Annotated in this window: 53 protein-coding genes, 1 tRNA gene and 1 other RNA gene (2 of these 55 only partly in view); 21 read left to right on the top strand and 34 right to left on the bottom strand. The window is 61.7% G+C overall.

Annotated elements, in window-relative coordinates; genetic code table 11:
- The 3 genes in view from RBH19_RS10965 to RBH19_RS10955 are tightly spaced (at most 11 nt apart) and all read left to right on the top strand, a layout consistent with a single transcriptional unit that may run on beyond the window.
- Positions 1 to 575, top strand: the end of a protein-coding gene (locus tag RBH19_RS10965; protein WP_306728900.1) for an acetoacetate--CoA ligase. Its footprint begins 1,384 nt before the window's first position; the window shows 575 of its 1,959 coding nt (coding positions 1,385-1,959); the start codon falls outside the window, past its left edge; its stop codon occupies positions 573 to 575.
- A gap of 11 nt (positions 576 to 586) precedes the next feature.
- Positions 587 to 1,708 carry a cell division protein ZapE gene (gene zapE / locus RBH19_RS10960; RefSeq protein ID WP_306728899.1) on the top strand — a complete coding sequence of 374 codons (1,122 nt, stop codon included), beginning with the start codon at positions 587 to 589 and terminating at the stop codon, positions 1,706 to 1,708.
- Positions 1,709 to 1,718: 10 nt separating this feature from the next.
- A complete protein-coding gene (locus RBH19_RS10955; RefSeq protein ID WP_306728898.1) occupies positions 1,719 to 2,186 on the top strand; it encodes a DUF4826 family protein in 468 nt (155 codons plus the stop codon).
- 55 nt (positions 2,187 to 2,241) lie between these two features.
- Here RBH19_RS10955 and RBH19_RS10950 read toward each other — a convergent pair whose 3' ends face one another.
- The 6 genes from RBH19_RS10950 to hppD all read right to left on the bottom strand — a co-directional run bounded on the left by RBH19_RS10950 (position 2,242) and on the right by hppD (position 9,477).
- Positions 2,242 to 4,734 (bottom strand): acyl-CoA dehydrogenase, encoded by a 2,493-nt coding sequence (locus RBH19_RS10950; protein ID WP_306728897.1) that lies wholly within the window; start codon positions 4,732 to 4,734, stop codon positions 2,242 to 2,244.
- Positions 4,735 to 4,776: 42 nt separating this feature from the next.
- Complete coding sequence (locus tag RBH19_RS10945; RefSeq protein WP_306728896.1) at positions 4,777 to 5,088, bottom strand: hypothetical protein; 312 nt, start codon at positions 5,086 to 5,088, stop codon at positions 4,777 to 4,779.
- A complete protein-coding gene (gene maiA, locus RBH19_RS10940; protein WP_306728895.1) occupies positions 5,075 to 5,737 on the bottom strand; it encodes a maleylacetoacetate isomerase in 663 nt (220 codons plus the stop codon). Before maiA ends, RBH19_RS10945 begins: the two co-directional genes overlap by 14 nt.
- A 198-nt stretch (positions 5,738 to 5,935) precedes the next feature.
- Entirely contained in the window at positions 5,936 to 6,916 is a 981-nt protein-coding gene (locus RBH19_RS10935; protein ID WP_306728894.1) for a fumarylacetoacetate hydrolase family protein, read from the bottom strand.
- 49 nt (positions 6,917 to 6,965) lie between these two features.
- Positions 6,966 to 8,276 carry a homogentisate 1,2-dioxygenase gene (hmgA, locus tag RBH19_RS10930; protein ID WP_306728893.1) on the bottom strand — a complete coding sequence of 437 codons (1,311 nt, stop codon included), beginning with the start codon at positions 8,274 to 8,276 and terminating at the stop codon, positions 6,966 to 6,968.
- A gap of 142 nt (positions 8,277 to 8,418) precedes the next feature.
- Positions 8,419 to 9,477: a 4-hydroxyphenylpyruvate dioxygenase gene (hppD, locus tag RBH19_RS10925; RefSeq protein ID WP_306728892.1), complete on the bottom strand. Its 1,059-nt coding sequence runs from the start codon at positions 9,475 to 9,477 to the stop codon at positions 8,419 to 8,421.
- Between the two features lie 243 nt (positions 9,478 to 9,720).
- Here hppD and RBH19_RS10920 point away from each other — a divergent pair, with 243 nt between their 5' ends.
- Both RBH19_RS10920 and RBH19_RS10915 read left to right on the top strand, forming a co-directional pair.
- The gene (locus RBH19_RS10920) at positions 9,721 to 11,466 is read left to right on the top strand and encodes a 2-oxoacid:acceptor oxidoreductase subunit alpha (protein ID WP_306728891.1); all 1,746 of its coding nucleotides are present in this window, start codon (positions 9,721 to 9,723) and stop codon (positions 11,464 to 11,466) included.
- On the top strand, positions 11,463 to 12,302 hold the full coding sequence (locus RBH19_RS10915; RefSeq protein WP_306728890.1) for a 2-oxoacid:ferredoxin oxidoreductase subunit beta: 840 nt from the start codon (positions 11,463 to 11,465) through the stop codon (positions 12,300 to 12,302). Before RBH19_RS10920 ends, RBH19_RS10915 begins: the two co-directional genes overlap by 4 nt.
- Positions 12,303 to 12,376: 74 nt before the next feature.
- Here the strand turns inward: RBH19_RS10915 and tatA are convergent, their stop codons facing one another.
- From tatA to RBH19_RS10875, 8 genes are read right to left on the bottom strand one after another with little or no spacing between them, the layout of a single operon-like run.
- Positions 12,377 to 12,643, bottom strand: coding sequence for a twin-arginine translocase TatA/TatE family subunit (tatA, locus tag RBH19_RS10910; RefSeq protein ID WP_306728889.1), 267 nt, complete (start codon positions 12,641 to 12,643; stop codon positions 12,377 to 12,379).
- Between the two features lie 45 nt (positions 12,644 to 12,688).
- Positions 12,689 to 13,189 (bottom strand): nitrous oxide reductase accessory protein NosL, encoded by a 501-nt coding sequence (locus tag RBH19_RS10905; RefSeq protein ID WP_306728888.1) that lies wholly within the window; start codon positions 13,187 to 13,189, stop codon positions 12,689 to 12,691.
- Between the two features lie 15 nt (positions 13,190 to 13,204).
- Entirely contained in the window at positions 13,205 to 14,035 is an 831-nt protein-coding gene (locus tag RBH19_RS10900) for an ABC transporter permease (RefSeq protein WP_306728887.1), read from the bottom strand.
- Positions 14,028 to 14,978: an ABC transporter ATP-binding protein gene (locus tag RBH19_RS10895; protein WP_306728886.1), complete on the bottom strand. Its 951-nt coding sequence runs from the start codon at positions 14,976 to 14,978 to the stop codon at positions 14,028 to 14,030. Before RBH19_RS10895 ends, RBH19_RS10900 begins: the two co-directional genes overlap by 8 nt.
- On the bottom strand, positions 14,975 to 16,282 hold the full coding sequence (locus tag RBH19_RS10890) for a nitrous oxide reductase family maturation protein NosD (protein WP_306728885.1): 1,308 nt from the start codon (positions 16,280 to 16,282) through the stop codon (positions 14,975 to 14,977). Before RBH19_RS10890 ends, RBH19_RS10895 begins: the two co-directional genes overlap by 4 nt.
- Positions 16,283 to 16,323: 41 nt before the next feature.
- Complete coding sequence (gene nosZ / locus RBH19_RS10885) at positions 16,324 to 18,240, bottom strand: TAT-dependent nitrous-oxide reductase (protein WP_306728884.1); 1,917 nt, start codon at positions 18,238 to 18,240, stop codon at positions 16,324 to 16,326.
- A gap of 21 nt (positions 18,241 to 18,261) precedes the next feature.
- Positions 18,262 to 20,415: a transcriptional regulator NosR gene (nosR, locus tag RBH19_RS10880; protein ID WP_306728883.1), complete on the bottom strand. Its 2,154-nt coding sequence runs from the start codon at positions 20,413 to 20,415 to the stop codon at positions 18,262 to 18,264.
- A 35-nt stretch (positions 20,416 to 20,450) separates the two neighbouring features.
- Entirely contained in the window at positions 20,451 to 20,774 is a 324-nt protein-coding gene (locus tag RBH19_RS10875; protein WP_306728882.1) for a c-type cytochrome, read from the bottom strand.
- A gap of 174 nt (positions 20,775 to 20,948) precedes the next feature.
- Here RBH19_RS10875 and RBH19_RS10870 point away from each other — a divergent pair, with 174 nt between their 5' ends.
- Positions 20,949 to 21,302 (top strand): hypothetical protein, encoded by a 354-nt coding sequence (locus tag RBH19_RS10870; protein ID WP_306728881.1) that lies wholly within the window; start codon positions 20,949 to 20,951, stop codon positions 21,300 to 21,302.
- A 7-nt stretch (positions 21,303 to 21,309) separates the two neighbouring features.
- On the opposite strand, the gene RBH19_RS10865 is transcribed toward RBH19_RS10870, so the two are convergent.
- From RBH19_RS10865 to kynA, 4 genes are all read right to left on the bottom strand, one after another.
- On the bottom strand, positions 21,310 to 21,990 hold the full coding sequence (locus RBH19_RS10865; protein WP_306728880.1) for an alpha/beta hydrolase: 681 nt from the start codon (positions 21,988 to 21,990) through the stop codon (positions 21,310 to 21,312).
- Between the two features lie 126 nt (positions 21,991 to 22,116).
- Positions 22,117 to 24,150 (bottom strand): TonB-dependent copper receptor, encoded by a 2,034-nt coding sequence (locus RBH19_RS10860; RefSeq protein ID WP_306728879.1) that lies wholly within the window; start codon positions 24,148 to 24,150, stop codon positions 22,117 to 22,119.
- A gap of 59 nt (positions 24,151 to 24,209) precedes the next feature.
- Entirely contained in the window at positions 24,210 to 24,620 is a 411-nt protein-coding gene (locus RBH19_RS10855; protein ID WP_306728878.1) for a hypothetical protein, read from the bottom strand.
- A gap of 113 nt (positions 24,621 to 24,733) precedes the next feature.
- A complete protein-coding gene (gene kynA / locus RBH19_RS10850; protein ID WP_306728877.1) occupies positions 24,734 to 25,573 on the bottom strand; it encodes a tryptophan 2,3-dioxygenase in 840 nt (279 codons plus the stop codon).
- Between the two features lie 628 nt (positions 25,574 to 26,201).
- On the opposite strand from kynA, the gene pdhA reads away from it, so the two are divergent.
- The 5 genes from pdhA (at position 26,202) to RBH19_RS10825 (ending at position 36,768) form a co-directional block, all read left to right on the top strand.
- On the top strand, positions 26,202 to 27,275 hold the full coding sequence (gene pdhA / locus RBH19_RS10845) for a pyruvate dehydrogenase (acetyl-transferring) E1 component subunit alpha (protein ID WP_306728876.1): 1,074 nt from the start codon (positions 26,202 to 26,204) through the stop codon (positions 27,273 to 27,275).
- Complete coding sequence (locus tag RBH19_RS10840; RefSeq protein WP_306728875.1) at positions 27,268 to 28,245, top strand: alpha-ketoacid dehydrogenase subunit beta; 978 nt, start codon at positions 27,268 to 27,270, stop codon at positions 28,243 to 28,245. Before pdhA ends, RBH19_RS10840 begins: the two co-directional genes overlap by 8 nt.
- A gap of 4 nt (positions 28,246 to 28,249) precedes the next feature.
- Entirely contained in the window at positions 28,250 to 29,836 is a 1,587-nt protein-coding gene (locus RBH19_RS10835) for a dihydrolipoyl dehydrogenase family protein (RefSeq protein WP_306728874.1), read from the top strand.
- Positions 29,837 to 30,082: 246 nt separating this feature from the next.
- Positions 30,083 to 34,918: an NAD-glutamate dehydrogenase gene (locus RBH19_RS10830; protein WP_306728873.1), complete on the top strand. Its 4,836-nt coding sequence runs from the start codon at positions 30,083 to 30,085 to the stop codon at positions 34,916 to 34,918.
- A gap of 140 nt (positions 34,919 to 35,058) precedes the next feature.
- The gene (locus tag RBH19_RS10825) at positions 35,059 to 36,768 is read left to right on the top strand and encodes a potassium/proton antiporter (RefSeq protein ID WP_306728872.1); all 1,710 of its coding nucleotides are present in this window, start codon (positions 35,059 to 35,061) and stop codon (positions 36,766 to 36,768) included.
- Positions 36,769 to 36,776: 8 nt separating this feature from the next.
- Here RBH19_RS10825 and RBH19_RS10820 read toward each other — a convergent pair whose 3' ends face one another.
- Genes RBH19_RS10820 through RBH19_RS10810 form a run of 3 tightly spaced genes read right to left on the bottom strand, consistent with a single transcriptional unit; the run spans position 36,777 to position 39,939 of the window.
- On the bottom strand, positions 36,777 to 38,039 hold the full coding sequence (locus RBH19_RS10820) for an FAD-dependent monooxygenase (protein ID WP_306728871.1): 1,263 nt from the start codon (positions 38,037 to 38,039) through the stop codon (positions 36,777 to 36,779).
- The gene (locus RBH19_RS10815; protein ID WP_306728870.1) at positions 38,036 to 39,352 is read right to left on the bottom strand and encodes an aminopeptidase P N-terminal domain-containing protein; all 1,317 of its coding nucleotides are present in this window, start codon (positions 39,350 to 39,352) and stop codon (positions 38,036 to 38,038) included. Before RBH19_RS10815 ends, RBH19_RS10820 begins: the two co-directional genes overlap by 4 nt.
- Before the next feature lie 11 nt (positions 39,353 to 39,363).
- Positions 39,364 to 39,939, bottom strand: coding sequence for a UPF0149 family protein (locus RBH19_RS10810; RefSeq protein ID WP_306728869.1), 576 nt, complete (start codon positions 39,937 to 39,939; stop codon positions 39,364 to 39,366).
- A gap of 111 nt (positions 39,940 to 40,050) precedes the next feature.
- Between RBH19_RS10810 and RBH19_RS10805 the strand changes: the two genes are divergently transcribed.
- From RBH19_RS10805 to rpiA, 7 genes are all read left to right on the top strand, one after another.
- Positions 40,051 to 40,281 (top strand): TIGR02449 family protein, encoded by a 231-nt coding sequence (locus RBH19_RS10805; protein WP_306728868.1) that lies wholly within the window; start codon positions 40,051 to 40,053, stop codon positions 40,279 to 40,281.
- 10 nt (positions 40,282 to 40,291) lie between these two features.
- Positions 40,292 to 40,591, top strand: coding sequence for a cell division protein ZapA (locus RBH19_RS10800; RefSeq protein ID WP_306728867.1), 300 nt, complete (start codon positions 40,292 to 40,294; stop codon positions 40,589 to 40,591).
- A 107-nt stretch (positions 40,592 to 40,698) separates the two neighbouring features.
- A non-coding RNA gene (gene ssrS, locus RBH19_RS10795) (6S RNA) lies at positions 40,699 to 40,882 on the top strand.
- Positions 40,883 to 40,903: 21 nt separating this feature from the next.
- Positions 40,904 to 41,485 (top strand): 5-formyltetrahydrofolate cyclo-ligase, encoded by a 582-nt coding sequence (locus RBH19_RS10790; RefSeq protein ID WP_306728866.1) that lies wholly within the window; start codon positions 40,904 to 40,906, stop codon positions 41,483 to 41,485.
- 63 nt (positions 41,486 to 41,548) lie between these two features.
- Positions 41,549 to 42,016, top strand: coding sequence for an EVE domain-containing protein (locus RBH19_RS10785; protein WP_306728865.1), 468 nt, complete (start codon positions 41,549 to 41,551; stop codon positions 42,014 to 42,016).
- A gap of 127 nt (positions 42,017 to 42,143) precedes the next feature.
- Entirely contained in the window at positions 42,144 to 42,635 is a 492-nt protein-coding gene (locus tag RBH19_RS10780) for a hypothetical protein (RefSeq protein ID WP_306728864.1), read from the top strand.
- 182 nt (positions 42,636 to 42,817) lie between these two features.
- On the top strand, positions 42,818 to 43,480 hold the full coding sequence (gene rpiA, locus RBH19_RS10775) for a ribose-5-phosphate isomerase RpiA (RefSeq protein WP_306728863.1): 663 nt from the start codon (positions 42,818 to 42,820) through the stop codon (positions 43,478 to 43,480).
- A gap of 485 nt (positions 43,481 to 43,965) precedes the next feature.
- On the opposite strand, the gene RBH19_RS10770 is transcribed toward rpiA, so the two are convergent.
- From RBH19_RS10770 to RBH19_RS10750, 5 genes are all read right to left on the bottom strand, one after another.
- A tRNA-Gln gene (locus RBH19_RS10770) sits at positions 43,966 to 44,039 on the bottom strand.
- Between the two features lie 27 nt (positions 44,040 to 44,066).
- Positions 44,067 to 44,459: a 30S ribosomal protein S9 gene (gene rpsI / locus RBH19_RS10765; protein ID WP_306728862.1), complete on the bottom strand. Its 393-nt coding sequence runs from the start codon at positions 44,457 to 44,459 to the stop codon at positions 44,067 to 44,069.
- A gap of 30 nt (positions 44,460 to 44,489) precedes the next feature.
- Complete coding sequence (gene rplM / locus RBH19_RS10760; RefSeq protein ID WP_306728861.1) at positions 44,490 to 44,918, bottom strand: 50S ribosomal protein L13; 429 nt, start codon at positions 44,916 to 44,918, stop codon at positions 44,490 to 44,492.
- Positions 44,919 to 45,102: 184 nt separating this feature from the next.
- Positions 45,103 to 45,411 (bottom strand): (2Fe-2S) ferredoxin domain-containing protein, encoded by a 309-nt coding sequence (locus RBH19_RS10755; RefSeq protein ID WP_306728860.1) that lies wholly within the window; start codon positions 45,409 to 45,411, stop codon positions 45,103 to 45,105.
- A gap of 6 nt (positions 45,412 to 45,417) precedes the next feature.
- Positions 45,418 to 46,218, bottom strand: coding sequence for a DUF481 domain-containing protein (locus RBH19_RS10750; RefSeq protein ID WP_306728859.1), 801 nt, complete (start codon positions 46,216 to 46,218; stop codon positions 45,418 to 45,420).
- A 127-nt stretch (positions 46,219 to 46,345) separates the two neighbouring features.
- Here RBH19_RS10750 and RBH19_RS10745 point away from each other — a divergent pair, with 127 nt between their 5' ends.
- A complete protein-coding gene (locus RBH19_RS10745) occupies positions 46,346 to 47,647 on the top strand; it encodes a (Fe-S)-binding protein (RefSeq protein ID WP_306728858.1) in 1,302 nt (433 codons plus the stop codon).
- A gap of 43 nt (positions 47,648 to 47,690) precedes the next feature.
- Entirely contained in the window at positions 47,691 to 48,311 is a 621-nt protein-coding gene (gene coq7, locus RBH19_RS10740) for a 2-polyprenyl-3-methyl-6-methoxy-1,4-benzoquinone monooxygenase (protein ID WP_445353982.1), read from the top strand.
- A gap of 150 nt (positions 48,312 to 48,461) precedes the next feature.
- Here coq7 and speD read toward each other — a convergent pair whose 3' ends face one another.
- Complete coding sequence (gene speD / locus RBH19_RS10735) at positions 48,462 to 49,256, bottom strand: adenosylmethionine decarboxylase (protein WP_306728856.1); 795 nt, start codon at positions 49,254 to 49,256, stop codon at positions 48,462 to 48,464.
- A gap of 291 nt (positions 49,257 to 49,547) precedes the next feature.
- Here speD and crp point away from each other — a divergent pair, with 291 nt between their 5' ends.
- Positions 49,548 to 50,234, top strand: a complete 687-nt coding sequence (gene crp / locus RBH19_RS10730) for a cAMP-activated global transcriptional regulator CRP (RefSeq protein WP_306728855.1) — start codon at positions 49,548 to 49,550, stop codon at positions 50,232 to 50,234.
- 606 nt (positions 50,235 to 50,840) lie between these two features.
- Here the strand turns inward: crp and trpC are convergent.
- The 7 genes from trpC to djlA form a co-directional block, all read right to left on the bottom strand.
- Positions 50,841 to 51,638, bottom strand: coding sequence for an indole-3-glycerol phosphate synthase TrpC (trpC, locus tag RBH19_RS10725; RefSeq protein WP_306728854.1), 798 nt, complete (start codon positions 51,636 to 51,638; stop codon positions 50,841 to 50,843).
- A complete protein-coding gene (gene trpD / locus RBH19_RS10720; protein WP_306728853.1) occupies positions 51,635 to 52,648 on the bottom strand; it encodes an anthranilate phosphoribosyltransferase in 1,014 nt (337 codons plus the stop codon). The genes trpC and trpD overlap by 4 nt, the downstream gene beginning before the upstream one ends.
- 182 nt (positions 52,649 to 52,830) lie before the next feature.
- Complete coding sequence (locus RBH19_RS10715) at positions 52,831 to 53,421, bottom strand: anthranilate synthase component II (protein ID WP_306728852.1); 591 nt, start codon at positions 53,419 to 53,421, stop codon at positions 52,831 to 52,833.
- Positions 53,422 to 53,506: 85 nt separating this feature from the next.
- On the bottom strand, positions 53,507 to 54,994 hold the full coding sequence (trpE, locus tag RBH19_RS10710) for an anthranilate synthase component I (RefSeq protein WP_306728851.1): 1,488 nt from the start codon (positions 54,992 to 54,994) through the stop codon (positions 53,507 to 53,509).
- 150 nt (positions 54,995 to 55,144) lie between these two features.
- Entirely contained in the window at positions 55,145 to 55,846 is a 702-nt protein-coding gene (locus tag RBH19_RS10705; protein ID WP_306728850.1) for a phosphoglycolate phosphatase, read from the bottom strand.
- Complete coding sequence (gene rpe, locus RBH19_RS10700) at positions 55,843 to 56,517, bottom strand: ribulose-phosphate 3-epimerase (RefSeq protein ID WP_306728849.1); 675 nt, start codon at positions 56,515 to 56,517, stop codon at positions 55,843 to 55,845. Before rpe ends, RBH19_RS10705 begins: the two co-directional genes overlap by 4 nt.
- A 249-nt stretch (positions 56,518 to 56,766) precedes the next feature.
- Positions 56,767 to 57,176, bottom strand: the 3' portion of a protein-coding gene (djlA, locus tag RBH19_RS10695; RefSeq protein ID WP_306728848.1) for a co-chaperone DjlA. The gene runs 406 nt beyond the window's last position; 410 of the gene's 816 nt are visible here — the last part of the coding sequence; its start codon lies beyond the right edge, outside the window; it ends in the stop codon at positions 56,767 to 56,769.

Below are 57,176 nucleotides of genomic sequence, written 5' to 3'. Positions count from 1 at the left end.
CCAAAAAGGGCGAACTGGTCTGCACGGCTCCCTTCCCAAGCATGCCAGTGATGTTCTGGAATGACCCCGAGGGGACACGCTACCACGGTGCCTACTTCGACACTTTCGACAATGTCTGGGCCCACGGCGATTATGCGGAGTTGACCGAACGCGACACCATGATCATTTACGGTCGTTCCGATGCCGTACTCAATCCCGGCGGCGTGCGCATTGGCACGGCCGAGATCTACCGCCAGGTGGAAAAGCTGGACGAGGTGGTGGAATCCATTGCAGTCGGACAGAACTGGAAGGATGACCAGCGCGTGATCCTTTTCGTGGTGCTGCGGGAAGGCCTGGAGCTGGATGATGACCTTCGGCAACGGCTCAGAAAGACCATTCGCGCCAATGCCACGCCTCGGCATGTGCCGGCCAAGATCCTGCAGGTGCAGGCCATCCCACGAACCATCAGTGGCAAAATCGTCGAATTGGCGGTTCAGCAGGTCATTCACGGTGACACCGTGAAGAACCAGTCGGCCCTGGCGAACCCGGAAGCGCTGACGCATTTCCGGGATCGTCCGGAACTGCAGGAAGACTGAGGAAACACGGCATGAACAGGGCCGTGAACCAAGCGGCGGCTGATGGCCCCAAGGCACGGTGGGAGGCGGATATTGCCGCCGGTTTCGAGCGGGATTCGGCTCAGGAAAAGGCCGTTGACGCCCTGGACACGGTCTATCGCGAGCTGCTCAGATACCGGACAGGCTGGCTCCACGGCTTGCGTCGAAGGTACCTGGGGCCGGCCCGTGACCTGTCTCCGGTTCAGGGACTCTACATGTGGGGTGGCGTAGGCCGGGGCAAGACGCATCTCATGGACATTTTCCATGACAGTCTGCCCTTTGAGGAGAAACGGCGTCTGCACTTCCACCGTTTCATGCGCCAGGCCCATGACGGCCTCAAGCGCCATGGTGACCGCCAGTATCCACTGGAAGCGATAGCCGATGACATCGCCCGAGATACCCGGGTGCTCTGTTTCGACGAGTTTTTCGTCTCCGACGTGGCGGATGCCATGATTCTGGGCGGTCTGCTCAAGGCACTGTTCAGGCGTGGCATTTCACTGGTTGCCACCTCCAATATTCCACCCGACAAGCTGTATCTCAATGGCCTTCAGCGTCAACGCTTCATGCCTGCCATTGAGGCCATCAAGCAACATACTCGCGTGCTGAACGTAGACGGAGGCACGGACTATCGACTGCGCGTACTGGAAAAGGCCGAGATCTTTCACTCACCACTGGATCGGCAGGCTGAGGAGCTGATCCGGAGTGCCTTCCGGGGCCTGGCCCCGGATGGCGAGGAAGGTGGTCTTGATATCGAGATCCTCGGCCGCCATATCCCCGCAAGGGGCGAAGGCGACGGCGTGGCCTGGTTTGATTTCGATGCGCTGTGCGACGGACCGAGAAGCCAGAATGACTACATCGACCTGGCTCATGAATATCACACGGTACTACTGTCCGATGTGCCTGTAATGGGTACAACCCAGGAAAACGCGGCCCGGCGCTTCATTGCCCTGGTCGATGAATTCTATGATCGCAATGTGAAAATGATCATTTCAGCGGCGGCGCCGCTGGATGAACTGTATCAGGGCCGGAAGCTTCGCTTCGAGTTCGAGCGTACGCATAGCCGACTGCTGGAGATGCAGACAAGAGACTATCTGGCCCTACCCCATCAACCTTGAGGGAATCGAGATGCGTGAGGAACAGGAAAAACTGGACAATCCGGAAGCCATCAAGGCGTGGGGCGAGAAAGTCGCTCAGGATCTGGCTCGCCGACTGGTGCAGAAGGGCATCTTCAAGGGCCATGCGCGGGTAGAAGCGAGATGGGCCATGCCGGGACAGATCCTGCTGGGTGTCGCCTGGCAAGAAGACACCCCGCAAAGAAAGGTCTGGGTTATCGGTGGCGAAGACGTCACCCCGGACGTGGTAGAGCTGAAGGCGGCCAAGGATCCAAGGGAAGCCGCCAAACACTTCTCCATGCGCTGGCAACTGAATGGGGCGCGTATCGGATCCGCGGCCGAACAGGGCGGACAGAAAGGTCAGATCGATTACAAGAGCATCGAAGAGCAGTTTCAGAAGCAAGCCGAGAAACTGTATGAACTCGCCAAGCGTGACGAGCTTTGGCAGGGAATCCGGAAGGAACCCCCGACGGCGGAGTGACAGGAGCCTTCCGCTCCAGGCCTGCGCGCCCGGCGGGAGCCGGGCGCTTGCTCACTCACCCCATGCCGGAAACCCGGCCTCCCTCTTCAAGGCGGCTTCCCAGCTCGGCAAACTCATCAACGCGAATCGCCTCGAACCGTAGCTCCTCGGTGCGAATCAGCTGACGGGCTTCACGGTCATCGACAAGACCCGCTGCCTGGGCCGCTTCCACGGTTGCTTTGTAGTCGCCCAGGATCGGGGTGACCGCCCCCTTGCGAATTGCTTTCCGAAGCTTGCGCCGCAAACCGGCGCTTTCTTCCATTGCCCGCATGGCCTGTTCCAGCACGTCCATGCGATCAGCACTGCCGGCCGGCGGAATGTACATCCCCTCGCTCAGCAGCGCGCGCGCTTCGCCACCATGACTCACACTCGCCGCCAGACTTCTCACCAGTGCGTCGGGAACGTCATGCCAGCGACCTCCCACGGGAAAGGCAAGCCGCCGAATCAGCCAGCCGGTGAAACCGCCCACATTGCGCGACAGGGTATCAATGGCGCGATGAAAGCGGGCCAGGCTGTCATGCAGTGCCCAGTTCATGGCGTCAGCCGTGGCCTGCGGATAGTCACGATCGTGGGCGTGCTTGAGTACGGTTGAGGCCAGGTAAAGCTGGCTTAGGGCATCCGCCATGCGGCCGGAGAGTTGTTCCTTGCGCTTGAGCTCACCCCGATAGCTGAGCAAAAGCAGATCAGTAATCACGGCAAAGCTGGCCGAAGCCCGGTTCAGGCGTCGGTACCAGCGGCGCAGGGAGCGGGGAGCCGTCGCCGGTGCAGCGCTGAAACGTCCATCCGTCAAACCCAGCACGACAGCACGCAGCCCGTTGCCAAGGGCATGGCCCACATGCCCGCACAAGGCGCGGTCAAACGCCTTCAGGGGTGAACCCGATACCTGACCCTGAACCGCGTTCAGTTCATCCAGAAGATGAGGGTGACAACGGATGGCACCCTGACCGAAGGTAATCAAGGTTCGGGTCAGGATGTTATGACCCTCAACCGTAATGCCAATGGCCGGGAAACGCTGGAACTGGCCAAGCGGGTTGCGAGGACCGAGGCACACGGCCGCCCCACCATGGATCTCTACCGCATCGTTGACGGCGTCCCGGGCACGCTCGGTCATGTTGTACTTCATGATGGCCGAGATGACCGAGGGCTTGTGCCCCTCATCCAGAGCCGCCAGTGTCACCAGTCGGGCCGCATCCATGGCGTGGGTATTGCCCGCCAGCCGGCCCAGCTTCTCCTGAATGCCTTCAAAATCGGCGATGGCCACGCCGAACTGCTCTCGCACCCGGGCATAGGCCGTCGCCAGACGATGGCTGGTCTTGGCCGTGGCCGTACTCAGGGCCGGCAGGGAAATGGCGCGCCCGTCGGTCAGGCTTTCCATGAGCATCCGCCAGCCGCGGCCGACGAACTCCCGGCCGCCGATGATGTTCTCCAGAGGAATGAACACATCCTTGCCACGAACAGGACCGTTCATGAAGGACATCTGATTGGGATCGTGGCGGTAACCCTTTTCCACGCCGGGCGCATCCGCGGGCACCAGCGCCAGGGTAATGCCCAGCTCCTTCTCGCCGCCCAAGAGGCCTTCCGGATCCTGCAGTCGAAAGGCCACACCCAGAAGGGTCGCGACCGGTGCCAGGGTGATGTAACGCTTGTCAAAGTTCAGGCGGATACCCAATACATCCTGCTGCCCTGCATGGTCCTGTTTGCAGACCACCCCTGAATCCTGCAGTGAGCCCGCATCGCTGCCGGCGTCATTGCTCGTCAGCGCAAAGCAGGGAATGTCCTCGGCCCTTGCCAGGCGGGGAATGTAATACTGCTTCTGAGCGGTGCTGCCGTACTTGAGCAACAGCTTCGCCGGCCCAACGGAATTGGGAATCATGACGGTAAGGGCGGCGCTGATGCTGCGGCTGGCGATCTTCATGACCACCGCCGCATGCCCATACTGGGAAAAACCCAGGCCGCCATACTCCCTGGGAATGACCATGCCGAAGAAGCGTTCGGAACGAATCAGGTCCCAGGCCTCCTGGGGCAGATCCCGGGTGACATTGTCGATCTTGTAATCGTCCAGCAGCGCGCACAGACGTTCGGTGGGGCCATCCAGAAAATCCCGTTCTTCCTTGCTGAGCGTGGCCTTCGGAAAGCGAAGCAGCTGATTCCAGTCCGGCCGGCCAGTAAACAGCTCCGCATCCCACCAGGTACTGCCCGCTTCCAGCGCGGCCCTCTCGGTATCCGAAATCTCCGGCATGGCACGGCGATAGAAGGCCATCATCGGCCTCACCAGGACCAGGCGGCGCAGTGGGCCCAGCAAGGCAAGCAGGGCTGGAACAATCGCGACCAGGAACAGCACAACGGCACTGACCACCGCCATTTCCGTCATCCAGACCATGCCGCCGGCCAGCAGCAGAAGCAGCGGCGTCCATAGCCAGCGCGAAACGGAAAACAGGGTCGCGCCGAGCAGCAACAGCACGATTGCGGACCACCAGAGGGGCTGGGATTGAAGCCAGATTTCCATCATTGATTCACTCTCCAGGAAACGGATTTCCGAGCGCGCCCGGAATCAGGAATTACGCTGCTGCCAGAGGCCTCTGGCGCGCCGGGCCTGCCGGTTTGCCAGTGCCAGCGCAATGAAGCCCAAAAGCAGATAGGCCGCCGCGGCAAAGAGGACAGCGTAACCGTTGAACTCCAGACCAAGAAAGGCAGCCCGTGCCAAGCCGGGCTCATCGGCCCGAAGGGCGGGTAACAGGCTCTGGGTGATGATCAGTGCCGAGGTGTAGAGCAGCAGGCAACTGGCGAACACGGCCATGAGCGTTCCCGCCACACTGATGAGGAAGCCCGCCCGATCAAGCTTGCCAGGTTCAGCGGGGCTCATCAGGATTGATCGCATCCGGCTGGGCTTCCGGGGCGGAGGCCCGGAAGGCATTGAGTTCGCGGCAGGCCTCGTCAATACGACGCAGCGTCGGATAATCATCCAGGGGAAACTCGAAGCGACGGGCATTGTAGAGCTGCGGCACCAGACACAGATCGGCCATGGTCACGGAATCACCGTGGCAGAAACGGCCGGTGCGGGTCTCATTGGCCAGACGGCGCTCCAGAGGCTTCAGCCCCTGCTCCAGCCAGTGGTGATACCAGTGCTTCTTCTGACGCTCTCCCAGATCCAGCTCATTACCCAGGTACTGCAATACCCGCAGATTGTTCAGGGGATGAACCTCACAGGCAATGATCTGGGCAAGGCTGCGAACTCTGGCACGCTCCACAGGGTTTGATGGCAGCAGCGCCGGCTCCGGGTGCTTTTCTTCCAGATACTCGAGGATGGCCAGCGACTGGGTAATCACATGCCCGCCATCCACCAGTGTTGGCACCAGCCCCTGGGGATTCACGGCACGGTACTCACCCTTGTTCTGCTCGCCGCCATCCTTGACCAGATGCACGGGCTCCTGCTCACAGCGCAGCCCTTTCAGGTGCAGGGCAATGCGAACCCGGTAGGCGGCGGTACTGCGCCAGTAGGTATACAGCTTCATCCCGGCCTCCTATAGAGAGTGAACAGTTCCCAGTTCCCAGTTCCCAGTTCCCAGTTCCCAGTTCCCAGTGAACAGGCTCGCCGTGCATTCACGGCTTGTCTACTGTTGACTTCTAAGCCTTGGGTGTGTGCTGCCCTGCCGAAGCGGCACGGCAACTCCGTGGGCACGGCCTGCTGTTCACTGGGAACTGTTCACTGTTCACTTATACTGTTCCACCGTCTGCTCGATGGATCCGAAAATGGAATGGCCATCGGCATTCAGCATTTCGATCTTCACGGTGTCACCGAACTTCATGAAGCCGGTCTTGGCCTCGCCTTCGTTGATGACTTCCAGCACGTTCTTCTCGGCCAGGCAGGAGGAACCCAGGGACTCGTCCCGGTTGGCAATGGTGCCGGAGCCCACCAGGGTACCGGCAGCCAGCGGCCGGGTCTTGGCGGCATGGGCCACCAGGCGGGCAAAGCTGAACTGCATGTCCACACCACAGTTCGGGCGCCCGAATTCTTCACCCTTGTAATGGGTGATCAGTGGCAGATGAACCTTGTAGCCCTGCCAGGCTTCGCCCAGCTCATCCGGGGTGATGGCGACCGGAGAAAGTGCGGACCGAGGCTTGCCGTGAATGAAGCCAAAGCCCTTGGCCAGTTCGGCCGGAATCAGCTTGCGCAGGGACACGTCGTTGAGGATCAGGATCAGCTTGATGTGCTTGCCGGCCTCTTCCTCGGAGACGCCCATGGGCACATCATCCACGATCACACCCACTTCGGACTCGAAGTCGATGCCATAGTCTTCACTGGCCACCCGGATGGGATCCCGCGGGCTGTCATAACCATCGTTGACGGCCTGGTACATCAGGGGATCGTCCAGCAGTTGGGGCGGCAGCTCGGCACCACGAGCCTTGCGGACCCGCTCCACGTGGGGCAGGTAGGCGCTGCCATCCAGGAACTGGAAGTTGCGCGGCAGCACGGCGGCCACTTCATCCTGCGTGAAGGCAAAGCTGCCCTCGGCCTTGCCGGCCTCCAGCTCATCGAAACGCGCCTTGAGCTTCGACTCCACAGTGGCCCAGTCTTCCAGGGCGGCCTGCAGCGTCGGGGCAATATCACTGGCCTTCACGGCCTGCTTGAGATCACGGCTGACGATGATCAGCTCGCCATCACGACCCTTTTTCAGGGATGCCAGTTTCATTTGAAAAACTCCTTGCAAGTTCGTTTAGGGCTGACTGAATGCGTTACGGTCAGCCCTTGAAGTGTTTCTTCAGCCCTTTCCAGCAGTCCTGGTAGTTCTTGTGCAGGGCCGGGCTTTCCATGGCCTGTTTTGTGGGCCTGTAGGTAAGACAGGTCTCGAACATGAAGGCCATGGTGTCTTCGATCTTCTGGGGTTTCGAGGTATCGGCCGCGGTGGCCTTCTCGAAGCTGCCGGCATCCGGCCCGTGGCCGGACATGCAGTTGTGCAGGCTGGAACCACCCGGTGCGAAGCCACCTTCCTCATCGGCTTCCTTGGCATCGTATTCGCCATGAATGAGCCCCATGAACTCACTCATGATGTTGCGGTGATACCAGGGTGGACGGAAGCTGTCTTCCATCACCAGCCAGCGCGGCCCGAAGATCACGAAATCCATATTGGCCACACCGGGCTTGCCCGAGGGCGAAGTCAACACGGTGAAGATGGACGGATCCGGGTGGTCATAGCTGATCGAGCCGATGGTATTGAAACGGCGAAGATCATACTTGTAGGGCGCGTAGTTGCCGTGCCAGGCCACCACATCCAGGGGTGAATGGCCGATTGACGCCGACCACAGATGACCCTGGAACTTGGCCACCAGTTCGAAATCACCTTCCTCATCCTCCCAGGCGGCTTCCGGGTAGAGGAAGTCGCGCGGGTTGGCAAGCCCGTTGGCGCCGATGGGGCCCAGATCCGGCAGTTGCAGGGCCGCACCGAAGTTCTCGGCCACATACCCGCGGGCCACATCATCCAGCAGCACCACCCGGAACCGCACCCCGCGGGGAATGACGGCAATCTCCTGCGGCTCGATTTCGAGCACACCCATTTCGCTGTCCAGGCGAAGCCGGCCCTGCTGGGGCACGATCAGGAACTCGCCATCGGCGCTATAGAAGAAACGATCTTCCATGGAGCGGTTGGCGAGATACTGATAGACGGCAATGCCGGACTGGGAAGCCGCTGAACCGTTGCCGGCCATGGTGAACAGGCCATCGACGAAATCCACCTTGCCCTTGGGCATGGGCAGCTTGCCCCAGCGCAGCTGATTGGGTGTGGGCGGCACTTCGTCAAAGCGGTTGTGAAAGCTGCCTTCCTTGATCTGACGAAACTCGCCATGAATCACCGCCGGACGGATCCGGTACAGCCAGCTGCGAAGGTTACGGTGACGAGGCGCGGTAAAGGCCGTACCCGACAGTTGCTCGGCATACAGCCCATGAGGCGGCCGCTGCGGCGAGTTCTGCCCTTCCGGCAAGGCCCCTTCGACTGCCTCGGTGGCAAACTCGCTGCCGAAGCCAGTCATATAGCCCTTCGTTCCATTCATTGCCATCGATCTACCCCTTACAGGTCAATGACTCAAATACCTGCTCACCAATTAAGAGTCCCCAGTGAACAGTTCCCAGTAAACAGGAAGAAGCGGGCGGGCTACGCCCGCCCCATCTGTTCACTGTTCACTTTCATCTGTTCACTCTTTAGAGAACGCCCCGCTTCTCCTGGTCGCGCTCGATGGCTTCGAACAGGGCGGTGAAGTTGCCTTCACCGAAGCCTTCATTGCCCTTGCGCTGGATGATCTCGAAGAAGATCGGGCCGATGACGTTCTTGGTGAAGATCTGCAGCAGCAGACGGTCCTTGTGCTCCTGGTCAGCGTCAATCAGCAGGCGCAGGTCCTGCATCTTGTCCACGGGCTGGCCGTGGTTGGGGATGCGCTCGTCGATCAGCTCGTAGTAGGCATCCGGGGTATCCAGGAAGTCGATACCCTTGCTGCGCAGGTTCTCCACGGTGTCGTAGATGTTGTCGGTGAACAGGGCAATGTGCTGGATACCCTCGCCATTGTACTCGTTCAGGTACTCGACGATCTGGGACTTGTCATCCGAGGACTCGTTGATCGGAATCCGCACCATGCCGTCCGGGCTGGTCATGGCCCGGGAGTTCAGGCCGGTTTTCTTGCCCTTGATGTCGAAGTAGCGGATCTGACGGAAGTTGAAGAGATCCTCGTAGAACTTGCACCACTCGTCCATGTTGCCGTAGTGGACGTTGTGGGTCAGGTGATCCACATAATCCAGACCGAAGCCCTTGGGCCGCTTTTCCACGCCTTCGAAGAAGTCGAACTGATCCTCGTAGAGGTCGCCCTGGTCACCGTACTGATCCACCAGGTAGAGGGCACTGCCACCGATGCCTTCGATGGCCGGCGCATCCACGGCCAGGGTCTCGGGCTTCTTGCCAAACTGGGTGGCACCCTTTTCCAGGGCCAGCTTGATGGCGTGATCGGCGTCCTTGACGCGGATCGCAAAGCCGGTCGCGCAGGGGCCGTGTTCCCTGGCGAAATCTTCGGCGAAGCTGCCGGGCTCCTCGTTCACCAGGAAGTTGCTGTCGTTCTGGCGATACAGGGTGACATTGCGCTTCTTGTGCTTGGCCACGGCGGTAAAGCCCATGGCCTTGAAGAGATCGTGCAGCAGCTGCGGTTCCGGCGCCGCGTACTCGACGAAATCAAAACCATCGGTCCCCATGGGGTTGTCGTACTGTTCGCTCATGATCGCTCTCCGTTGGAAAGTCACAGAATGCGGCACCACGACGAACGCCGCCCCTCCCGGCTTGTTCCGGGCCCGGCGCTGGTCGGGATGTGCCGCCAGAGAAATGCGGTTGCGGCCATTATACCGAAGGCGGGCTCCGGCCGTCAGGCACCCGCCTCGCTTCTATTGATCCAGATCAAGCCAATTTCAGACCCGGGCCTTCATAATGATTTTCTAATCTAACACTGAGCCCGAGGATGGACCGTGTCCCCACCCGCCGAATCCAAACCCAGCTCGCTCTCCATCGCGCTGACCGGCAGTGGCGGCAGCGGCGTGATGAGCGCCGGCGAGATGCTGCTGAAGGCTGCGGCGCGTCACGGCCTCCACGGGGTGATGGGGCGCTCATACGGGCCTCAGATCCGCGGTGGAGAGGCCGCCGCCCTGCTGCGCCTGGCGAACTGGCCAGTCCAGAACCAGGGCGACCGCATTGACGTACTGATGGCGCTGGATTGGATCAATGTCGAGCGCTTCCGGGCTGAACTCCCCCTGGATGAAGCCAGCCTGGTCATCTTCGATCCGGCTCAGGGCGCGATTCCCGATTTCATCCTCGAGAGCAACGCCCGGCAGTTGGCACTTCCTCTGGCTGAGCTGGCGAAGGGGATCCCCGGTGGGCGGAGCAACATGATCGGCCTGGGATTTCTGTCCGGCCTGGCGGGTCTGCCACGTGCCCTGCTGGAAGACACGGTCTGTGGCGGCCTTTCCAGCAAGGGAGAGACGGTGCTGACAGCGGCCAGGGAGAGTCTGCACGCCGGCTGCGACCAGGCCGATCGGCTCAATGACGGAGCCGGCATCGAGCTGCCACCGGCCGACGGGAGGGCCGCTGGCGGACGTTGGCTGATCTCCGGCAATGAGGCGGCTGCCACCGGGGCCCTCAGGGGTGGGCTGGCATTCTGCGCCGCCTATCCCATCACACCGTCCACCGACATCGTGGAATGGCTGGCCGGACAGCTGCCCCGACTCGGGGGCCAGCTGGTACAGGCCGAAGACGAACTGGCGACCATCAATATGTGTCTTGGCGCCTCCTTTGGTGGCAAGCGTGCCATGACCGCCACCTCCGGCCCCGGACTGTCACTGATGAGCGAATCCATCGGTCTCGCCGTCGCCTCGGAGACCCCCGTCGTGATCATCAATGTCATGCGTGGTGGCCCATCCACCGGCATTCCGACCCGCTCCGAGCAATCCGACCTCAATCTGGCCCTGTACGGGACACACGGTGACGCGCCACATCTGGTGATCGCCCCCAACAGCATCGAGGATTGCGTCCACACCACCCAGTGGAGCCTGGACCTGGCCGAGGCCCTGCAATGTCCGGCCATTGTTCTGAATGACCAGAGTCTGGCGCAGACCCGGGCAGTCATTGCCGCACCCGGGGAGACCGGCCCGATGACAGCACGCAACGTTGCGACCGCTCCCGAGGCTGACTACGAACGCTATGGCCCCGGCCAGGCTCATGTGCCCGCCATGGCCATCCCGGGCACCGTGGGTGGCGAATACACCGCCGAAGGGCTGAGCCACGATCGCAAGGGGCGGCCATCCAGCCTGGCGGAAGACCATATCGAGCAGCTGGATCGACGGCGCGACAAGCTGCTGGCGCATGACTATGGCAAACGCTGGGCGGATGTGGACGGTGACGCACCCCTGGCCATTCTCACCTGGGGTTCCCTGACCGGGCCGGTTCGTGAAGCCCTGTCCCAGGCCCGGGCGGAGGGCATGCAGGTGCGGCTGATCTCGCTGCGCCTGCTGGCTCCGGCACTGCCCGAGCACATGCAGGAGACACTGTCCGGCGTGGAGCGCTTGCTGGTGGTGGAACAGAGTCACGGCCGACAGTTCGAGCATTATCTGCGGGCCAACTACGAGCTGCCACCACACCGTCACACCCTGCACCGGCCGGGCCCCATCAACCTCCGGCCCGGTGAAATCCTTCATGCCATCCGGGAGCTGGCCGCATGAACCTGCCCATTCACTCCGTTGACCGCCCCTGCAAGCCGAAGGATTACAAGTCAGGCCTGAAGCCGGTTTGGTGCCCCGGCTGTGGTGATTTCGGGGTGCTGAATGCCGTAACCAAGGCACTGTCCACGCTGGCCATCCCCTCCCATGAAGTGGCCTTCATTTCCGGTATTGGCTGCTCATCCCGGATTCCAGCCTACACGCGCAGCTACGGGTTTCACGGTGCCCACGGGCGTGCCCTGCCGGTGGCCACCGGGCTGGCCCTGAGCCGGCCGGATCTCACGGTGCTGGCAGCGGGTGGTGATGGAGACGGTTTTTCCATCGGGGGCAATCATTTCCTGCACGCCTGTCGTCGGGATGCCAATGTGACCTATCTGGTGATGGACAATGCCGTCTACGGCATGACCAAGGGGCAACCCTCACCTACCACCGAGGCAGGATGGGATGAAAGCCAGATGCAGCCGGACGGAACCGATCAGGCCCCTTTCCAGCCGCTGGAAGTGGCATTGGCCGCGGGCTGCGGTTTCATCGCCCGCGCCTTCTCGGGCGACCCCAACGGCCTGGCGGAGCTCATCAGTGAGGGAATTCGCCACCCCGGCTTTGCCTTCCTGCAGATACTGAGCCCCTGCCCCACTTTCCGGCCGGAGCAGATGCAATACAAAAAGCAGGTACACGCGGGATTCCGTGAAACGGCGAATCGCGGGGAGGCCTATCAACAATTGCTGGAAAACGACGGCTTCACGACCGGCCTGCTTTATCGGCAGGACGTCGCCCATCGGGCGGCCCCGGAAAGGCCCATTGAACAGCTTCAGGAGATCGAGGCCGCTTTCCAGGTGTAGAGCCTCGCAAGGTCCTCCCTCCGCAGCCGCGACACTGGCGGCTGCCAAGGAAAGGGGCTACCCCTGGTGGGTCGCTAGGAAGTCTTTTCCACCGCCGTGTCCTTCTGCGACGATGAAGCCCGCTCTTCCGCGGCAAGACGCGGAACATCCGCACTTACTTCCTCGCCGGCCTCGCGAACGTCCTTTTCCACCTCATCCACTTCACGCATGGCGCCCTTGAAACCCTTGAGCGCCCCACCCAGGTCACTGCCCAGGCTCCGCAGACGCTTGGTGCCAAACAGCAGCACCACGATGGCCAGCACGATCAACAGCTGCCAGATGCCAATTCCACCGATACCCATAATTTGCACTCCTGCGCCGTGTAACGGCGTCGTCACCGATCGCGCTCAGCGGCCCCGAATGATGTCAAAACTCAGATCGTTGAAGGTGTAGACACGTCCGCCATGCTGTTCGGCAAAGGCCTCGGCATCGGCTCTCTCCGTGAAGGGCGCCGGAGGATAGCCCATGGCACCACGTCGTTGATGGCCGGCCACGTACCAGGCATCGCCGGCCAACACGTAGGTCTCATCCGACGGCGATTCCCAATCCGTGCGGGACAGGTCATGCACGAACAGGGCCTCGATCGCTGGTCCGGACTCCGGCTGCCAGGCCCAGGAAAGCAGGTCGCTGGTTGAGCAGAAGGGCAGAATGTCCCCATTGCGCAGACAGGCCTGCCCCTTGGGCCCGGGATGACGCACCACGGTCATGCCACACAGGGCACAATCATGCTCATCGCTCAGAGTGACGGCCTTGCAGTTGGCTGCCGCTTCCCTGCCGTCGCCACAAGCCATCAACATCAAGGCAGGCAGACCGGCCAGCAGTATAAGAGCATCTCGTCTGGAACCCATGTATTCCTCCTTTGATCAGCTGCGACGGGCAGCAAACAGACCGGCTGCCGCCAACAGGGGAACAACCGCCCAGGCCAGCAGGATCAGCAGCAGATTGCCAACGGCGTAGCCCTGCTCGGCCACGACCGAAAGCATGCCACTGGCCGCGGCCGCTTCCTCGAAGCCGGTCAGATTGATGATTCGAAAGACATCGGTGGGGTTGAGCAGCAGCAGAATGCGAAACAATCCGCCATCGATACGCCCCTCAGTCCCCACCAGCAGGCCCAGCAGTGCCAGGTCATAGACCAGCACGAAGAGGAACCAGGCGAGCAGCGCCAGCCCGGCGGCACGCGCCTTCTCCCGCGTCAGCACGCTGATCAGATAGGCAACGGCCAGGAAGGCCCAGCCCAGAAGAATGGCACTGAGGATGAACAGGGCAAAAGGCCCTGCCATCTCGGACAGATAGGCACCCTCCGACAGGGCGGCAATGGCGGCTGCGGCGATGCCAAAACCCAGCAGCGTGGACAGTGCGAGAATGCCCCCATGCCCGATAAACTTTCCCGCCAGCAGGGCCACCCGGCTCAGGGGATAGGTCATCAGCAGCAGAAGCGTTCCCTTTTCTTCCTCTCCCACGATGCTGTCATAGGCAAGCATCAGGGCAATCAGGGGAATCAGAAACACGGCAAGACTGGCCAGACTGACAATCGTGGTGGAAATACGGGTAAAACCGATCTCACCGGAGGCCGCCGCCCCCACCCAGGCCAGGCCCAATGCCAGCAGAGCAAAGGCCAGCGTAATGGCGATGATCCAGCGGTTGCGCAGACCGTCACGAAACTCCTTTCCGGCCACAATCAATACTTCACGCATGTCCATGCCCCTCCATCCGTCCGGCCCGTTCACCCGTCACCTGAGCGTCAAAATGGGCATAGAGATTTTCCAGACTGGGGTGCTCAACGCTCAGATCGTGAACATCGGGGCTGTCCAGCAGGATACGCATGACCTCAAGCTTCTGGTCGGCCGAGGTCGTCAACACGATCTGCTCACCACCCATGTCTTCCATACTCAATATGCGCTCACCCAGGCGCTGGCGCAGATTGCCATTGAGCTGAGTGCTGCGAGCTTGAATGCGCAGGGGTAGACCGGCCTCTTTCCGGAGGGCTTCAATGCTGCCCGAAGCCAGCAGGCGGCCCTGAGCCAGGATCGCCACCCGGTCAATATGCCGCTCCACGCCCGGCAGCACGTGGGAACAGAGAATGACGCTGCTGCCATTGCCGCGCAGCTCGTCAATCATCGTGTACACGTCACGGGTGGCCATGGGATCCAGCCCGACAGTGGGCTCGTCCAGCAACAGCAGACGGGGCTCTCCCAGCAGCGCCTGGGCCAGGCCCAGACGCTGACGCATGCCCTTGGAATACGTGCGCACGCGGCGGTCGGCCGCATGACCCAGGCCCACCCGCTCCAGCATGGTATCCGCCCGGGGGATGGCAACCCGCTTGAGGCGGGCAAAATAACGCAGGACTTCACGACCGCTGAGATTGTCATAGAAACTGACGTTCTCCGGCAGGTAGCCCAGCTTGAGTCGCAACCGATCCGCATGGCGCCCACGGGGGTCCTCACCCAATACCCGCACCTGGCCACCGGTGGGTGCCAGCACACCCAGCATCATCTTCATCGTGGTGGACTTGCCGGCACCATTGTGGCCGAGCAGTCCCAATACCTCACCCGCTTCCACCACGAGATCCAGTTCCTTGACTGCCTCCAGCGGACCGAATCGACGGGTGACTTTGTGGAGTTCTACCGCGGCATTCATTCGAATTCCTCCAGGGAACGAGGTGGGCGCATCAGTGGGGCGCTATCGGTCACACCTGACGGGCGCAGCACGGGGAACTCACGTTGCACCCATCGCAACAGCTGGACCGCTGGGCTGTTCATGAGCACTCTGGCCATGGGGTACGTCCAGAGAATACGATCCACGGAGTCGTTGGGCTGATGGGGGGTGTCGCCAATTCCATCACCGTTCAGGTCCCAACCCATGTAATCGCTCCAGTAGTTTCCACGGCCGTCAACGGACCATTCCTGTTTCCGGGTTGCCACATACATGACCTGAGTGCGATTACTCAGAAGCGCGTTCTCGGAAATCTCGTTCCCTTCCGAGCCGGCTGTCAGATGGATCCCGATATCGGTATAAGCCAGCACATTGCGGCGAATGGAATTGAACTGGGCGTTGTAGACGAACATGGCCTTGCCTTCCCCACCCCGAATCGCAGAGCCGCCACCGGGGTTGGTGCTGTGACGGATATTTCGGGCGGTATTACCTTCAATGCGTGAACTGGTCACGTCGTTGAGAAGGAAGCCGTAACCCTCGTCACCATCAGCATGGTTATCAATGATTTCGAGATGCGTGGAAGACATGAGCGCAAAACCCGTCCGGTTCTCCCGGGTTCGATTGCCGCGCACCTCATTGTGGTGGGAGTACATGTAGTGGATGCCATAACGCTGATTGTGCAGAAAATTGCCAATCAGGCGATTCTCGTTGCTTACGTCAATGTAAATTCCGTCACGGGCCAACCAGACCTCATTGTTCTCGACAAGCGCATTGCGAACATTGAACAGATGTATCCCGTTGCCACGATCCTGGGAACGGAGAGCAGGATCACCACTGATGCGATTCCCGCGCACCACGGCATCCTGGGAGCCATCCAGCCAGATGCCGAACCCTCTTGCCTCGATCCGATTATCGAGCAGCCGGACGCCAGTGGCATCGGCCGCCACGAAAATGACGGCATCCATGCGGGTTAGATTGGCACCGTCATTGCGCAGATGCACACCACTGACGGTCACGTTGGGCGCCGCGATATCGAGCACCGTGCCATTGGCGAAACCGTCAAGGACGGCACCTTCCATGGCTTTCAGGGTAATGGAGGTCTCGATACGCACACCCCCCGGATGAACCCCGGGCTCAAGCACCAGCGTACTGCCAGGCTCCGCCGTGGCCAGTAGATTCGACAATTCCCCTGGCGCCACGGGTAGACCTTCCTCGCCGGCCCAAAGGGCCAGGCTCAGAAGGCTCAGGCACAAACCAAGGAACAGTTGTTTCATTTCAATCCATCTCATGCGAGCGGAGGGCATCCCTGCCCTCCGCGGCGCGATGTACTTCAGGCCTTCTCGACAAGCATCCGGCCGCCCATTTCCATGTGCAGGGCGTGGCAGAACCAGTTGCAGTAGTACCAGAAGACGCCAGGCTTATCCGCCTTGAACGTAATGGAGGCCGTCTGCTGTGGGCTGACTTCCATGCTGACGCCATGATCCACCAGGCAGAACCCGTGGCTCAGGTCCTCGATACGATCCAGGTTGGTAACCACCACAGTGACTTCATCACCCTGCTTCACCTTGAACTCGGTGATGCCGAAATTGGGGGCGATGGAGGTCATGTAGACACGCACCTTGTTGCCGTCCCGAATGATCTTGTTGTCACGATCCACGTTGACACCATCCTTCTTCGCCATCTCGATGGTTTCAGCGAAGTAGGGATCGTCCCGCCGCCAGATCTGCGACGTGGTGATCTGATCGCGCCGGATGATGACCGCATCATGGGGCTCGGCGAAGGTGGGAGTGTCGTGGACCAGCTTCATCTCGTCACCGGAGATGTCGATCATCTGGTCATTTTCCGCATGCAGCGGCCCCACCGGCAGGAAGCGATCCTTGGAGAACTTGTTCAGCGAGAACAGCCACTTGCCATCGGCATCCTTGGACTCTGCCAGGGTTGCATGGTTATGGCCCGGCTGATAATGCACGTCCAGCTTCTGGATGATGTAGTCAACATCTTCGCCGTTGTAGTTGCGCACCGCCCGATCCATGTTCCACTTCACGACCTGACTATCCAGGAAGAGAGTGGTATAGGCATTGCCACGGCCATCGAAGGTGGTGTGCAGCGGCCCAAGGCCCAGCTCCGGCTCGGCGGCCACCACGTCCCGTTCGTCCGAGAGGTTTCCGGCGAAAAGGTCATCCAGCTTGTCGATCTGGATCATGGTGACGGTGGGCGACAACTTGCCCGCCGCAATGAAGTACTTGCCGTCGGTGGAAGTGTTCAGACCATGAGGGTTCTTCGGTACCGGAATGTAGCGGGTCACTTCAGAGCCCTTGCGGCCATCCACCACGGGCACGTCCGAGTCACCGATGGTGCGGAAATTGCCATTGCGAACGGCCGCCTCGATGCGCTCGATATTGAACACGACCACCCAATCCCGCTCTGCGCGCATCTTGCCGGCGAGCGTGATTGCCTTTTCGGAGTTGTAGCAGGTGGCGGCAGCATACTTGCCGGTATAGTCTGCATCCATGTTATCCAGGTTGCCATCGACCATGACCTGCCACTTCACTTCCATGCTTTCCGCATCGATTGCCGACCAGAGCGTCCAGTACTTCTCCGGATCATTCAGATCACGGCCATCGTTCGGCTGCGGAATGATGTACTCGCCATTCGCGAAGACATATCCGGTCTTCGGTGCCTTCTGCAGCCGAAGTCCGTGGATGGCCTGAGCGTTGGGGACCGTGACCATCTTGTCGGTCTTGAACACATCCAGACGAATGCGCGCCACACGTGTGTTGGCCTTGTCGTTGATGAACAGGTAGCGTCCATCGTGGCTACCATCCGTATAGCTCACATGAGGGTGGTGGGCGTCGCCATTGGTGAATCGGTGGGAATCACCCATGATCCGCTTCGATTCATCGGTCATTCCCCAGCCCGAGGCGGAACAGTGGTTGAACACCGGGATACGCATGATCTCGCGCATGGACGGCACGCCGTAGACCCTGACTTCGCCGGAGTGGCCGCCACTCCAGAAGCCGTAGTATTCATCCAGCTCACCGGGTGCCACGTGAATGTCATTTCCACCATTGCCACGGCTCCGTGCTTCCGCCTTGCCGCTGCCACCCAGCATCAGGCCGGCACCCGTGGCGCCGGTCATGCCCAGGGCACCCACGGTGGCCGTTACGCCCAGGAACTTGCGGCGGCCGGGATTTTCGGCAACCGCCTCCTCCTTCGCTTTGTCGATTTCCTTCTTCCGATCAGGCATGAGCTCACTCTCCCGTTCTACTCACGTTTTGGCCGGTTTGGCCGGCTTGATATCCATCCGCTTCAGAGGCACTTCAGTAGGCTTGCTGGCGGATGAAACACGGGCCGCCTTTTCCTTGCGCTTGCGGCGCAGGATCATGGGCGGACATTTCTGGTCATTCCAGTAGGTCACCTGGCAATCCAGGCAGTAATGACATTCATTCGGATTGATACGACCGTCCGGATGAATGGCCTGCACTTCGCATTCATGGGCACAGATCTGGCATGGGGAGCCGCACTCCTTGTGGCGCTTGAGCCAGTCAAACAGCCGCAGGCGGGCCGGGATGGCCAAGCCGGCACCCAGGGGGCACATGTAGCGGCAGAAGAATTTACGATTGACGATGGAAATGGCCAGCAGGATGACGGCGTAGAGCACGAAACCCCATTCCCGCTGCCAGCGCATGGTCACCGCGGTCTTGAAGGGCTCAACCTCGGCATAAACTTCTGCAGTAGCGAGAGAATGCAGTGAGATACCGAACAGAAGGAGCAGAATCAGGTACTTGAGTGACCAGAGGCGCTCATGAATGAAGAAGGGCAACTCCCATTGGGGAATCTTGAGCTTGCGAGAGGCTTCATTGATCAGTTCCTGCATGGCACCGAAGGGGCATAGCCAGCCGCAATAAACACCCCGGCCCCACAGCAGGAGTGTGGCGGCGACGAAGGTCCACATGATGAACATCATGGGGTCCATCAGGAAGGTGGACCACTGGAAATCGGTGAACAGAGCGTTACTGAAGGTGAATATATTGACCACCGACAGCTGGGCCAGGGCATACCAGCCGATGAACACCACGGTGTAGATCAGGAAGCCGGTACGCAGGCGGTGCAACAGGCGCGGTCGGCGGGCAAGCCAGTCCTGAAAGAGGAGGATGAACGTCAGCAGCAGCAGGCCTGCGCCCAGCACCACGATGTGGACAACCCGATCCTCCCAGACACTGACCCACAATGGGCGATCGCTCTCCTCGGCAATGCTCCGTTGCGGTTCGGGATAATCGAACCAGGCCTCCACCGGATTCATGTCCAGCGGAAAATTCACGAACTCGGATTCCAGTGCGCCCACCTGGCGCCGAACCAGCAGATCAAGCTCCCAGGGCTTGCCGGGGTTGAATTCATGCTCGGAACGGATGATGAAGATGTCGCGCTCGACGAAGGAGGGGCTGCCCTCTGCTTCCGGGCGTGAAGCCCGCACCAGATCGGTATCGCGAAACTGGATGGCCGTCTCGCCCTGGTGAACCTGAATTCGGTCGAAGATGCCACCCCGCACGAAACCGGATCCCTTGAAGGAATATCGACCGTCTGCCATCAGATAAATGGCGTGTTCACCCTCCGAAAGGCGGTCCATGAGGCGGTCATAGGCCGCCTGCCCCAGGAGATTGCGGCCGGTTGTGGGTGTATTAAGGTAGGCTGCGTAAAGCTCAATGAAGGTCTCGTCTTCGCGCCCTTCGGGCGCGGTATCCACACCTTCGGCGTCCGTCCCTTCAAAGGCCTCATCGACCTCACCCCAGGCGAGGTGCAGGCGACCGATAGCCTCCAGTTCACGTAGCTCACGCCAGGTTCTGGTTTCGAAGCGATCCATGCGGACCGTGGCCGGCGGCGCAACGGCAACCGCATCCGGATCCACCAGCCCTTGGGCCACGGCAACCCGACGGGCCGCCTGCATGATGGCCTCCCCCATGACCACTACGGTCACGGTGGCGCCGGAGACGGCATCAACGTAGTTGTAGCCTTCCCGCTGACGAGCCGAGAGCCCGACACGAACGCGGTCACGGATGCTCTGCCCCACGTACTGGTCAACGAACTCCTGAAGACGGCGTTCCGGGATCCCGACGAGCATGATGGGCTCTTCATGATCAAGCACACGAACGCCTGTGACCGTGCCGGACAGATCCATGCCCACGAACATGTTCACGGGCTTGCCGGAATAGGCCGGTATGGGTGAGACATCATTGGTCTCGAAGATCAGGCCTATGCGGTCGTCACCACGCCACGCCACTTCCACCGGGGGTTCGCCATCCACCACCTCGAAACGATCCGCATCCGGGAAGAAGGCCTCGCGGCCTTCCTCCCGAACCTGTTCAAAGGCAGCCGCCGGCGCACCGGCAAGCAGCAAGAGTATTGCAATGACAACTCGTGACATTCCCTGCACTCGATGGTGGAGGTGAGTGAACAGCCCTATTTCCGTTCCTGGGCCTCGTAATAGGCCGCAAGATCGCGGATATCCTGATCGCTCAGGTGTGTGGCCTGGGGCGCCATCTGGGGATCATCCCGTTCGCCGTCCCGGAAGGCCTTGAGCGCCGCCTCCATCTCCGCGGCCGGCATGCCGGCGATGCTCGGGTACAGGCTGGGGATGCTGCTGTTCCCGCCCTGACCGTGACAGCCTGCACAGGTAGCGGCCCGGGCCTCGCCACGATCCTTGTCGCCCGGCTCGGCGTGGGCGGTGGCACCCAGACACAGGGCGGCGAAGAAGAGAGGAATTGTTTTATTGAGATTTTTCATGACGTTGCATACTCTCCACTGAATTATTGCGCATCTTTGTTACGCATATTGTGGTTCAAGCGCGCCGGTCCGTACTTGATCTGGAACAAGTTTTGACTTGATTCCCTGTGCTTTACTCGAAACCGGGCCTGGAGCAGTGATCTGCGGCCTCCCCCATCAGAAGGAGTCATTCACATGAGCAGAACGCAAGACAGTGGGTTGGAAGGGTTCAGACGAGACGGGATCGTCGCCGCCCGTCAGCTTGTGGAGGAATTTCGCTTTCGACTCGACGGCATCCCGGAGACGATTCACCTTCGTATCTACGGTGGCCCAGGGAATGCGCGTTTCGAAACCGAGCAAAGCCATTACCTGCAGGCACCCGGAATGGGCAGCCCGGATGTAACGGAAAAGGACGACTACGCCAGCGTTCGCGAAGCCGTTGACGATGTGCTTGATCACTTCCTGATTGCCTATCAGGAGGCCACCGCCGCCGGGCATGAACCGGACGAGAGCTGGCTCATGCCCAGCCGCGAAATGGAGGGGGACTGAAAGGCAGTCAGTCGGCGCTCAACACATCCATCATCCACTGATCGATCCGCTCGATCTGCTCCGGGCTCAGACTGTGTCCGACCGGGTACTCTTGCCACTCGACCGAATACCCAAGTGCGAGCAGGTGATCACGACTGCGCCGGGCCGCTTCCACCGGAACCACTTCGTCATCCTGCCCATGCATCATGAGAATGGGCGTGTTCCCGTTGGCCGAGCTGGCCGCCTCTGGCAGCTCATCGGCAAGCACCAGCTCACCGGACAGGGCAATGATGCCGGCCAGCGGCTGTTCGTGTCGCAGACCAACATGCAGCGCCATGGAAGCACCCTGTGAGAACCCGGCCAGCACGGTCTTGCCGGAAGGAATGCCCCGCTCGGCTTCACGCTGCAGGATATCCACCAGAAAGCGGGCGCTTTCCTCAATTCCGTCGCAATCTTCCGGCGCCTCCCCCGGCTGACCCAGGACATCGAACCAGGCCCGAGCCGGACGCTCTTCATCCACACTGATTCGCCGCATGGGGGCATTGGGTGCCAGGTAGTGAAGCCCCATCTCTCGCGACTGGCTCAGATTCTTGATCACGGCGTTCAGGTCGCTGGCGTTCACACCCAGGCCATGCAGCCAGATTGTCGCCGCCTGCACTTCTCGCCGAGTGAATACCTCCATAGTGGACATATCCTGCTGTTCAAACACGGCTCGCTCTCCTCGCCCGTTGATGATGCCGTCATTGTGGCGCAATACACGGCGTGCGCCTTGATCCAGGACAATTCAGGACGCATCACCCGGCAATGATCCGGATGATGCGTCCTGACCATCCACTCAGAATGAAGCGGCCAGACGCAGCCAGACGGTCCGCCCCGGCTCGGGAATCCGCCCTTCCAGGGCACCAAGCTCGGCCTCACCCCGCTGAATATGCTCGGCGTAGGCCCGATCCAGCAGATTGTCGACCCCGATACTCAGACGCAGCTCATCGCTGAGATGGCGACCGGCATAGGCCGACAACACCGCGAAGCCCGGGGTTTCTTCACTGTCCAGACCATAGATGGTGCCGTAGCCCGGGTGAATGCGGTCCTGTTTGGCGACGGCCCGAAGATGCAGACCACTGAAGTAATGGTCGTTCTCGTGGGCCAGGCCGAGGGTGATCTCGCCAGGGGGCGTCTGAGCCAGCGCCCTGTCATCGCTGTCATTGCTGCTGCGCAACCACACCAGACTGGAGTTGAACTTCCAGTGGTCGCTCAGGCGATACACCACATCCAGCTCGCCACCCTGCGTGCTGGCATCCACATTGCGCGCCTCCCGGTCTTCCCGGCCGGGCTCGATGATCAGAATGTGATCCCGAATCAGCCCGTAGAAGAGCGCCACATTCACCGTCACGGCGCTCCCCCGGTATTGCAGGCCCAGATCCAGCTGGGTAAGCGACTCGTCGTCCAGGTCGAACACCCGCCGACGCTCCCAGAAATCCGGGGCACGCTCGGCGTGGCCCAGCCCCACAAACAGGGTCAAGGGACGCGTGGCCATGTCCTGGCTATAGCGGATAAAGGCACTGTGCTGATCCGACTGCTCGCGACTGCCCGGCTCTGCACCGCCGAAGCCATCATCGTCCAGGGCCGTGGCCCGCGAGCGATCGGCGCGCAAGCCCATATTGAAACGGCTGCGTGGCGTGATCATGCGCTCGCCTTCCAGGAACACACCGTAGTCGAGGAACTCGGCCGTGTCCTCTCGCGGCACATCGCGAAAGGTGAAGGCATCCGAGCCCATCAGGCGATTGCCCCGGTGCCGGTTCTCCATCCAGTCGACACCCAGATCCATCTGCCAGCGTTCGGCCGGGGTCACGGTCGCCGTTGCCCGCAGGCCGTGGGTGCGGCGGTCCGGGTAACTCACCATGGGCATCATGGGCGGTGCCCGCAGAGTGTAGTTGTCCATGACGTGATCAATTTCGTTGTGGAACAGCACCCCCTCCAGTTCATCCAGCCAGCCGTTGATGTCCTGGCGGGAGGCACGCAGGCTGTAGCCGCTGCGCGCAAAGCGACTGCCATCCATGCCGCGATCGTCATAGGCCGCCTGGGCATCACTGCGGTCGTGACTGAACTCCACGTGCGTCAGGCTATCCGGGGTCCACCCCAGTACCAGGGTGTTGCTCCAGCGCTGATAGGCGGAATGCACCTGCTCACCATCGCCATCACGATAGTCATCCTGAGTGGAGGTGGTGGCGATCAGACGGGCAAAGCCTGTCGGCCCACCGGATGTCACCTCAGCGGTGAAATCCCGTCGCCCGAAGCTGCCCGCGGTGAAGCCGGCATAACCCTCGGTGGTGGTTTCATGGAAACGGCTGCGCTCACGCTCGAAGCGCACCACCCCCGCACTGCTCGCCCCATAGCGAACCGACTGGGGCCCCTTGATGACCTCGATGCGTTCATAGGCCTCGGGATAGACATAGGCGGTGGGCGGATCCATGCGTCCACCGCAGCCACCCAGTATCTGGGCATCATCCAACAGAATGTTCAGCCGTGAACCACCGAGACCACGCAGGGCAGGGTCACCACTGGTGCCGCCCTTGCGGCTGAGTGAAAAGCCGGGGATGGTCTTGAGATAGGCACCGCCATCATGGGCCGGCATGCCCACCTGTGGCTGGCGGGGATCAATGAAAAGGCGATAGGGATCCAGCATCACCGGCGCGGTCACCACGATGGTGTCCAGTCGCAGGGCCTGTCGCATGGCTTCGGCCTGGGCCAGCATGTGGCTGTGATCATGGGCATGGCCGTTGTCTTCGGGCGGTGTTTCATTCCGGGTTTCTGCCCAGACCGGGGCGCAGGCGAGCACTCCCGTCAGGGCGGCAATCAGATAGGTCTTCATGCTCCGTCCTCTGGTCGGATTCTTGATAGCGTCCTGCCAGTTGGCAGGTTGATCTCGAGTCAGAGACGGTGGGGTGGTGCGCGAACGGGCGGCAGGCGCAAGCCGATGGACGCCGGGATGGCCGCCCCCTCGGATTGCCGGAGGATGGGGAGAAGATCAGGCGCCTGCGCTGCAAGCGCGGTATCGATCAGGGCGTAGTCACTGGCCAGCGGCGACCAGGGGCAATGGGGAGCCGTGGCCTCGGCCTGATCCGAGTGAGGCCCATGGCCATGATGGTGGTGATGATCGTGGTCCGGGTGAACGTCCCCTTGCTGGACACGTTCAAGAAAGGCGGTATCCCAGCCCTGATCCGGACAGAACTCGAGCCAGCTTCCCTGCCCCGGCATGAAGCCCAGCGGCACCACGGCGCGCGTTGCGAGCGAAAGGCTCAGCAACAGCAATAGCAGAGTGCGTGAGGCAACCGTTCTCATGGGCTGTTTCAAAGACCTGTGGCAATTTCTGATGATCAGCTTAATGATCAAGGACGCCTTAAACCTTGTCCTGGATCAAATTCGTGCTGGAAGCCGGCCCGCGTCGAGAGTATTCAGAGTTCGGTGCGAACCTCGATCAGCTCCGGGAAGAACTGCAGATCCAGGGCCCGCTTGAGGAAGGACACCCCGGAGGAGCCGCCGGTGCCAGTCTTGTGACCGATAATGCGCTCCACCGTCTTCATGTGGCGGAAGCGCCAGAGCTGGAAGCTTTCCTCGATATCCAGCAACTTTTCGGCCATTTCGTAGGCATCCCAGTGGTTGGCGGTGTCACTGTAGATGCGGCGGAAGACCTCGGTCACGCCGGGGTGGGACTCGTAGGGCTCGGCCCAGTCGCGCTCGATCTTCTCGGCCGGCACGCCATGGCCACGGCGGGCGAGATAGCGCAAAAACTCGTCGTACAGGCTGGGGCTGTTGAGGATCCCGCTCAGCCAGGCATGGGTCTCGGGCTCGTGCTCAAAGACCTTGAGCATGTCGGCGTTCTTGTTGCCAAGTAGGAATTCCAGGCCCCGATACTGGGGCGACTGGAAGCCGGAGGAACCGCCCAGCACGCCGCGGAACTCGGCATACTCGGAGGGCGTCAGGGTCTCCAGCACGGCCCATTGCTCGAACAGCTGGCGCTGAATGAGCTTCACGCGGGCCATGATCTTGAAACAGGGCTCCAGGCGATCCTCCTGCACGTGCCTGAGGGCGGCACTCAGCTCATGGAGCATCAGCTTGATCCAGAGCTCGGAGGTCTGATGCTGAATGATGAAAAGCATCTCGTCGTGGTGGGGCGGGTCGGAGAGGGGGTGCTGGGCGTCCAGCAGCCGATCCAGGCCGAGATAGCCTGAATAGGTGAGCCGATCCTTCAGATCGGTGGAAATACCCGCTTCCAGATCCCGCCGGTTGGACATGCCCTGCTCTCCTGAGGATGCGTAACTGATGCTGGAGGGGAACTATACACGCCCCACCGCCGGGTAGAAATTGCAAACCACCCCTCAAGCCAAACCACGCCCATCGAAGCCGCTTTTCTCACTCCCCCACCCTTTTCAGAAAGGAGGCCCAAGGCATGGGTATCGCTCCCCAGGGCTGGGCAACCCTGCCACCCCACCCGGCCTCCTTGCTGAAAACGGTGGGGCTGTCGAGAGAAGCGGTCTCGATAAGCGCCTGATTACATCCCGCCCCGGACTTCAAACGGGCGTTCGAATGCGGGGCGGGGCGGGTTTTGCTAAACTTCGCGCGGCCGCGCCCGACGTGGTCCTTTTTCGAGCGCCCTGCGGGCCGCCCGGGAAAGGCCAAATCGGTGTGCCGGACATATATATAGTGTCGGCTCCCACCCCCGGCAACGCCGCCGGGCAGGGGCCGTCGTTCAACCCCGTTTCCCAGACCAGATTTCCTGCGGATGGCAGAAACGGGCGGGAGCCTGATGCCGCTGCCCGCCCCGCCCGGTGCTTTCACCGGCGGAGGTATGGCCAGCGGCGGGGCAAAACCGTTACGGGGCCGGCCAGACGACGCCAGCCCCTCATCACGGGAGGTAAGCCAGTGAGTATCGCGGCGACGTTCGAGATCCCCTTCGAGCAGTTCCTGGACCCGAAAGGCAAGCCGGTCAAGGACCTGCCCAAGTGGGCTGACAAGGAAGAACTGCTGAAGCTGTACAAGATGATGACCAAGGTGCGGGTCTTCGACACCAAGGCCATCGCCCTGCAGCGGACCGGCAAGCTCGGCACCTACGCATCCTGCCTCGGCCACGAAGCGGCCCACGTGGGCATCGGCGCAGCCATGATCGAGGAGGACGCTTTCTGCCCCATGTACCGGGAGTACGGTGCCCAGTTCATGCGCGGCGTGAAGATGTCCGAAGTGCTGCTCTACTGGGGCGGCGACGAGCGTGGCTCGAACTTCTCCGGCCCCCAGCACGACTTCCCCTGGTGTGTGCCCATCGCCACCCAGTACCTGCATGCCGCCGGCTCCGCCATGGCCTTCAAGTACCGGGGCGAGAAACGCGCCGCCGTGACCGTGATCGGCGATGGTGGCACCTCCGAGGGCGATTTCTACGAGGCCCTCAACGCCGCCGGTGCCTGGCAGCTGCCCTTCGTGGGCGTGACGGTGAACAACAAGTGGGCCATCTCCGTGCCCCTGTCCAAGCAGACCGCCTGTGAAACCCTGGCCCAGAAGGGCATTGCCGCGGGCATGGACTGCGTGCAGGTGGACGGCAACGATATCGTGGCCGTGCGCGACGTGATGCAGAACGCCCTGCACAAGGCCCGCGAGGGCAAGGGCCCGACCTTCGTCGAAATGCTGACCTATCGCCTGCACGACCACACCACCGCGGATGATGCCCGCCGCTACCGCTCAGACGATGAAGTGGAAGCCGAGCGCAAGAAGGAGCCGCTGATCCGCCTGCGTCAGTACATCACCGATCAGGGCTGGTGGGACGAGGATCAGGAAAAGGTTCTGCTGGAAGAGTGCAAGAAGGAAGTGGATGCCGCCGTGGTGGAATACCAGTCCATCGAGGCCCCGGGCGTGGAAGACATGTTCGATTATCACTTCGAGGAATTGACCGATCCGCTCAGCGAGCAGCGGGAAATCGCTATCAAGGAGGCCCGTCGCAATGGCTAAGGTCACTCTTATTGATGCCGTGAACATGGCCATGGCTCACGAGCTGGAGAACGACGACCGGGTCGTGGTCTTTGGCGAAGACGTAGGCGTCAACGGCGGGGTCTTCCGGGCCACGGCCGGCCTGCAGGAACGCTTCGGCGAGAACCGGGTCATGGACACCCCGCTGGCGGAATCCATGATCACCGGCATGGGCGTGGGCATGGCCGCCCAGGGCCTGCGCCCGGTGGCGGAGATCCAGTTCTCCGGTTTCATCTATCCGGGCTTCGACCACATCATTTCCCACGCCGCCCGCCTGCGGAACCGCACCCGTGGCCGCCTGAGCTGCCCGCTGGTGATCCGTGCGCCCTTCGGCGGCGGTATCCACGCCCCCGAGCACCACTCGGAGAGCACCGAGGCGCTGTTCGCCCACATTCCGGGCCTGCGCACCGTGATTCCGTCTTCCCCGCAGCGCGCCTACGGTCTGCTGCTGGCGGCCATCCGCTGCCCGGATCCGGTGATCTTCTTCGAGCCCAACCGCCTGTACCGGATGGTGAAGCAGGAAGTGGAAGACAACGGCGAGGCCCTGCCCCTGGATGTCTGCTTCGTGCTCAAGGAAGGCACCGACGTGACCCTGATCTCCTGGGCACCGGCCATGCATGAAACCCTGCAGGCCGCCAAGGAGCTGGAAGCCGAGGGCATCAGCTGCGAAGTGATCGATGTGGCCACCATCGCCCCGCTGGACATGGACACCATTCTGGAATCCGTGGAGAAGACCGGGCGTGCCGTGATCGTGCATGAAGCCCCGCGTAATGTGGGTGTGGGCGCCGAGATTGCCGCCAACCTGGCCGAGAAGGGCATTTATGACCTCAAGGCCCCGGTTCAGCGTGTCACCGGCTACGATGTGACCATGCCGCTGTTCAAGCTGGAAAAGCAGTACCTGCCGTCGGTGGCTCGCATCAAGGACGCCGTGCAGCGGACTCTGGAGGACTAAGGCCATGAAGACTTTCAATCTCCCGGACCTGGGCGAAGGCCTGCAGGACGCCGAGATCGTCGAATGGAAGGTCAAGGTCGGCGATACGGTCAATGTGGATGACCCGCTGCTGGCGGTAGAAACCGCCAAGGCGGTGGTGGATGTGCCCTCACCCGAGAGCGGCACCATCACCAAGCTGTACGCCAGGAACGGCGATGTGGTGGAAGTGGGCAAGCCCCTGGTGGATTTCGATGGTGAGCCGGACAGCGGCGATGCCGAGCCCGCGCCCGCCGAAGCCAAGGCCGAGAAGCCGGCGGAAGCCAAGCCGGCCAAGAAGAAGGCGGCCGCCACGGGCGGTGGCGTGGTCTTCAACCTGCCCGATCTGGGCGAAGGCCTGCAGGACGCCGAGATCGTCGAATGGAAAGTGGCCGAAGGCGATGAAGTGAAGGTGGATGATCCGCTGGTGGCGGTGGAAACCGCCAAGGCCGTGGTGGATGTCCCCTCGCCCGAGAACGGCGTCATCGGCAAGCTGCACGCCAGGAACGGCGATGTGGTGGAAGTGGGCAAGCCGCTGGTGACCTTCGGGGCCGCCGACGGCGGTGACGAAGCCCCGGCCAAGGCCGAGCCCGCCAAGGACGACGGCGAGCGTGAGGACGCGGGCAGCGTGGTTGGCAAGATGACCACCTCCGACGAGGAGCTCACCGAGACCGCGATCGTGCGCAAGAAGCGCAAGCGGGGCGGCACCGGCAAGGTCAAGGCCCTGCCCGCCGTGCGCCGCCTGGCGAAAGAGCTGGACGTGGACCTCAGCCGGGTCCCAGCGACCGGCAACAAGGGTCAGGTCACTGCGGCCGACGTGGAAAAGGCCGCCGCCTCCGGTGGTGCCCGTCGCCCGACTGCGGCTGCCCCGGCACCGGCCATGGGTTTTGCCGGTGGCATGGAAACGCCGATGGCCCCGCCACGGGACGACGTGGACTACGGCGTGCCGCAGCCCATTCGTGGCCCGCGCCGTGCCATGCACATGAGCATGTCCGCCTCCCGCGACCAGGTGGCCGCCTGCACCCTGTTCGACGATGCCGACATCCATTACTGGCAGCCCGGGCAGGACATCACCGGCCGCATCATCCGCGCCCTGGTGGCCGGCGTGCGCGCCGAACCGGGCATGAACGCCTGGTATGACGGTGAGAAGCGGGAGCGCATCCTGCACGAGAACGTGGATGTGGCCATGGCCGTGGACACCCCGGACGGTCTGATCGTGCCGGTGCTGCGCCAGGTGGATCAGACCGATGCGGCCGGGCTTCGCCAGAAGCTCAATGCCGTCAAGCAGGCCACCCGCGATCGCAGCGTGGCGCCGGAAGACATGAAGGATCCGACCATCACCCTGTCGAACTTCGGCATGATGGCCGGCCGCTACGCCACGCCGGTGGTGGTGCCACCCCAGGTGGCCATTCTCGGCACCGGTGGCATTCGCCACGATGTGGTGGCGGTCATGGGCGGCATGGAATGCCACAAGCGCATTCCCCTGTCGGTCACCTTCGACCACCGCTGCCTCACCGGCGGCGAAGCCTGTCGCTTCCTCAAGGCCGTCATCGACGACCTGCAGAAGCCGTTCTGAGCGACGACTGAAAGCGCAGCAAGCAAGCGAACCCCGGTGGCCAACGGCTGCCGGGGTTTTTTATTGCCTTTCCGTTTGAATCCGGCAAAAATCCCCCGTATCCCCATACATTAAGCGGCGAAAACCCGTTAGAATCGGGGCAGTTCGCCTGGGTGTCGGGCTGGCCCGTTCGGGACCGGCCCGTTTTCACATTTTACGGCGACATCACACCCCCGCTGACCCGACTGCCAGTTCAAGGATTCACTCATGGTGGCAAAGAAAAGCTCCGCAAGACGCGCCCGCACCCCACAGATCATTTCGGCCGCCCGCGACATGCTCGGCGACCGGTTCTCTGACCAGCATGAGACCTTTATCCGGCACTTCTTCCGCGCCGTGGCCCGGGAAGATCTGGCCACGCGCACCCCGAAGGATCTGGCCGGAGCCGCCCTGGCCCACTGGAAGTTCGGCCGTGACCGTGTGCCGGGCGAACCCAGCATCCGCATCTACAACCCGGATCGGAAACAGGATGGCTGGGAATCCCAGCACACCGTGGTGGAAGTGGTCACCGATGACATGCCTTTCCTGGTGGACTCCCTGTCCATGGCCCTCAATCGCAAGGGCTTCACCATCCATCTGACCGTGCATCCGCTGGTGCAGGTGGATCGCACGCCCAAGGGCCGTCTGCGCAGTGCCGTGGAACCTGGCGCGGACATGGGTGACAAGGGCTTCGTGGAATCCTGGCAGCAGATCGAAATCGACCGGGAAACCGATGAAGAGCGCCTGGAAGATCTTCGCCAGGAGCTGCTTCGGGTGCTGGATGATGTCCGCATGGCGGTTGAAGACTGGTCGGAGATGCGCCAGAAGGCCAATCAAATTCGCGTGGAACTGGAAACCGATCCCCCCAAGACCAGCAGCGATATCCGCGAAGTGATCAATTTCCTGGAGTGGATGGAATCCAACCACTTCACCTTCCTTGGCTACCAGGAATACCGACTCGATCACAAAGGCGGGCATCTGCGACTGCTGCCGGTTCACAAGAGCGGTCTCGGCATCCTCAGCAAGGAGCGGGAGAAGAGTGAGCCCCGCGACCTGCCCGAGCAGGTCCACGAACACGCACTGTCTTCCGAGCTGTTGGTCATCACCAAGGCGAACTCCTTCTCCACCGTTCACCGCCCCAGCTATCTTGATTACGTCAGCATCAAGACCTTCGATGACGAAGGCAATGTACTCGGTGAACGCCGTTTCCTCGGCCTGTTCACCTCCTCGGCCTACAGCCGTAGTCCGCGGGACATCCCGATTCTGCGCAGGAAGGTGGATGCGGTCATCAGAAAGGCCCGACTTCCCAACGCCAGCCATGCTGGCAAGGCATTGCTGCACATTCTCGAGACCTACCCACGGGATGAGCTGTTCCAGAGCACGGTGGACGAACTGTATGACATCAGCACCGGCATCGTGCAGCTGCAGGAACGCCAGCGGGTCAAGCTGTTCATCCGCCGTGATGCCTTCGGGCGCTTCTATTCCTGCCTCGTCTACGTGCCAAGGGAACGCTACAACACCCAGGTGCGCGAGCACATTCAGGCCATTCTGAAAGGTGAGCTCAACGGCCTGGGTACGGAATCCACGGTGGAAATCGACGAATCCATCCTCGCCCGTGCACACATCATCGTGCGCACCCAGCCCTGGACGACCCCGGAGTTCAGCGTTGCGGACATCGAGGAGAAGATCGAATACGTGGTGCGCTCCTGGCAGGATCACCTGCGCGATATTCTGGTGGATCGACTGGGCGAGGAGCAGGGCCTGAAACTGCACCGGCGCTACGCCAACTGCTTCCCGGCCGCCTATCAGGAAGACGTGACGCCCGAGGCGGCGGCCTACGATGTGCAGAAAATGGATCTGCTGCAGGATGACGACAGCATCCGCATGAGCCTGTACCGGCCCAAACCGCATCTGAAGAACCTGCTGCGCTTCAAGATCTTCCGCCGCGAACAGCCCATCCCGATTTCCGACATCCTGCCCATGCTGGAAAACATGGGCGTGAAGGTCATCGCCGAACGTCCCTATGAAATCGAGCTGGGTGATCTCTCCATCGTCTGGATTCAGGACGTGGAAATGATCAACGCCACGGGTGAGGACGTGGACCTGGAAGCTGTCCGCGAGATTTTCCAGGATGCCTTTGAACGCACCTGGAACGGGGATGCCGAGAACGACGGATTCCATCGCCTGGTGCTGTCGGCGGAACTGGACTGGCGGCAGGTGGTCATTCTGCGCGCCTACTGCAAGTACCTGAGCCAGACCGGCCTGCCCTTCAGTCAGAACTACATGGAGGACATCCTGGTCGGAAACACCGCCATTACCCGGGATCTGGTGGCCCTGTTCGAAACAGCCTTTGACCCGGACTTCGACGGTGATCGGGGCGCCGGCTGTCGTGAACTCGCCGAGCGCATCGGCAATGCCCTGGAAGACGTATCCAGCCTCGATGCCGATCGCATCCTGCGCGCCTACCTCGGCGTCATCCGCGCCACCCTGCGTACCAACTTCTACCAGCAGGGCCAGGATGGCGACTGGAAGTCCTATGTCTCCTTCAAGTTCGATCCGGCCAAGGTGCCGGAGCTGCCCCTGCCGAAGCCGGCCTATGAGATCTTCCTTTACTCACCCAGAGTCGAGGGTGTTCACCTGCGTGGTGGCAAGGTGGCCCGTGGTGGTCTGCGCTGGTCCGACCGGCGGGAGGATTTCCGTACCGAAGTGCTGGGCCTGATGAAGGCACAACAGGTGAAGAACACCCTGATCGTGCCCATGGGTGCCAAGGGTGGTTTCGTGGTCAAGCAGCCGCCACGCAATGCCACCCGCGAGGCGATGATGGCCGAGGTGGAAAACTGCTACAAGGACTTCATCCGCGGCCTGCTGGACATCACCGACAACCTCAAGGACGGCAAGATCGTGCCGCCGCCGGCCTGTGTCCGCCACGATGATGATGACCCCTATCTGGTGGTGGCTGCCGACAAGGGCACAGCCACCTTCTCCGACCTGGCCAATGCCGTCTCCGCCGAATACGACTTCTGGCTGGGCGATGCCTTCGCGTCTGGCGGCTCGGTGGGATATGACCACAAGAAGATGGGCATCACTGCCAAGGGTGCCTGGGAGTCCGTCAAGCGCCATTTCCGGGAAATGGGCATCGACTGTCAGAACCAGGATTTCTCCGTGGTGGGCATCGGTGACATGGGCGGTGACGTGTTCGGCAACGGCATGCTGCTGTCACGGCACATCAAGCTCAAGGCCGCCTTCAACCACATGCACATCTTCCTGGATCCGGATCCGGATCCGGAGGCAAGCTTCAAGGAGCGCGAACGACTGTTCAAGCTTCCTCGTTCCACCTGGGATGACTACAACAAGGAACTGATCTCCAGGGGTGGCGGTGTCTTCTCCCGCAGCGCCAAGAGCATCACCCTGCCAAAGGAAGTGCGGGAGATGCTGGACGTGGAAGAGAGCCGCATGACACCGCAGGAACTGATCCGCGCCATCCTCAAGTCGCCGGTGGACCTGATCTGGAATGGCGGCATCGGCACCTATGTGAAGTCGGTGGACGAGACCCACGCCGACGTGGGTGATCGGGCCAATGACGGCGTGCGCATCAACGGCTCCGCCCTGCGCTGCCGCGTGGTGGGTGAGGGCGGCAACCTGGGCCTCACCCAGCTTGGCCGAATTGAATATGCCCAGCGTGGTGGCCGGATCAACACCGACTTCATCGACAACTCCGGTGGCGTGGACTGTTCCGACCGGGAAGTGAACATCAAGATCCTGCTGAGCATGGTGATGGCCGATGGTGGGCTGAAACCCAAGCAGCGCGACAAACTGTTCATGGACATGACCAGCGAAGTATCCAACCAGGTTCTGCGGGACAACTACCTGCAGACCCAGGCGCTGTCCTTTACCGAAGCGCAAGCGGCCAACCGCCTCAACGAGCATGTGCATCTGATCCGCGTGCTGGAGCGCAGCGGTGACCTCAATCGCTCCCTGGAGTATCTGCCGGACGATGAAGGCATCAACGAGCTGCGCAAGTCCGGGCGTGGCCTGACACGACCGGAGCTGTCGATTCTCCTGGCCTATGCCAAGAATGACATCTACTCCGATTTGCTGGCGTCCGATGTGCCGGAGGACACCTATCTGGCCCGGGAACTGAGCAACTACTTCCCCACGCCCCTGCGTGACAAGTACCAGGATTACATGGAGCAGCACCGCCTGCGCCGGGAGATCATCGCCACCAGCATCACCAACAGCATGGTGAACCGCATGGGGCCAAGCTTCTCCCAGCGCATGCGCGACGACACCGGTGCGGATCATGCTTCCGTAACCCGGGCCTACACCATTGCCCGGGAGGCTTTCGGTGTGCGCGAACTCTGGCAGGCCGTCGAAGGGCTCGACAATCGGGTACCGGCCAGCATCCAGATTTCCATGATGGTTCAAATTGGTCGCCTGTTGCGCAATGCCACTCGCTGGCTGCTCAACCGGCCGGAGCGTCGCCTGGACATCGCCGAGCGGGTCAGCTTCTTCCAGGAGGGCATCGCTACCATGCGCGATGGCCTCATGGAACTGCTGCCTCAGGTGGAAATCAGCCGCATCGGCCAGAACATCCAGCAGTTCACGGACATGGCTGTGCCGGAACCGCTGGCCCGCCAGGTTGCTGTCATGGAATACCTCTATTCCGGTCTCGATCTGGTGGAGGTGGCCCATCAACGCGAAATGGACATACTCACCGTGGCCAAGGTCTATTTCGATGTGGGCAGCCATCTGCATCTGGACTGGATCCGGGAGGAGATCGAAGCCCTGCCGGCCGAAGGTCACTGGCAGTCCGTGGCCCGCGGGACCCTGCGGGAGAACCTCTTCAGCTATCGCCGTGATCTCACTGCCATCGTGCTGGATGTAACCGAGGACGAAGAGCTGCCACCCAATGAGCGGGCAGATGCCTGGTGCGCGGAGAACGATGAGCGCGTGATGCATGCCATGCGCATCATCGGTGACATGCAGAATGTGGGTGGCCTGGATTTCGCCACGGTCTCCGTCGCCCTGCAGGAGATCCGCAAGCTGGCGCAGGTGGAACACGCCTGAGCCCCGCCATGATCGGCTCTCATCGCCGGCCGCCTGTCCGTTTGCGCGGACAGGCGGCTTGACGCGACCCAGCGATCGTCCCATAAAGAGATAAAGAAGAAGCCAAATCGGACGGGAGGATTGCGCCCAGCGCGCCTGGCATGGAAATCACCAATCAGGTCATACTCTTCATTGGCATGATCTTTCTGGTCAGCATCCTGGCCAGCATCATCTCCGCACGTCTGGGCGCCCCGCTGCTGCTGGTCTTTCTGGTCATCGGCATGATGCTGGGCGAGGAAGGCCTGGGTATTCGCTTCGATGATATCCAGACCGCCCACCTGATTGGCAGTCTGGCGCTGGCCATCATCCTGTTCGACGGCGGCCTTCGCACCTCCACCTCCAGTTTCCGTGTCGGCCTGAAACCCGCCATTTCCCTGGCCAGCGTGGGGGTGTTGATCACCGCCGTCATTACCGGCCTGTTCGCCGCCTGGCTGCTGGAACTGCACTGGATTTACGGCCTGCTGATGGGCGCCATCATCGGCTCCACGGACGCGGCGGCCGTGTTTTCCCTGCTGCACACCTCGAAATTGGAACTGCAACAGCGTGTGGGGGCCACGCTGGAGATCGAATCCGGCAGCAACGACCCCATGGCCATCTTCCTGACCCTGGTCATGGTGGAGTTGATCATCTCCGGCCAGAAGCAGCTGGACTGGCTGATCAGTATCGAATTCATTCGCCAGATGGGCCTGGGCGCCATCATGGGGCTTGGGGGAGCGTGGCTGGCGGCACGCAGCGTCAATGCCCTGCCCCTGACACCCGGCCTGTACCCCCTGCTGGCCCTGGCGGCCGGCCTGTTGATCTTCGGCGCCACTGCCATGGTCGGTGGCAGTGGCTTTCTGGCCATCTATCTGGCCGGGATCGTACTGGGCAACACTCGGGTACAGTCGGTTCAGAACATCCGACGCTTCCACGATGGCATGGCCTGGATCAGTCAGATTGTCATGTTTCTGATGCTGGGGCTTCTGGTCACCCCCAGTGAGTTGCTCCATGTGGCACTGCCGGCGCTACTGATCGCCCTGGTGCTGATCTTCATCGCCCGTCCCATTGCGGTCTTCCTCAGTCTGATCCCCTTCCGCTTCGCATTGCGGGAACAGACCTTCATCGGCTGGGTGGGCCTGCGTGGGGCCGTGCCGATCATTCTGGCCATTTTCCCCCTGCTGGCGGGCATTCCCGAGGCACAGATATTCTTCAATGTGGCCTTCTTCGTGGTTCTGGTCTCTCTGATCATTCAAGGCTGGAGTCTCACGCCCGTTGCACGCCTGCTTCAGGTACAGATCCCGGCCAAGACCCATCTGGTACAGCGAGTGGAACTGGATCTACCGGGCCAGCCGGATTATGAGTTGGCCGGCTATCAGGTCGAGAAAGGGTCTTCCGCCCATGGTCGGGATCCCCAGCGCCTGGTGCTGCCGGATGGCGTCAAACCGGTGCTCGTCATCCGGCGGGATGAACTGAAGGGCCCGGAGGAAATCACCTCACTGGACGTGAGGGACACCATATACCTGGTAACACCCCTGAAGCATCTGGAGCTGCTGGATCGACTGTTCGTTTCCAGAGAGGCTCCACAGCTGGCGGATGATCGGCGCTTCTTTGGTGAATTCACTCTGGATGGAGCCGCCCGGCTTTCCGATGTGGCTGCCATGTACGGGATTACTCCCCCCGAGGGCAGCGAAGATCAGACGGCTGCGGAATTCCTCATTGACCGCTTCGGCAAGCCAGTGGTGGGTGACCGGGTCCGGATTGATTCGGTTGAGCTGGTCATTCGAAAGATGAACGGCGATCAACCGGAAAAGGTGGGTCTCAAACTGCTCTGATGCCGGCTTCAACGCCTGGGGGCAACACCTCGCGACAGGCGTGACAGGCCGACCTTCCGACCCATGGCCTGGCGCACAAACCAGCGCCGAAGCGGGCCGAGGCGATCAAGACCCAACAGAGCGGTGCTTCGCAATGGGCCGACCCCGGGCAATGCCAGTGTAAAACCCTCCACCAGACCCCGGGTCCAGCTGCCTGTCCAGGCAATATCACGGTCACGCTCACGGGCATGGGTCTGCAGCAGTGTCGGCGATCCAGGGTCACCGGACTGAGCGGCCGTTTCAATCAGCCGTTCCGCCAGATCCCCAATCCCGCGCAAGGCCAGGTTGAAACCCTGTCCGGCCACCGGATGCAGAGACATGGCGGCATTGCCCGCCAGCACCACTCGCTCATCCACCAGGCGACGGGCGCGAACCTGGAACAGGGGATAGACCGAGCGTTCCCCTATTGCCCGGAATGCGCCCAGGTGGGAGCCGAAGCGCGCTCGCAGCTCCCCCAGCAAGCGGGACGCATCCATCTGCTGACAGGCTTCCGCCTCCTCCCGTGCAAGACTCATGACCAGGTTCATGCGGTGCCGGACACCGTCGGCCTCCGGCAAGGGCAGCAGGGCCATGGGCCCCTGCGGCGTGAAACGCTCGAAGGCCCAGCCCTGATGCGGTCTTTCAACTTCCAGATTAGCCACCAAAGCCACATGGGGGAAGCGCACGGTCTGAGCGGGAATCCCCAGGGCGTCCCGTAGCCGAGAGCGCGCACCATCCGCCACCACCACAAGATCGGCACACCATTCCCGATCCGCGCTGTCCCGCACGCAGACGGGTTCGTCACTGTTTGCCGGTCGCTGGATGGCGCTCACGCCCGCCTTGATCAGGCTGACGTTATCACAGCCCGCCAGGTGCTCAGACAGTGCCTGACCCAGCAGGCGGTTGGGCAGCACATGACCGAGGGCATCAACGCCAAGATCATCAGCGTGCAGGCGCGAACGGCCGAAACGGCCCTGCTCAGAGACATGGATGTGGCGGATGGCACTGGCTCCGTCGGCCAGGGTTTCCCACAGACCCACACTGTGGAGAAACTGGCGTGATGACCAGGACAAGGCCGTTGCCCGCTCGTCGAAACTGGGGTTTTCACCGCTGGACAGCGGTGCCGGTTCAATCAGGCCAATTCGCCATGGGGTAACCGACAGGGCAAGCGCCAGACTCGCACCGACCATTCCACCGCCGGCGATCAGGACATCAAAATCAACGTCGCTCCGCGTTGAGCTGCCCCTGCTCATGCCGCCCTGGCTCCCGACATTTCGGCTTCCACTTCCCTTGCGCTGCGTGGCAAACCAACGGAGAGCAGCTCATGGCCCTCGGATGTGATCAGCACATCATCCTCGATGCGGATGCCGATGCCCCGCCAGCGGGCATCAACCGCGCTACAGTCGGCATTGATGTAGATTCCCGGTTCCACTGTCAGCACCATGCCGGCTTCCAGCTGGCGCCAGTGGCCATCCACGCGATACTCACCCACATCGTGCACATCCAGGCCCAGCCAATGTCCGGTCCGGTGCATGAAATAGGGGCGATAGGCTTCCGAGGCCACCAGCTCATCCGGGTGCCCCTCGAGTATGCCGAGATCCACCAGACCCTGGGTGATGACCTCGATGACCCGTGCATGGGCATCATTCCAGCCGGCCCCGGGTCGGAGGGTCTCGAAGGCGGCATCCTGAGATGCCAACACCAATTCGTACAGGGCCTGCTGTTCGCGGCTGAATCGACCGTTCACCGGGAAGGTGCGACTGATGTCCGATGCGTACAGCTCATATTCACAACCGGCATCAATGAGGAGCAGATCACCATCCTTGAGGGGCGCACGATTGTGAATGTAATGCAGGGTACAGGCGTTGGGGCCACCGGCCACGATGCTGGGATAGGCCGCCTCAAGTCCGTGGCGGCGGAAAGTGTGCAGCAACTCGGCCTCGATCTCGTATTCCATCATGCCAGGCCGACAGGCCCGCATGGCACGAAGATGGGCCTCCACGGAAACAGCCGCCGCACTCCGCAAGGCTCGAATCTCCTCCCGGCTCTTGTAACAGCGCATGTCCTGGAGGACATGGTCGAGCGCAACGATCTGGTGTGCCTCATGACCACCCTCGCCCTTGTCCTTCAGGAGATTCACCCAGGCCAGCAGGCGCTGATCGAAATCACGATGCCGGCCCATGGCGTAATAGATGCGTTCACGCCCTTCGAGCAGACCGGGCAGAATGTCATTGAGATCATCGATGGGAAAGGCGTCATCGGCACCGAAGGCCGCACACGCGCCTTCAGGACCGGCCCGGGGCCCATCCCAGGCTTCATGGTGAGCATCCTTGTCGCGACAGAACAGGATGTATTCCCCATGCGCCCGGCCGGGTGCAATCACCGCCACCGCGGACGGCTCATCAAAGCCGGTGAGATACCAGAAATCGCTGTCCTGGCGATAGGAATGAAAAATGTCACGGCTGCGCCGCCGCTCCGGCGCGGCAGGCAGGATGGCCACCGCGCCCGGCCCCATGGTCTGCATGAGTTGACGGCGACGTCGGGCAAACTCACGCTGGGACGGCATCGCTCGCTCCCTCAGTGGCGTGTGCCACTGTCCGGCTGCGGGGCCGCCAGCCTGAGTTCATCATGAACCAGCTGGGCGGCGACACGCAGGTACTCGATGATCTCGGCAAAGGCCACTTCATCCTGCTCATCACCCTCCCCTTCCGGCGCTTCCACCTGCGCAAGGCGAGCCAGATCGTCCAGCACCTCGCGGACCTGGGATGGAAGGCTGTCGTGTCGGCCTGGACGCGCCATGCTGAAACCATAGAGAAAGCCCTGCGACCACAGGCCCAGGGCACGGGCCCGTTCGGCCAGCGGGGCTTCGTCACCCGGTAACAATGGCTCGAAGCGCAACTGGAGGTCCGCCAGTCCGGCAACCGTGCCATCAAAAACAGCGTTCAGGATCGGGCTGGCATCCGCCGGCATCGATACCACACCCTGAGCACTGTCATCCGCCTTCAGACACATCTTCAGCCAGCGATCACGCCAGTTCTCATCCGGCGCAGCGGCCAGCAGCCCCACGAGGGTGCCGTGACTTTCACTGGCTTCGGAGAGCCCCTCCATCTGTTTCAGCGCGCGGCTGACCTTGTCAAAATTCGGGATATCCAACAGAAGACTCCAGCCGGGGTGACCATTCAGCCTGTCAGTTTACCATCCTGCTGTCGATCCGAGACGGCGACCGGAGTTGATTCCCGCCGCTCACCGTCCTATAGTTCCAGCATGAGCGAAAACAGCCCACAGAGAATCCTCCAGCAGGAGCTGGAGCGCCTGGAAGCCCGCATCGACGAACTGGTCGAGGAAATCGCGCGGCTGAAGGAAGAGAATGACTCTCTGCGGGCACAACAGGGCAATCTCGCCACCGAGCGTGCCTCCCTGCTGCAGAAGAACGAACAAGCCCGCCACCGCGTCGAGGCCATGATCAGCCGCCTGAAGTCGCTCGAACAGGCCTGAGCTGGCAACGATGTCCGATACCACCCAGGTCAATGTCCGGATCCTGGAAAAGGAATACCAGTTCGCCTGTCGCGAAGAAGAACGGGTGGCGCTGCTGCAGGCAGCCGACTATCTGGATCGCCTGATGCGCGAGATCCGGGCCAGTGGCCGGGTGGTGGGGCTGGATCGGATTGCCGTCATGGCGGCGCTGAACATGGCCAATGACCTGCTGCACCAACAGGGCAATGAAAACGCACTGGCGGAATCTGCCCTTGAACGCGTGCGCAAACTCCATCAGCGTCTGGATTCGGTCACCGGCAAGCCGGAGTGATGCCCCGGCCGTCCGAAAAGTGCCAGCGGCCGCTGGCAGTCACCCGCCTTGAAATCCATAATGCAGATCAAGGAACATGTGGCGCCCGAGGGCGTCCAATGGTCTGGCATCTCCTGCGGTGTTCGACACGGGCTGGGTTACCCCTCGAGCCTTAAGCAATACCCAAGGGCTGCACCTGCGGTGCCAGTGCGCATGTCCGCCAGCGAGCGGAAAGCCTGAGGCACGGCGGAAGGCCCCACTTGAACCATCGGTTCAAGGGCGAAGGCTCGTGACGGCACAGGTGGGAGATGCCCCTTTTTTTCGGGAAACTCAATGGCGTCAGCCACTGACATTCGCCGACGAATGCGTTCCCGCCGCCGGGCGCTGACGCCCCAATGGCATCGTCGCATGAGTGATCGCCTCTGTACGCGGCTTGTCACCTCCCCTGATTATCTCAAGGCCCATGACGTGGCCGCCTACCTGGCCTTTGGTGGAGAGCCCGACCTTGCACCACTGATGCACCACGCCACTTCCCACGGCAAACGCATCTATCTGCCGGTTCTCACCCAGGACAGGCGCATGATCTTTCGTGAATGGACTCCCGACGTGGTGATGGAAATCAATCGTTTCGGCATCGCCGAGCCACAACGGGGCGGCCGCGAACGGGACGGACAGCATCTGGATCTGGTTCTGACGCCCCTGGTCGCCTTTGATGCCGCCGGAAACCGCATTGGCATGGGGGCGGGTTTCTACGACCGTACCTTCGCCTTCAGGCGAATGCGGCAGCACTGGACGGGGCCGCGACTGGTTGGCGTGGCCTGGGCTTTCCAGGAACAGGATCGGATCGAATCCATGCCATGGGATGTTCCTCTCGATGCCGTGATCAGTGAACAGGGCTGGACACGGCCGGAATGATCACTGGATCCTGTACGCTGTAAACCTTGTAACCACCCCTTCTGAAGCAGGAGAAAGCGAGCAATGCAGTACTGGCTGATGAAATCCGAACCCGACGAGTTTGGCATTGACGACCTTGAACGTTGTCCTGACGCAACAGCTCATTGGGATGGTTGCCGCAATTACCAGGTACGGAACATGATGCGGGACGAGATGAAAGTTGGCGACCGGGCGCTCTTCTATCATTCCAACACCAAGCCGCCAGGTGTCGCCGGCATCATGGAAATCGTGCGTGAAGGGTATCCGGACCATACCGCTTTCGACCCCGAAGATCCCCATTATGACCCCAAGAGTGACCCGGACAAACCGCGCTGGTTCATGGTGGATGTGCGTTTCGTGGAGAAATTCCCCCATTACATCCCGCTTTCAGAGCTCAAGAAACAGGATGCGTTGGCCGACATGAAGATCCTGCAACGCGGTAATCGACTCTCGATTACGCCGGTCAGCAAGAAAGAGTGGAACCGTATCGTGAAAATGGGCCGGGGAAAATGAATGCAAGCCTCCGTCAGGCATTTGCAATGAAGGGATTTTCGCTGTAACAATCCATGCATAACAATCCTGGAAATCTGTCAAGTGTCGTATATACTCAGTGGCGAGTATCTTCTCTCGGAGGTAAAACATGGCAACTCGCAAGAAGACGACCCGCAAGAAACGTAGTGCGACCCGTCGCAAGAAGACGGCTACCCGTGCAACGACTCGCAAGAAGGCCACTCGCAAGAAAGCGACCCGGAAAAAGGTCACTCGCAAGAAGCTGACCAAGAAGAAGGCTTCCAAGAAGAAGGCCTCCAAGAAGAAGGCCTCCAAGAAGAAGGCCTCCAAGAAGAAGGCCTCCAAGAAGAAGGCCTCCAAGAAGAAGGCCTCCAAGAAGAAGGCCTCCAAGAAGAAGGCTTCCAAGAAGAAGGCTTCCAAGAAGAAGGCTTCCAAGAAGAAGGCCTCCAAGAAGAAGGCTTCCAAGAAGAAGGCCTCCAAGAAGAAGGCCTCCAAGAAGAAGGCTTCCAAGAAGAAGGCTTCCAAGAAGAAGGCCACTCGCAAGAAAACCACCCGCAAGAAAACCGGACAGCGCCCCAGCGCTCGCCGACTTGCGGTGCGTCGTCAGCGGCGAAAGAGCTGAAGCGGGCCATTTCCGCTGCGAAGCCGCCCTTCGGGGCGGCTTTTTTATGCCCGGCTGCGACGCGGGCGACACATGAGCGGGTGCCGGCTGCCCCATGGCCGCGTCAGGGAGATGGCTGGAGGCCGGCCGAGGGGAGGCGGTATACTGCCGGCTCATCTTGATCCCCAGCCAGGAGTCAGTGCATGAGCTCAGATGCCGCCAAGCGGGAAGCCGCCCGCGCCGCCCTGAAATTCGTCGAGGAAGGCTGCATCCTCGGTGTCGGAACGGGCTCCACCGTGAATCATTTCATCGATCTGCTGGCGGCCGAAGGGCCGAGTATCCGCGCTGCGGTCTCCAGTTCCGACGCCAGCACCCAGCGGCTGCAGGAGCATGGCATCGAGGTCATGGAGCTCAACAGCAGCGGTGATCTGGATCTGTACGTGGACGGTGCGGATGAAAGCAATCGCCTCCTGCAGCTGATCAAAGGCGGGGGCGGTGCCCTGACCCGAGAAAAGATCATCGCGGCAGCCTCGCGGAAATTCGTCTGCATCGCGGACCGCAGCAAGCTGGTGCGCGCCCTGGGGGCCTTTCCTCTGCCGGTGGAGGTCATTCCCATGGCCCGGAGCTACGTGGCCCGGAAACTGAAGGCGCTTGGCGGCATTCCCAACTGGCGCGAAGGCTTCGTTACCGACAATGGGAACCAGATCATTGACGTCTCCGGCCTGACCATCTCCGAGCCCATCAAGCTGGAAGACACCATCAATGCCATTCCCGGCGTGGTCACCGTGGGCCTGTTCGCCCGCCGTGGTGCGGATGTGCTTCTGTTGGGCGGCGAGGATGGGGTGGAGCGGATTGATCGGCGGTGACGACCTGGTTCGGTCTGGGCTCCGTAGGAGCGGATTTATCCGCGATTCCAATCGATCCGGTTGGCGCGCCGCTGTCTAAATGCCGGCGCTAGAGGCGGAAGTGCAGATCTTAAGCGTGTTTTATTCGGTGAGCCCGCTATCGCGGGCTCAATCTTTTTGGGGGACTAGGATTGCCAGGCGCTTCCCTGCGCCTGGTCCTCCGCTGTCGCTACGGACTCCGTGCTGCGCACTCCGCGACAAATCGCTCCCGGCGATTTATTGTTCGGCCCTTCCCTAGGCCTCACCCCTCCGCTGCGCTCCGGGGCTCCGTGCTGCGCACTTCGCGATAAATTGCTCCCGGCAATTTATTCGAACCGGGGTGCCGCTCGGGGTGGGTATGCCTCGATCTAGGCCGAGCTTGGTGACGGGCCGTGCTTGCCTTGGCCGAAGGTTCGAATAAAACCCACCAGCCATAAAAAAACCCCACCTGGTCGGTGGGGTCTTCATGGCTGGGGGACTAGGATTCGAACCTAGATTGACGGAGTCAGAGTCCGCTGTCCTGCCGTTAGACGATCCCCCAATAAACCGGGAACCGGCAGTAATCCAATTAACGCTTGGAGAACTGCGGAGCGCGGCGGGCTTTGCGCAGGCCGACCTTCTTGCGCTCGACCTGACGGGGGTCACGGGTGACCCAGCCAGCCTGGCGCAGCGAGCTGCGCAGGGCTTCGTCGTATTCCATCAGTGCACGGCTGAGGCCGTGACGAATGGCGCCGGCCTGGCCGGTGCTGCCACCACCGGCCACGGTGATGGTGACGTCAAAGTTGTCGACCATTTCCAGGCGCTCGAGCGGCTGACGCACGATCATCCGGGCAGTCTTGCGGCCGAAGTATTCGTCCAGCGGCTTGCCGTTGACGATGATCTGACCACTGCCCTGACGCATGAAAACGCGGGCGGTGGAGGTCTTGCGACGGCCGGTGCCGTAATACTGTTGCTGTGCCATGATTTCTCGCTACCGATCTGCTCGGAAAATTCAGACTTCCAGCGGCTTGGGCTGCTGGGCGGCGTGCTGATGATCGGGGCCGGCGTATACCTTCAGCTTCCGATACATCTGACGGCCGAGAGGGTTCTTGGGCAGCATGCCCTTCACGGCGAGCTCAATCACCCGCTCCGGACGTCTTTCGATCATCTCGGAGAACGAGCGGCTCTTCATGTGACCCACATAGCCGGTATGCCAGAAGTACTGCTTGTCCTGGGCCTTGTTGCCGGACACGCGCACCTTCTCGGCGTTGACCACGACGATGTAATCGCCGGTGTCCACGTGAGGCGTGTATTCGGGCTTGTGCTTGCCGCGGAGACGGCGGGCGATCTCGGTGCACAGACGACCGAGGGTCTTGCCTTCGGCGTCCACGACATACCAGTCACGCTTTACAGTCTCCGGCTTGGCGGAAAACGTCTTCATCTTGGATCCGCTCCAACACCTTGAAAAATTACGGGATTTCCGGGGCGAGCGTACTTGCGCCCTTGGGCCTGCCAAACGACGGCGAGGCACGCAGCTCCCGCTAAAGGGCGGCAATTGTACAGCGGCCCCGGACGCTCCGCAAGCCCCGCACCCCGGAAAATAAGGCCCGCGGGCCAGGGAAATATCAGATTCGGAGATCGTCCACCGGGCGCCCGGCGATCAGATGCTCGTCAATGATCCGGTCGACGTCATCCCGTGACAGGTAGGTGTACCAGACACCTTCCGGGTAGACGACGATCACCGGGCCCTCCGAGCAGCGATCCATGCAACCGGCTGCGGAAGCCCGCACACCACCCGGGCCTGACAAATCCAGCGCCCGGAGGCGATCCCGAGCGTACTTGCGCAGTTCCGAGGCACCATGATCCCCGCAACAGGCCCGGCCGTCACGGCGTTGATTGGTGCAGAAGAAGGCATGGCGCTGGTAATGGCTCATGACAATTCAGAAACTGTAGCTCAGGCCCACGCTGGTCACCGTCTGGGTGCGCGGGATATCCGGGGATGCAGGCTGGCTGTTATGAATGAATTCCAGCGAAAGGGTGAGAGCCAGCTCCCCCACCAGCGAGGCCGAAACGGAGGTGATGGACTCGGAACGGGTATTCTCTTCGCTGTCCAGGGCTCGATCCACCTGGATGGTCTGGCTGAGACGAGCGGAATCACTCATCTTCAGATCGTAGTCGAGACCAAGACGCAGAATCTCGGTGCGCTCAGTGGGCAGATCATCACGGAAACGAACCTGGCGGGCACCCAGACCGACCTCGGTATCCAGTTGTTGACGATCGGTTCGCATCAGGCGACGACCATAACCCAGCGCTTCCACCGTGCGCAGATCAATATTGTCGATACGGTTTTTCTCGGAATTGACGGCCGCGAAAACGTAGTCGTTGTCGTCAATATTGTATTCGCTCTTGAAATTGAGCTGATAGCGCTCGGCCGTCGTCGTCTCCCCCTCCTTGCCCTGGTTGGCACGCGCCTCAATGGCATGCCCCCAATCACCCTTGCCAAAACCCAGCAGAATCCGGGAATTGAGAATTTCCTGCTCGGTGGTACGGCGCAGCTGCTGGTAGCTCAGTTCCGCGCGGCCGCCGAAACGCACGCCGTTGAGAATCTCCTCGTTCATGGCCACTTCCCCCTCATCCGGGCGTTCCACCGTGCCCCAGATGCTGTCCGTACCAGCCTGGGCGGAGAAAGGCACCATGAGAACGAAGGGAACAAGGGCTTTGAGTGCGCCGGACTGTCGCAATGGCCTCTCCGTGAATTGCCGTATCGGGGCAGTCGCCCGCCGATGAAAGTGACGAAATTCCCGCGCCGTGCGCACGCCGTTTGGGAACGACTGCAGCCAATGGGCGCCGAAGCGTTATGATAACCGCATGAAACGCTCCATTCCCAGCCAAAAACACGCCCGAATGCCCGAGCGGCCCACCCAGTCGAATGGACGGGCGGCGAATGGACGGGTGGAATTCCCGCTGGCTGACGCGGATCTCTGCGTAAAGTGCGCCCTGTGTCTGCCCCATTGCCCCACCTATCGCCTGTTTCAGGACGAGAGCGAATCACCGCGTGGGCGCATCGCACTGATGCAGGGGCTGGCGACGGAACAGCTCGACCCGTCGGCAAAGCTGGCCCGGCACCTGGATCAATGCCTGGGCTGTCGTAACTGTGAACCGGTCTGCCCGGCCAAGGTTCCCTACGGCCGCCTCATTGACCACGGTCGCGCACTGCTGGCGGCTCAGCGACCGCGTCCCCGCATCGAGCGCCTGGCCGCCTGGCTGTTTGCACGTCCGGCCTGGCTGCGGCGCCTGGTGACACTGCTGCGCTGGAGTGAACGCCTGGGCCTGCGCACCCTGACGAGAATGGCCGTGCTTCCGCTCATGCCGGCCCTGAAGCGCCTGGAGCGGCGACTGCCCGCCACTCGGAAGGCACCACCCTCCCGTCCCGCGAGATCCGGCCAAGGCAAGCCGGTTCAGCTCTTTCTCGGCTGCATTGCCGAGCAGATTGATCCCGACGTGAGCTCGGCCATCATCCGTCTGCTGCAGGCGACAGGCCATGAAGTGCAGATTCCGGTGGACCAGGGCTGCTGCGGCGCGCTGGCCCAACACGGCGGTGATCTGTCCGGCGCTGCCCGCCTGAGCACGCGTAACGTCAATGCCTTCACGGGCGAAGCGCCCGTTCTGACCAGCGCCACCGGCTGCGCGGCAACCCTGATGGAGTATCCGGAACTGGATGACGGCGCCGCTCACGTCAACTTCGCGGGGCGGGTCCGGGATGTCAGCCAATATCTGTCGCGGCTGGATCGGATCCACTCCCTGGACTGGAAGGCACAGCATGCCCGGATCCTGGTGCATCAGCCCTGCAGCCATCGCAATGTGGTGGGCGGAACCGATGACGTCCGGGCGTTGCTGTCGGCGATCCCCGGGCTGGAGCTGACGACCCTGGACGGGAAGGGACAATGCTGTGGCGCGGCCGGCGCCTACCTTCTGACCCAGCCGGATATCGCCGACCGGCTCGGCCGTTCGCTGGCCGATCAGGTCTGCCTGCACAGACCCGATGTGGTGATCACCAGCAACATCGGCTGCAAACTGCAGTTGCGGGCCCAGCTTGCCGAGCGCCTGCCGCATTGCGAGGTTCTGCATCCCGTGGAACTGCTCGCCCGCAGCCTGCCCGACAAGGCGTGACTGGGTTATCATGTGACCCATGAATGAACGAACACTTTCTCCCCTGGATCAGTTACTCTCCGGCCTCGACCGCGGCCTGCGTACCATGTTCGCCGGGCAGACACGCAGTGCGCGCCCCAGCCCCGGGAACGCACACCCGGATGCGGAACTCAGTGAGTCAGAACGACGGCATGTGGCCGGGCTGATGCGAATCAATCACGCCGGTGAAGTTGCCGCCCAGGCTCTATACCAGTCACAGGCACTGACGGCCCGGGATCGCCAGGTCGCCGAGCGCATGCAGGCAGCCGCGGATGAAGAGGTGGATCATCTGGCCTGGTGCGGTGCCAGGCTGGAAGAACTGGGTGAAGGCCCCAGCAAGCTAACCCCTGTCTGGTACACCGGCGCCTTCACCATCGGCACCGTGGCCGGCGCCTTCGGGGATCGCTGGAACCTGGGCTTCGTGGCCGAGACCGAGCGCCAGGTCTGCCACCACCTGGAAGACCACATGGGCCGGCTTCCCGCCCAAGACAAGCGCAGTCGGGCCATTCTGCAGCAGATGCACACCGAAGAAGATGAGCACCGGGAAAATGCCCTGAACGAGGGCGGCAGTGAACTACCGGCCCCCGTGAGAGGGATGATGTGGGCCGCCTCACGGGTGATGACGACCCTCGCCTATCGGCTCTGAGCTACAAGCTGCAAGCTGCTCAGTGCATACCGAGAGTCTCTCGCAATGGATTGAATCGCAGGGGCACTCCTCTACTCGCAGAGAGCAGGAACAGAGTACGGGCTGCTTGAAGCTTGTAGCTTGAGGCTTGTAGCTAGCGGCCTCCGGCCGCTATCGCATATCCCGCCCGTAGAAGATTTCCTGCATTTCCCGCTCCACGCGCTCGACGATCCTGTCGGCTTCCTCGTCGCTCACTTCCTTCTCGCCCATGCCGAAAAGGTAATCATTCAGCTCGAAGTCCTTGAGCATCATCTTGGTGTGGAACATGTTTTCCTGATACACGTTCACGTCCACCATCTGGTAGCGCTCCCGGGTATCCTCGGAGAGGAAGTTCTGGATGGAGGTGATGTCGTGATCGATGAAGTGCTTGTGGCCGTCCACGTCACGGGTAAAACCCCGCACCCGGTAATCGCACATCACGATATCCGATTCGAATGAGTGGATCAGATAATTCAGGGCCTTCAGCGGACTGATGCGGCCACAGGTGGACACGTCGATATCCGCACGGAAGGTGCTGATGCCCTCATGGGGATGGCTCTCCGGATAGGTATGAACCGTGATATGGCTCTTGTCCAGATGCCCCACCACGGCTTCCGGCAGCGGCCCCGGCTCTTCCAGCGCCTGCTTGGCGGCCTCGGCTTCAGTCACCGGCTCCTCGGAAATGAGAATGGTCACGGAAGCGCCCTCCGGCTCGTAATCCTGCCGCGCCACATTGAGGATATTGGCACCGATGATGTCCGATACGTCCGTGAGGATCTGGGTCAGGCGCTCGGCATTGTAGGCCTCGTCGATATAGGCGATGTATTCCTGACGATGCTGCTCGGTTCGCGCATAGCAGATGTCATAGATATTGAAGCTCAGGGTCTTCGTCAGATTGTTGAAACCATGCAGCCGAAGCCTGTCCATGCGGCGCGTCCTCTGATGTGCGGGAAATATCGGGCGTGAACCGCCAATTATCCAGATTGCGGGGGTGCGGGAAAAGCAATTTTTCCGAATTCCTACTCTGCCCGAAGCGCGGCCCGGTTGCCAAGGCGGGCGACAGGCGGTAAAAGAAGGGTTGCGGCCGGCAACCGCATGTGCTCAGGGAATGGGCGCAGCATCAAGGGCATCGAGCGACGCACCCAGGCCAGCGACGGCCAACTCGAAACCATTGATACTGAACGACCTCAGTCTCTGTCACAGGCGGAATTCAGCGCAATGAACCAGGAAATCAGCCTCACGCTGCAGGCCGAAGACATGGATTGGTTCCTCTCGCACTGCCATGTCCGGCGCCTGCCGGCCCGCAAATTGGTCATCCATGCCGGTGCAGCCCCGGACTCACTCTATTTCATCGTCGAGGGCTCGGTCACCGTGCTGATCGAGGACGAGGAAGGCAATGAGGCGGTGGTGGCCTACCTGCACGAGAATGAATTCTTCGGCGAAATGGGCCTGTTTGATGCCGAAGCCACCCGCAGCGCCTTCGTGCGCACCCGCAGCGAATGCCAGATCGCCGAGATCAGCTACGCCCGCTTCCAGCGCCTGTGTTCACAGAAACCCGAGATTCTCTTTGCCGTGGCGCGCCAGCTGGCCCGACGCCTGCAGAAGACCACCCGTCGCCTGGGGGATCTGGTCTTCCTGGACGTGACCGGCCGGGTCGCGGCGGCCCTGCTGGAAATGAGCCGCGAGCCCGATGCCATGACCCACCCGGAGGGGATCCAGATCCAGCTCAGCCGGCAGGAACTGGGGCGCCTGGTGGGCTGCTCACGAGAAATGGCCGGACGCGTACTCAAGGCCCTGGAAGAACAGGGCCTGGTCCGGGCCGAAGGCAAGAAAATCATCGTCCTCGGCGCCGGGCCCGGCGTGGACAGCGAAGGACTGGCGTCGGAGTGCGGGGGACGGGATTGACGGTCTGAAAACCTTTAGCCGCGAGATGCACGCGAAATGGACGCTAGATTTGGGCCGTGCCTGGTGGGCCGCCGTGCTGCTTCGGAGGGGCCGTGCCTGGGGATGGCATGAGGGATATTGACCACGAAATGAACACTAAATGGACACAAGATAAGGCTTGGCACTGCGGGTGCTGACTGCCCCCCTGTGGGAGCGGCTTTCAGCCGCGATCAAGCCATCCAGCGCCAAATCACCATCGACGACACGCAAGCTTTATCGAAACCGAAACAATCTCCCGCTCCGTGATCTCTGTGAAAAAAATGCCGGCTCGACCTCGGCACGGATCTCTCAGGAAACACACGGCCTGCCAACCGAGTGATTGAAATCGCGGATAAATCCGCTCCCACGCTGCCTGTAGCCAACCCTGTCTCACCGTCACGCACGGCCCCTCCGAAGCGGCACGCCGGCCCACCAGGCACGGCCCACATCTGCGTCCATCCGTGTTCATCTGTGGCCAAAAATCTTGTCGCCTTTCATCTTGCGTCCATTTCGCGTGCATCTCGCGGCTAGATTTTTAAGGTTTTTATCTAGTGTCCATTTCGTGTCCATCTCGTGGTCCCAATCTCTTCAATCCAGCAACGCCCCCAGGGCCTGCCCCGGGTCTTCAGCCCGCATGAAGGCTTCGCCGATCAGGTAGGCGTGCACGCCGGCCGCGCTCAGGCGCTGGACATCGGCCGGAGCATGAATCCCCGACTCACTCACCACGATGCGCTCATCCGGGATGTGCGCGAGCAGGTCCAGGGTCGTCTCCAGACGGGTTTCGAAACGGCGCAGGTCGCGGTTGTTGATGCCCAGCAGGGGCAGATCCAGTTTCAGTGCCCGTTCAAGCTCTGGCTGATCATGCACTTCCACCAGCACATCCATGCCCTGGGCGTGGGCCACATCGGCCAGTTCGGCCATCTGCCCGTCGGACAGGGCCGCGACGATCAGCAGAATGCAGTCGGCGCCCATGGCGCGGCTTTCCACCACCTGCCAGGGGTCAATGAGAAAGTCCTTGCGCAGTACCGGCAGCTCGCAGGCCGCCCGGGCCTGCTGCAGGTAGCGGGCATCGCCCTGGAAGAAGTCACGATCGGTGAGCACCGACAGGCAGGCGGCACCGGCGTCGGCATAACTGGCGGCAATGGCGGCCGGGTCAAAGTTCTCGCGCAGTACGCCCTTGCTGGGTGAAGCCTTCTTTACTTCGGCAATGACCGCCGGCCGCGATGCACGAACACGCGCCGCAATGGGCTCGACGAATTTGCGCACGGCATCCGCCTCGCCGGCCAGGGCCTCCAGTGCGCTCAGGCTGTATTGCTGCTTGCCCTGGGCAATCTCTTCGGCCTTGCGATCGAGAATCTTGACCAGCACATCCGGCGTATCCTTCATGCCGCACTCCTTTCCCGCAGGGCATCCAGCCGAGCCAGTGCCCGTCCGTCCGCCAGCACCGCTCGGGCCAGCGTCAGGGCTTCCCCGAAGCTCGCCGCACGATCACAGGCTTGAATCCCGGCCGCCGCATTCAGCGCCACCATGTCACTGGCCGGGCCGGACTCACCGGCCAGCACGCGACGAATCAACTCAGCGCTGGCCTCCGGCCCGTCCACGACAAGCGCATCCAGACTCGCATGCTCAATGCCGTATTCCCGCGGATCCAGGCGCCAGGTCTTCACCTCGCCATGCTGCAATTCGGCAATCCGGGTGGGCGCTGCAATGCTGATTTCGTCCAGGCCATCCTCGGAATGGAAAACCAGCACATGCTTGCTACCCAGATTCTGAAAAACACGCGCAATCGGCTCGACCCACTCGGGCCCGTACACGCCCATGATCTGATGGGGTGCGCCCGCCGGGTTGGTCAGGGGGCCGAGCAGATTGAAGACGGTCCGGGTTCCCAGTTCGCGTCGCGGTCCCGCCGCATGGCGGGTCGCCGCGTGGTGACTGGGAGCGAACAGAAAGCCGACACCGATACCATCAATGCAGGCCGCGCTTTCTTCCGGGCTCATGTCGATGCGAACCCCCAGGCTCTCCAGCACATCGGCACTGCCGCTACTGCCGGACTGGGCCCGATTGCCGTGCTTGGCCACACGCCCGCCGGCGGCAGAAATGACAAAGCAGGCGGCGGTGGACACATTGAACAGGGACCGACCGTCCCCGCCGGTGCCGGCCGTATCCACCAGATGATCCGTGGCCACCTCGACCCGGGTGGCAAAGTCCCGCATGACCCGGGCCGCCGCGGCAATCTCTTCCACGGTCTCGCCCTTGCCACGCAGGCCAACGAGAAAGCCGCCGATCTGCGCCAGCGTGGCCTCGCCCTGCATGATCTGACGCATGACCGCTGTCATCTCATCACCGGACAGGTTCACCCCGTCCAGCACTGCCGCTATCGCCTGTTTGATATCCATCCCAACCCCTAGAAAGAAACCGCAGAACCTGAGTCACAGAACCCAACCATCCAACTGACCTCGTAGTCGTAATCGTAGTCGTAGTCGTAATCGGGTTTTTGCTCCTTGCTCCTTAAACCTTTCGAAAAGCCGATTACGATTACGACTACGATTACGACTGGCAGCCCGAGGGGGGTTCTCCATCATCTTCCATCGTGTTCGTGGAGGAAGTTTCGCAACATGTCGTGCCCGTGCTGGGTGAGAATGGATTCAGGGTGAAACTGAACCCCCTCCACCGCCAGCTCCCGATGACGGAAACCCATGATCTCGTCGCGCTCGCCATCCTCGGTCTCGGTCCACGCCGTGACTTCCAGGCACTCGGGCAGGTCGTCAGCCGCCACGATCAGAGAGTGATAACGGGTCGCCTCGAAGGGGTTGGGCAAGTCTCTAAAGATCCCCTGGCTGTTGTGATGCATCATGGAGGTCTTGCCGTGCATCACGTCCCGGGCATGCACCACCCGGCCACCGAACACCTGCCCGATGGACTGATGCCCGAGGCAGACCCCCAGCAGAGGAATCACACCGGCGGCTTCACGAATCAGATCCATGGAGATTCCCGCTTCATTGGGCGTACACGGACCCGGCGAGATGACGATGTGATCCGGCTTCAGGGCCATGGCCTCCGCCACCGTGATCTCGTCATTGCGGTGCACCGCCACCTCCTCACCCAACTCCAGCAGGTACTGGACCAGGTTGTAGGTGAAGGAGTCATAGTTATCGATCATCAAGACCATGGGTTTCTATCCTGTCTCTACCTTGCATTCGCAATCGTTGTCGTTGTCGTTGTCGTTGTCGTTGTCGGAATTCTCCAGCAACGAACTAGAAGAGATCACCCCGATGCAAACCCTTGCGTGCCAGCTCCGCGGCCTTGATCAAGGCGCGCCCCTTGTTCAGGGTTTCTTCCCATTCCTTCTCCGGCACAGAGTCATGCACGATGCCGGCGCCGGCCTGGATGTCCAGGCGGCCGTCCTTGAGAAGGGCCGTGCGAATGGCGATCGCGGTATCCATGTCGCCCTGCCAGCCGAGATAGCCGATGGCGCCGGAGTACACCCCCCGACGCACCGGCTCCAGCTCATCGATGATTTCCAGGGCGCGCACCTTGGGCGCCCCGCTGACCGTGCCGGCGGGGAAACAGGCGCGCAGGGCATCCATGGCGGACAGCTCCGGCTGCAGGCGGCCGGTGACCGCCGAGACGATATGCATCACATGGGAGTAGCGCTCGATGCGCATGCGCTCCGTCAGGCGCACACTGCCCGGCTCGCTGATACGACCCACATCGTTGCGCCCCAGGTCGATCAGCATCAGATGCTCGGCCAATTCCTTGGGGTCGGCCAGCAGCTCCTGCTCCAGGGCCAGGTCGGCCGCGTCGGTCGCTCCCCGTGGCCGGGTGCCGGCAATCGGCCGCACGGTGACTTCACCCTCTTCCACGCGCACCAGGATTTCCGGTGACGAGCCGGCAATCTCCACGTCACCCAGATCCAGGTAATAAAGATAGGGAGAGGGATTGAAACAACGCAGGGCCCGGTAGATATCCAGGGCATCTCCGTCCCAGGGCAGGGACAGGCGCTGCGACAGCACCACCTGCATGGCATCGCCATCGCGGATCAGACCACGCACCTTTTCCACGGCCGCCAGGAAATCCGCTTCAGGGAAGCGCGCCTCCGGCTCCGGAAACGGGGTGTCCGGCGGCAGCGGTCGCGGCGACAGGGGCGTGTTGAGCTGAGCCGTGAGTTCATCCAGGCGCTCATTGGCCTTCGTCCAGGCCTGATCCTGTCCCGGATCCACATTGACGATGAGAAAGAGACGCCCCGTGAGATTGTCGAAGACCACCACTTCTTCCGACAACCAGAGCTGGATGTCCGGCAAACCGCTTTCATCGGCCTGATGACGGCCGGTCAGGCGCGGCTCGATGTAGCCGATGGTGTCATAGCCGAAATAGCCCACCAGGCCACCGGTAAAGCGCGGCAGCTGGGGCAGTCGCGGCGCACTGAAGGCAGCCTGCCACTCGGCAATGTGGGCCAGGGGGTCACTCAGGGTTTCCTCGGCCTGCAACACGCCATCCCGAAGATGGCGAAAGCGGCCCTCAGTGACTTCGATACAGTCACGAGCCGGCAGACCGATGATGGAATAGCGGCCCCAGCGCTCGCCGCCCTGCACGGACTCGAACAGATAGGTACCCGGGCCTCGTCCATGGGCGAGTTTCAGATAGGTGCTGAGGGGGGTTTCCAGATCCGCGAGGATTTCGCGGTAAACCGGGATGCGGTTATGACCGTGGCTGGCGAGCTGCTGAAACTGACTGTGATTCATGAAGACGGATTCCGGTTTCGTGGGTCCCCAGGGCAGAAGTGGCCCCGTGCTGGCTGCTGGCAGTGGTCATGGGACGCCACCACCAGCCAGCGGCCGCCAGCCACCAATGGTGGGCGGAAGCATGGGCTGATTGTGGGCCGGCATGACGCATCAGGACTCCAGAATCCGGATCTCGGAGAGGGCATCGAACCAGGCGTCCGGCTGATCGCTCTCCGACACGAAGCCTCGATTATAACCATAACGGGCCGCCACAATGGAACAGCCCGCATTGCGGGCGGCTGCCACATCGGTTTCCGAGTCGCCCACCAGCAATGCCTGCGTGGCCGGCACCCCGGCCTGCTGCATTACCCACGCCAGCGGGCGAGCCGAGGGTTTGCGCTCTTCCAGACTGTCTCCGCCGAGCAGCCAGTGGAAACGGTTCTCGATACCCATACCCGCCAGTACGCCCCGGGCCAGATCCTCGGGCTTGTTGGTGACACAGGCGATGGGAATATCGTGCTTGCCCAGAGTCTGCAGGAGATCCTCGGCACCCGGATAGAGGCGGCTGTCCTTGACCAGACGGGCCGCGTAAGCGGCCAGAAACAGCTCGTGGGCCTCGGACAGCTTCCCATCCGTAACCGGACGCCCATGACCATGCTCCAGCATGCGGCGCACCAGCCGACGGGCGCCACTGCCCACCCACTGACGCACCTGCGCCTCCCCGGGTGGCGGCAGATCCGCCGCAATCGCCGTGGCATCCACGGCGGCGGCAATGTCCGGCACACTGTCCACCAGGGTGCCGTCCAGATCGAAGATCAGCAGGGCGGTGTCGAATCGATGACCATTGACCGCCAGGGCCAGGGCTTCGCTCACCGGGCCACCCCGGCAATGGCCTCGCGCATGTCGCGAATCACGCCAGCGTAATCGTCCGCGCCGAAGATGGCCGAGCCGGCCACGAAGGTATCGGCACCGGCGGCCGCCACCTCGGCGATGTTGTCGGCCTTGATGCCGCCATCCACTTCCAGACGCACTTCACGGCCGCTGGCGTCGATGCGCTGGCGGGCTTCGCGCAGCTTGTCCAGCGTGGACGGAATGAACTTCTGACCACCGAAGCCCGGGTTCACCGACATCAGCAGCACCAGGTCGATCTCATCCAGCAGCCAGTCCAGGTGACTCAGGGAAGTGCCCGGATTGAACACCAGCCCCGGCTGACAACCCGCGTCGCGGATGGCCTGAATGGTGCGATGGGGATGTTCGCTGGCCTCGGGATGGAAACTGATGGTGCTGGCACCGGCCTTGGCGAAGTCCGGGATGATGCGATCCACCGGCTGAATCATCAGATGCACATCAATGGGCGCGGTCACCCCATGCTTGCGCAGGGCCTCGCAGACCATGGGCCCGATGGTGAGATTGGGCACATAGTGATTGTCCATCACGTCGAAATGCACCCAGTCCGCGCCGGCGGCAAGCACATTGTCGACTTCCTCTCCCAGACGGGCAAAATCGGCGGACAGGATGGACGGGGCGATGACGGGTTTGAGCATGGTTTTCAGTCCTTAAGCGTTTTGCTGAAATTTCCGCATATAGGCTTCGAAAAACGATAAGTGAACAGTTCCCAGTGAACAGAAAAAGCCAGCTTTTCCAGACCTTCTATGGGAGCGGCTTTAGCCGCGATCAAGGCTCCGATTACTCCCCTATCGAGGCTAAAGCCTCTCCCACAAAAAAGCAGGCACAAACCCGCTGTTCACTGGGAACTGGGAACTGTTCACTAGCGCCAAGGCAGCTCCGCTGCCTCAGCGCATCCCCCGCGCTTCGCGAATCCGGTCGTAGGCGGCGCGAATCTCCACGGTCTTTTCCTCGGCCAGCTTGAGCATCTCCGGCGACAGGCCGCGGGCGGCCAGCTTATCCGGGTGATGCTGGCTCATCAGACGGCGGTAGGCCTTCTTGACGGCCTCGTCACTGCTGCTGCGCTCCACACCGAGCACGGAATAGGCGCTGTGTACATCGTGCACGGGGGGCGGTCTCCGCGGTTGCCAGTGACTGCTGGATCGGCTCTGCTGGGCCGAGATGATGGCAATGATCTGGTTGAGCTCTCGCCGCTTGAAGCCGAGGTGATGGCAGGCCTGTTCCAGCACTCGCTGCTCGGCGGCCCGAATGTGGCCATCCGCCAGAGCGATCTGGGCCAGCAGCTCGACAAAGATGC

Origin of the sequence: Natronospira bacteriovora (genome assembly GCF_030848495.1) — a bacterium.
GTDB lineage: Bacteria > Pseudomonadota > Gammaproteobacteria > Natronospirales > Natronospiraceae > Natronospira > Natronospira bacteriovora.
This window is presented reverse-complemented; position numbering and strand designations above follow the sequence as displayed.

Bases quoted from the DNA above. Each gene is read 5' to 3' on its own strand.
- zapE (WP_306728899.1), top strand. From the start codon at position 587: ATGAACAGGGCCGTGAACCAAGCGGCGGCTGATGGCCCCAAGGCACGG.
- RBH19_RS10955 (WP_306728898.1), top strand. From the start codon at position 1,719: ATGCGTGAGGAACAGGAAAAACTGGACAATCCGGAAGCCATCAAGGCG.
- RBH19_RS10950 (WP_306728897.1), bottom strand. From the start codon at position 4,734: ATGATGGAAATCTGGCTTCAATCCCAGCCCCTCTGGTGGTCCGCAATC.
- RBH19_RS10945 (WP_306728896.1), bottom strand. From the start codon at position 5,088: ATGAGCCCCGCTGAACCTGGCAAGCTTGATCGGGCGGGCTTCCTCATC.
- maiA (WP_306728895.1), bottom strand. From the start codon at position 5,737: ATGAAGCTGTATACCTACTGGCGCAGTACCGCCGCCTACCGGGTTCGC.
- RBH19_RS10935 (WP_306728894.1), bottom strand. From the start codon at position 6,916: ATGAAACTGGCATCCCTGAAAAAGGGTCGTGATGGCGAGCTGATCATC.
- hmgA (WP_306728893.1), bottom strand. From the start codon at position 8,276: ATGGCAATGAATGGAACGAAGGGCTATATGACTGGCTTCGGCAGCGAG.
- hppD (WP_306728892.1), bottom strand. From the start codon at position 9,477: ATGAGCGAACAGTACGACAACCCCATGGGGACCGATGGTTTTGATTTC.
- RBH19_RS10915 (WP_306728890.1), top strand. From the start codon at position 11,463: ATGAACCTGCCCATTCACTCCGTTGACCGCCCCTGCAAGCCGAAGGAT.
- tatA (WP_306728889.1), bottom strand. From the start codon at position 12,643: ATGGGTATCGGTGGAATTGGCATCTGGCAGCTGTTGATCGTGCTGGCC.
- RBH19_RS10905 (WP_306728888.1), bottom strand. From the start codon at position 13,189: ATGGGTTCCAGACGAGATGCTCTTATACTGCTGGCCGGTCTGCCTGCC.
- RBH19_RS10900 (WP_306728887.1), bottom strand. From the start codon at position 14,035: ATGCGTGAAGTATTGATTGTGGCCGGAAAGGAGTTTCGTGACGGTCTG.
- RBH19_RS10895 (WP_306728886.1), bottom strand. From the start codon at position 14,978: ATGAATGCCGCGGTAGAACTCCACAAAGTCACCCGTCGATTCGGTCCG.
- RBH19_RS10890 (WP_306728885.1), bottom strand. From the start codon at position 16,282: ATGAGATGGATTGAAATGAAACAACTGTTCCTTGGTTTGTGCCTGAGC.
- nosZ (WP_306728884.1), bottom strand. From the start codon at position 18,240: ATGCCTGATCGGAAGAAGGAAATCGACAAAGCGAAGGAGGAGGCGGTT.
- nosR (WP_306728883.1), bottom strand. From the start codon at position 20,415: ATGTCACGAGTTGTCATTGCAATACTCTTGCTGCTTGCCGGTGCGCCG.
- RBH19_RS10875 (WP_306728882.1), bottom strand. From the start codon at position 20,774: ATGAAAAATCTCAATAAAACAATTCCTCTCTTCTTCGCCGCCCTGTGT.
- RBH19_RS10870 (WP_306728881.1), top strand. From the start codon at position 20,949: ATGAGCAGAACGCAAGACAGTGGGTTGGAAGGGTTCAGACGAGACGGG.
- RBH19_RS10860 (WP_306728879.1), bottom strand. From the start codon at position 24,150: ATGAAGACCTATCTGATTGCCGCCCTGACGGGAGTGCTCGCCTGCGCC.
- RBH19_RS10855 (WP_306728878.1), bottom strand. From the start codon at position 24,620: ATGAGAACGGTTGCCTCACGCACTCTGCTATTGCTGTTGCTGAGCCTT.
- kynA (WP_306728877.1), bottom strand. From the start codon at position 25,573: ATGTCCAACCGGCGGGATCTGGAAGCGGGTATTTCCACCGATCTGAAG.
- RBH19_RS10840 (WP_306728875.1), top strand. From the start codon at position 27,268: ATGGCTAAGGTCACTCTTATTGATGCCGTGAACATGGCCATGGCTCAC.
- RBH19_RS10835 (WP_306728874.1), top strand. From the start codon at position 28,250: ATGAAGACTTTCAATCTCCCGGACCTGGGCGAAGGCCTGCAGGACGCC.
- RBH19_RS10830 (WP_306728873.1), top strand. From the start codon at position 30,083: ATGGTGGCAAAGAAAAGCTCCGCAAGACGCGCCCGCACCCCACAGATC.
- RBH19_RS10825 (WP_306728872.1), top strand. From the start codon at position 35,059: ATGGAAATCACCAATCAGGTCATACTCTTCATTGGCATGATCTTTCTG.
- RBH19_RS10820 (WP_306728871.1), bottom strand. From the start codon at position 38,039: ATGAGCAGGGGCAGCTCAACGCGGAGCGACGTTGATTTTGATGTCCTG.
- RBH19_RS10815 (WP_306728870.1), bottom strand. From the start codon at position 39,352: ATGCCGTCCCAGCGTGAGTTTGCCCGACGTCGCCGTCAACTCATGCAG.
- RBH19_RS10805 (WP_306728868.1), top strand. From the start codon at position 40,051: ATGAGCGAAAACAGCCCACAGAGAATCCTCCAGCAGGAGCTGGAGCGC.
- RBH19_RS10800 (WP_306728867.1), top strand. From the start codon at position 40,292: ATGTCCGATACCACCCAGGTCAATGTCCGGATCCTGGAAAAGGAATAC.
- RBH19_RS10790 (WP_306728866.1), top strand. From the start codon at position 40,904: ATGGCGTCAGCCACTGACATTCGCCGACGAATGCGTTCCCGCCGCCGG.
- RBH19_RS10785 (WP_306728865.1), top strand. From the start codon at position 41,549: ATGCAGTACTGGCTGATGAAATCCGAACCCGACGAGTTTGGCATTGAC.
- RBH19_RS10780 (WP_306728864.1), top strand. From the start codon at position 42,144: ATGGCAACTCGCAAGAAGACGACCCGCAAGAAACGTAGTGCGACCCGT.
- rpiA (WP_306728863.1), top strand. From the start codon at position 42,818: ATGAGCTCAGATGCCGCCAAGCGGGAAGCCGCCCGCGCCGCCCTGAAA.
- rpsI (WP_306728862.1), bottom strand. From the start codon at position 44,459: ATGGCACAGCAACAGTATTACGGCACCGGCCGTCGCAAGACCTCCACC.
- rplM (WP_306728861.1), bottom strand. From the start codon at position 44,918: ATGAAGACGTTTTCCGCCAAGCCGGAGACTGTAAAGCGTGACTGGTAT.
- RBH19_RS10755 (WP_306728860.1), bottom strand. From the start codon at position 45,411: ATGAGCCATTACCAGCGCCATGCCTTCTTCTGCACCAATCAACGCCGT.
- RBH19_RS10745 (WP_306728858.1), top strand. From the start codon at position 46,346: ATGAAACGCTCCATTCCCAGCCAAAAACACGCCCGAATGCCCGAGCGG.
- speD (WP_306728856.1), bottom strand. From the start codon at position 49,256: ATGGACAGGCTTCGGCTGCATGGTTTCAACAATCTGACGAAGACCCTG.
- crp (WP_306728855.1), top strand. From the start codon at position 49,548: ATGAACCAGGAAATCAGCCTCACGCTGCAGGCCGAAGACATGGATTGG.
- trpC (WP_306728854.1), bottom strand. From the start codon at position 51,638: ATGAAGGATACGCCGGATGTGCTGGTCAAGATTCTCGATCGCAAGGCC.
- trpD (WP_306728853.1), bottom strand. From the start codon at position 52,648: ATGGATATCAAACAGGCGATAGCGGCAGTGCTGGACGGGGTGAACCTG.
- RBH19_RS10715 (WP_306728852.1), bottom strand. From the start codon at position 53,421: ATGGTCTTGATGATCGATAACTATGACTCCTTCACCTACAACCTGGTC.
- trpE (WP_306728851.1), bottom strand. From the start codon at position 54,994: ATGAATCACAGTCAGTTTCAGCAGCTCGCCAGCCACGGTCATAACCGC.
- rpe (WP_306728849.1), bottom strand. From the start codon at position 56,517: ATGCTCAAACCCGTCATCGCCCCGTCCATCCTGTCCGCCGATTTTGCC.